The sequence below is a fragment of the Streptomyces sp. NPDC051041 genome (assembly GCF_044456065.1).
In the GTDB taxonomy this organism is placed as follows: domain Bacteria; phylum Actinomycetota; class Actinomycetes; order Streptomycetales; family Streptomycetaceae; genus Streptomyces; species Streptomyces glaucus.
The window spans coordinates 1-55,512 of the sequence record NZ_JBITFM010000021.1; the positions used below are offsets into that span (position 1 = coordinate 1).

53 protein-coding genes, 6 tRNA genes and 1 pseudogene (1 of these 60 only partly in view) are annotated in these 55,512 nt (G+C 73.9%); 42 read left to right on the top strand and 18 right to left on the bottom strand.

Annotated elements, in window-relative coordinates:
• Positions 1-255: 255 nt before the first annotated feature.
• Positions 256-507: pseudogene (locus ACIBAI_RS25370) on the bottom strand (hypothetical protein); the annotation flags it as partial.
• Between the two features lie 385 nt (positions 508-892).
• Here ACIBAI_RS25370 and ACIBAI_RS25375 point away from each other — a divergent pair.
• The 6 genes from ACIBAI_RS25375 (at position 893) to ACIBAI_RS25400 (ending at position 6,144) form a co-directional block, all read left to right on the top strand.
• Complete coding sequence (locus ACIBAI_RS25375) at positions 893-1,267, top strand: nuclear transport factor 2 family protein (RefSeq protein WP_399037686.1); 375 nt, start codon at positions 893-895, stop codon at positions 1,265-1,267.
• Between the two features lie 537 nt (positions 1,268-1,804).
• Entirely contained in the window at positions 1,805-2,182 is a 378-nt protein-coding gene (locus ACIBAI_RS25380) for a DUF4406 domain-containing protein (RefSeq protein WP_399037687.1), read from the top strand.
• The gene (locus ACIBAI_RS25385; RefSeq protein ID WP_399037689.1) at positions 2,179-2,874 is read left to right on the top strand and encodes an NUDIX domain-containing protein; all 696 of its coding nucleotides are present in this window, start codon (positions 2,179-2,181) and stop codon (positions 2,872-2,874) included. The genes ACIBAI_RS25380 and ACIBAI_RS25385 overlap by 4 nt, the downstream gene beginning before the upstream one ends.
• A 134-nt stretch (positions 2,875-3,008) precedes the next feature.
• Complete coding sequence (locus ACIBAI_RS25390; protein ID WP_399037691.1) at positions 3,009-3,572, top strand: hypothetical protein; 564 nt, start codon at positions 3,009-3,011, stop codon at positions 3,570-3,572.
• 423 nt (positions 3,573-3,995) lie between these two features.
• Entirely contained in the window at positions 3,996-5,192 is a 1,197-nt protein-coding gene (locus tag ACIBAI_RS25395) for a cytochrome P450 (RefSeq protein ID WP_399037693.1), read from the top strand.
• A gap of 190 nt (positions 5,193-5,382) precedes the next feature.
• A complete protein-coding gene (locus ACIBAI_RS25400) occupies positions 5,383-6,144 on the top strand; it encodes a GNAT family N-acetyltransferase (protein ID WP_399037879.1) in 762 nt (253 codons plus the stop codon).
• A gap of 84 nt (positions 6,145-6,228) precedes the next feature.
• Here the strand turns inward: ACIBAI_RS25400 and ACIBAI_RS25405 are convergent, their stop codons facing one another.
• Positions 6,229-7,104: a 3-hydroxybutyryl-CoA dehydrogenase gene (locus ACIBAI_RS25405; RefSeq protein ID WP_399037694.1), complete on the bottom strand. Its 876-nt coding sequence runs from the start codon at positions 7,102-7,104 to the stop codon at positions 6,229-6,231.
• A gap of 193 nt (positions 7,105-7,297) precedes the next feature.
• Between ACIBAI_RS25405 and ACIBAI_RS25410 the strand changes: the two genes are divergently transcribed.
• The gene (locus tag ACIBAI_RS25410; RefSeq protein WP_399037695.1) at positions 7,298-8,521 is read left to right on the top strand and encodes a glycoside hydrolase family 10 protein; all 1,224 of its coding nucleotides are present in this window, start codon (positions 7,298-7,300) and stop codon (positions 8,519-8,521) included.
• A gap of 1 nt (position 8,522) precedes the next feature.
• Here ACIBAI_RS25410 and ACIBAI_RS25415 read toward each other — a convergent pair whose 3' ends face one another.
• On the bottom strand, positions 8,523-8,717 hold the full coding sequence (locus ACIBAI_RS25415; protein ID WP_344607147.1) for a DUF1918 domain-containing protein: 195 nt from the start codon (positions 8,715-8,717) through the stop codon (positions 8,523-8,525).
• 94 nt (positions 8,718-8,811) lie between these two features.
• Positions 8,812-9,729, bottom strand: coding sequence for a DMT family transporter (locus tag ACIBAI_RS25420; protein ID WP_399037697.1), 918 nt, complete (start codon positions 9,727-9,729; stop codon positions 8,812-8,814).
• Here ACIBAI_RS25420 and ACIBAI_RS25425 point away from each other — a divergent pair.
• The gene (locus ACIBAI_RS25425; RefSeq protein WP_399037699.1) at positions 9,728-11,164 is read left to right on the top strand and encodes a PLP-dependent aminotransferase family protein; all 1,437 of its coding nucleotides are present in this window, start codon (positions 9,728-9,730) and stop codon (positions 11,162-11,164) included. The two genes, ACIBAI_RS25420 and ACIBAI_RS25425, sit on opposite strands and share 2 nt — an antisense overlap.
• A 90-nt stretch (positions 11,165-11,254) precedes the next feature.
• On the opposite strand, the gene ACIBAI_RS25430 is transcribed toward ACIBAI_RS25425, so the two are convergent.
• A complete protein-coding gene (locus tag ACIBAI_RS25430; protein ID WP_399037880.1) occupies positions 11,255-11,698 on the bottom strand; it encodes a DUF6314 family protein in 444 nt (147 codons plus the stop codon).
• Positions 11,699-11,879: 181 nt separating this feature from the next.
• On the opposite strand from ACIBAI_RS25430, the gene ACIBAI_RS25435 reads away from it, so the two are divergent.
• The 6 genes from ACIBAI_RS25435 (at position 11,880) to ACIBAI_RS25460 (ending at position 19,429) form a co-directional block, all read left to right on the top strand.
• On the top strand, positions 11,880-14,363 hold the full coding sequence (locus ACIBAI_RS25435) for an alpha-L-arabinofuranosidase C-terminal domain-containing protein (protein ID WP_399037701.1): 2,484 nt from the start codon (positions 11,880-11,882) through the stop codon (positions 14,361-14,363).
• 205 nt (positions 14,364-14,568) lie between these two features.
• A complete protein-coding gene (argC, locus tag ACIBAI_RS25440) occupies positions 14,569-15,597 on the top strand; it encodes an N-acetyl-gamma-glutamyl-phosphate reductase (RefSeq protein WP_399037703.1) in 1,029 nt (342 codons plus the stop codon).
• Positions 15,594-16,745: a bifunctional glutamate N-acetyltransferase/amino-acid acetyltransferase ArgJ gene (gene argJ, locus ACIBAI_RS25445; protein ID WP_399037704.1), complete on the top strand. Its 1,152-nt coding sequence runs from the start codon at positions 15,594-15,596 to the stop codon at positions 16,743-16,745. Before argC ends, argJ begins: the two co-directional genes overlap by 4 nt.
• Positions 16,742-17,644 (top strand): acetylglutamate kinase, encoded by a 903-nt coding sequence (gene argB, locus ACIBAI_RS25450; protein ID WP_399037706.1) that lies wholly within the window; start codon positions 16,742-16,744, stop codon positions 17,642-17,644. The genes argJ and argB overlap by 4 nt, the downstream gene beginning before the upstream one ends.
• Positions 17,641-18,882: an acetylornithine transaminase gene (locus tag ACIBAI_RS25455; protein ID WP_399037708.1), complete on the top strand. Its 1,242-nt coding sequence runs from the start codon at positions 17,641-17,643 to the stop codon at positions 18,880-18,882. Before argB ends, ACIBAI_RS25455 begins: the two co-directional genes overlap by 4 nt.
• Positions 18,883-18,889: 7 nt before the next feature.
• Positions 18,890-19,429: an arginine repressor gene (locus ACIBAI_RS25460; protein ID WP_344607129.1), complete on the top strand. Its 540-nt coding sequence runs from the start codon at positions 18,890-18,892 to the stop codon at positions 19,427-19,429.
• Positions 19,430-19,700: 271 nt separating this feature from the next.
• Here ACIBAI_RS25460 and ACIBAI_RS25465 read toward each other — a convergent pair whose 3' ends face one another.
• Complete coding sequence (locus ACIBAI_RS25465; protein WP_399037710.1) at positions 19,701-20,288, bottom strand: pyridoxamine 5'-phosphate oxidase family protein; 588 nt, start codon at positions 20,286-20,288, stop codon at positions 19,701-19,703.
• 413 nt (positions 20,289-20,701) lie between these two features.
• On the opposite strand from ACIBAI_RS25465, the gene ACIBAI_RS25470 reads away from it, so the two are divergent.
• The 5 genes from ACIBAI_RS25470 to ACIBAI_RS25490 all read left to right on the top strand — a co-directional run bounded on the left by ACIBAI_RS25470 (position 20,702) and on the right by ACIBAI_RS25490 (position 26,690).
• Positions 20,702-21,895: an argininosuccinate synthase gene (locus ACIBAI_RS25470; RefSeq protein ID WP_399037713.1), complete on the top strand. Its 1,194-nt coding sequence runs from the start codon at positions 20,702-20,704 to the stop codon at positions 21,893-21,895.
• 102 nt (positions 21,896-21,997) lie between these two features.
• Positions 21,998-23,425 carry an argininosuccinate lyase gene (gene argH, locus ACIBAI_RS25475; protein ID WP_399037715.1) on the top strand — a complete coding sequence of 476 codons (1,428 nt, stop codon included), beginning with the start codon at positions 21,998-22,000 and terminating at the stop codon, positions 23,423-23,425.
• 126 nt (positions 23,426-23,551) lie between these two features.
• Positions 23,552-24,508 carry an aldo/keto reductase gene (locus tag ACIBAI_RS25480; protein ID WP_399037717.1) on the top strand — a complete coding sequence of 319 codons (957 nt, stop codon included), beginning with the start codon at positions 23,552-23,554 and terminating at the stop codon, positions 24,506-24,508.
• Positions 24,509-24,591: 83 nt separating this feature from the next.
• Entirely contained in the window at positions 24,592-25,143 is a 552-nt protein-coding gene (locus ACIBAI_RS25485) for a TetR/AcrR family transcriptional regulator (protein WP_399037718.1), read from the top strand.
• Positions 25,140-26,690, top strand: a complete 1,551-nt coding sequence (locus ACIBAI_RS25490; protein ID WP_399037720.1) for an MFS transporter — start codon at positions 25,140-25,142, stop codon at positions 26,688-26,690. Before ACIBAI_RS25485 ends, ACIBAI_RS25490 begins: the two co-directional genes overlap by 4 nt.
• Before the next feature lie 147 nt (positions 26,691-26,837).
• Here ACIBAI_RS25490 and ACIBAI_RS25495 read toward each other — a convergent pair whose 3' ends face one another.
• A complete protein-coding gene (locus ACIBAI_RS25495) occupies positions 26,838-27,512 on the bottom strand; it encodes a lysophospholipid acyltransferase family protein (protein WP_399037722.1) in 675 nt (224 codons plus the stop codon).
• 405 nt (positions 27,513-27,917) lie between these two features.
• Between ACIBAI_RS25495 and ACIBAI_RS25500 the strand changes: the two genes are divergently transcribed.
• The 3 genes from ACIBAI_RS25500 (at position 27,918) to ACIBAI_RS25510 (ending at position 30,221) form a co-directional block, all read left to right on the top strand.
• Positions 27,918-29,093, top strand: a complete 1,176-nt coding sequence (locus tag ACIBAI_RS25500) for a glycerophosphodiester phosphodiesterase (protein WP_399037724.1) — start codon at positions 27,918-27,920, stop codon at positions 29,091-29,093.
• Positions 29,094-29,168: 75 nt separating this feature from the next.
• The gene (locus ACIBAI_RS25505; protein ID WP_399037725.1) at positions 29,169-29,666 is read left to right on the top strand and encodes a sigma-70 family RNA polymerase sigma factor; all 498 of its coding nucleotides are present in this window, start codon (positions 29,169-29,171) and stop codon (positions 29,664-29,666) included.
• Positions 29,667-29,723: 57 nt separating this feature from the next.
• Complete coding sequence (locus ACIBAI_RS25510; protein WP_344607109.1) at positions 29,724-30,221, top strand: GNAT family N-acetyltransferase; 498 nt, start codon at positions 29,724-29,726, stop codon at positions 30,219-30,221.
• 7 nt (positions 30,222-30,228) lie between these two features.
• On the opposite strand, the gene ACIBAI_RS25515 is transcribed toward ACIBAI_RS25510, so the two are convergent.
• Both ACIBAI_RS25515 and ACIBAI_RS25520 read right to left on the bottom strand, forming a co-directional pair.
• Positions 30,229-30,660: a hypothetical protein gene (locus ACIBAI_RS25515; protein ID WP_399037726.1), complete on the bottom strand. Its 432-nt coding sequence runs from the start codon at positions 30,658-30,660 to the stop codon at positions 30,229-30,231.
• Between the two features lies 1 nt (position 30,661).
• Positions 30,662-31,021 carry a hypothetical protein gene (locus tag ACIBAI_RS25520; RefSeq protein ID WP_399037728.1) on the bottom strand — a complete coding sequence of 120 codons (360 nt, stop codon included), beginning with the start codon at positions 31,019-31,021 and terminating at the stop codon, positions 30,662-30,664.
• 712 nt (positions 31,022-31,733) lie between these two features.
• On the opposite strand from ACIBAI_RS25520, the gene ACIBAI_RS25525 reads away from it, so the two are divergent.
• The 8 genes from ACIBAI_RS25525 (at position 31,734) to ACIBAI_RS25560 (ending at position 42,945) form a co-directional block, all read left to right on the top strand.
• A complete protein-coding gene (locus ACIBAI_RS25525) occupies positions 31,734-32,771 on the top strand; it encodes a methionine ABC transporter ATP-binding protein (protein WP_399037730.1) in 1,038 nt (345 codons plus the stop codon).
• Positions 32,768-33,505: a methionine ABC transporter permease gene (locus ACIBAI_RS25530; protein ID WP_399037731.1), complete on the top strand. Its 738-nt coding sequence runs from the start codon at positions 32,768-32,770 to the stop codon at positions 33,503-33,505. Before ACIBAI_RS25525 ends, ACIBAI_RS25530 begins: the two co-directional genes overlap by 4 nt.
• Before the next feature lie 95 nt (positions 33,506-33,600).
• Positions 33,601-34,428: a MetQ/NlpA family ABC transporter substrate-binding protein gene (locus ACIBAI_RS25535; RefSeq protein WP_399037733.1), complete on the top strand. Its 828-nt coding sequence runs from the start codon at positions 33,601-33,603 to the stop codon at positions 34,426-34,428.
• Positions 34,429-34,563: 135 nt separating this feature from the next.
• Entirely contained in the window at positions 34,564-35,202 is a 639-nt protein-coding gene (locus ACIBAI_RS25540) for a GNAT family N-acetyltransferase (RefSeq protein WP_399037735.1), read from the top strand.
• A 116-nt stretch (positions 35,203-35,318) separates the two neighbouring features.
• Entirely contained in the window at positions 35,319-36,539 is a 1,221-nt protein-coding gene (cbiE, locus tag ACIBAI_RS25545; protein WP_399037737.1) for a precorrin-6y C5,15-methyltransferase (decarboxylating) subunit CbiE, read from the top strand.
• Between the two features lie 365 nt (positions 36,540-36,904).
• Positions 36,905-40,681: a nicotinate-nucleotide--dimethylbenzimidazole phosphoribosyltransferase gene (gene cobT / locus ACIBAI_RS25550; RefSeq protein ID WP_399037739.1), complete on the top strand. Its 3,777-nt coding sequence runs from the start codon at positions 36,905-36,907 to the stop codon at positions 40,679-40,681.
• A 146-nt stretch (positions 40,682-40,827) separates the two neighbouring features.
• Positions 40,828-42,060 carry a uroporphyrinogen-III C-methyltransferase gene (gene cobA, locus ACIBAI_RS25555; protein ID WP_399037740.1) on the top strand — a complete coding sequence of 411 codons (1,233 nt, stop codon included), beginning with the start codon at positions 40,828-40,830 and terminating at the stop codon, positions 42,058-42,060.
• 66 nt (positions 42,061-42,126) lie between these two features.
• A complete protein-coding gene (locus ACIBAI_RS25560; protein ID WP_399037742.1) occupies positions 42,127-42,945 on the top strand; it encodes a TrmH family RNA methyltransferase in 819 nt (272 codons plus the stop codon).
• 116 nt (positions 42,946-43,061) lie between these two features.
• On the opposite strand, the gene ACIBAI_RS25565 is transcribed toward ACIBAI_RS25560, so the two are convergent.
• Complete coding sequence (locus ACIBAI_RS25565) at positions 43,062-44,540, bottom strand: protein kinase (RefSeq protein WP_399037744.1); 1,479 nt, start codon at positions 44,538-44,540, stop codon at positions 43,062-43,064.
• A 195-nt stretch (positions 44,541-44,735) separates the two neighbouring features.
• Between ACIBAI_RS25565 and ACIBAI_RS25570 the strand changes: the two genes are divergently transcribed.
• The 4 genes from ACIBAI_RS25570 to ACIBAI_RS25585 all read left to right on the top strand — a co-directional run bounded on the left by ACIBAI_RS25570 (position 44,736) and on the right by ACIBAI_RS25585 (position 47,036).
• A complete protein-coding gene (locus tag ACIBAI_RS25570; RefSeq protein WP_399037747.1) occupies positions 44,736-45,011 on the top strand; it encodes a hypothetical protein in 276 nt (91 codons plus the stop codon).
• A gap of 195 nt (positions 45,012-45,206) precedes the next feature.
• Positions 45,207-45,416 carry a hypothetical protein gene (locus ACIBAI_RS25575; RefSeq protein WP_399037749.1) on the top strand — a complete coding sequence of 70 codons (210 nt, stop codon included), beginning with the start codon at positions 45,207-45,209 and terminating at the stop codon, positions 45,414-45,416.
• A gap of 307 nt (positions 45,417-45,723) precedes the next feature.
• Positions 45,724-46,662, top strand: a complete 939-nt coding sequence (locus ACIBAI_RS25580) for a phosphotransferase (RefSeq protein ID WP_399037751.1) — start codon at positions 45,724-45,726, stop codon at positions 46,660-46,662.
• A gap of 80 nt (positions 46,663-46,742) precedes the next feature.
• Positions 46,743-47,036: a zf-TFIIB domain-containing protein gene (locus ACIBAI_RS25585; RefSeq protein ID WP_399037754.1), complete on the top strand. Its 294-nt coding sequence runs from the start codon at positions 46,743-46,745 to the stop codon at positions 47,034-47,036.
• A gap of 67 nt (positions 47,037-47,103) precedes the next feature.
• Here ACIBAI_RS25585 and ACIBAI_RS25590 read toward each other — a convergent pair.
• From ACIBAI_RS25590 to ACIBAI_RS25610, 5 genes are all read right to left on the bottom strand, one after another.
• A tRNA-Val gene (locus ACIBAI_RS25590) sits at positions 47,104-47,175 on the bottom strand.
• A gap of 33 nt (positions 47,176-47,208) precedes the next feature.
• Positions 47,209-47,280, bottom strand: a tRNA-Val gene (locus ACIBAI_RS25595).
• A 24-nt stretch (positions 47,281-47,304) separates the two neighbouring features.
• Positions 47,305-47,376, bottom strand: a tRNA-Val gene (locus ACIBAI_RS25600).
• 1 nt (position 47,377) lies between these two features.
• Positions 47,378-47,451 (bottom strand) — tRNA-Cys (locus ACIBAI_RS25605).
• Positions 47,452-47,488: 37 nt separating this feature from the next.
• Positions 47,489-47,561, bottom strand: a tRNA-Gly gene (locus ACIBAI_RS25610).
• 180 nt (positions 47,562-47,741) lie between these two features.
• On the opposite strand from ACIBAI_RS25610, the gene ACIBAI_RS25615 reads away from it, so the two are divergent.
• From ACIBAI_RS25615 to ACIBAI_RS25625, 3 genes are all read left to right on the top strand, one after another.
• Complete coding sequence (locus tag ACIBAI_RS25615) at positions 47,742-48,782, top strand: chorismate-binding protein (protein ID WP_399037756.1); 1,041 nt, start codon at positions 47,742-47,744, stop codon at positions 48,780-48,782.
• 125 nt (positions 48,783-48,907) lie between these two features.
• Positions 48,908-49,729, top strand: a complete 822-nt coding sequence (locus ACIBAI_RS25620; protein ID WP_399037759.1) for an aminotransferase class IV — start codon at positions 48,908-48,910, stop codon at positions 49,727-49,729.
• A 69-nt stretch (positions 49,730-49,798) separates the two neighbouring features.
• Positions 49,799-50,623 (top strand): GNAT family N-acetyltransferase, encoded by an 825-nt coding sequence (locus tag ACIBAI_RS25625; protein ID WP_399037761.1) that lies wholly within the window; start codon positions 49,799-49,801, stop codon positions 50,621-50,623.
• Between the two features lie 10 nt (positions 50,624-50,633).
• Here the strand turns inward: ACIBAI_RS25625 and ACIBAI_RS25630 are convergent, their stop codons facing one another.
• A complete protein-coding gene (locus tag ACIBAI_RS25630; protein ID WP_399037763.1) occupies positions 50,634-51,158 on the bottom strand; it encodes a DsbA family protein in 525 nt (174 codons plus the stop codon).
• Positions 51,159-51,365: 207 nt separating this feature from the next.
• Here ACIBAI_RS25630 and ACIBAI_RS25635 point away from each other — a divergent pair, with 207 nt between their 5' ends.
• Positions 51,366-51,797: a hypothetical protein gene (locus tag ACIBAI_RS25635; protein ID WP_399037765.1), complete on the top strand. Its 432-nt coding sequence runs from the start codon at positions 51,366-51,368 to the stop codon at positions 51,795-51,797.
• Positions 51,798-51,980: 183 nt separating this feature from the next.
• On the top strand, positions 51,981-52,154 hold the full coding sequence (locus ACIBAI_RS25640) for a hypothetical protein (protein WP_399037767.1): 174 nt from the start codon (positions 51,981-51,983) through the stop codon (positions 52,152-52,154).
• A gap of 111 nt (positions 52,155-52,265) precedes the next feature.
• Here the strand turns inward: ACIBAI_RS25640 and ACIBAI_RS25645 are convergent, their stop codons facing one another.
• Together ACIBAI_RS25645 and ACIBAI_RS25650 are read right to left on the bottom strand one after the other, a co-directional pair.
• Positions 52,266-52,826 (bottom strand): CGNR zinc finger domain-containing protein, encoded by a 561-nt coding sequence (locus ACIBAI_RS25645; RefSeq protein WP_399037769.1) that lies wholly within the window; start codon positions 52,824-52,826, stop codon positions 52,266-52,268.
• A 267-nt stretch (positions 52,827-53,093) separates the two neighbouring features.
• Positions 53,094-53,507 carry an SsgA family sporulation/cell division regulator gene (locus ACIBAI_RS25650; RefSeq protein ID WP_004002642.1) on the bottom strand — a complete coding sequence of 138 codons (414 nt, stop codon included), beginning with the start codon at positions 53,505-53,507 and terminating at the stop codon, positions 53,094-53,096.
• A gap of 191 nt (positions 53,508-53,698) precedes the next feature.
• Here ACIBAI_RS25650 and ACIBAI_RS25655 point away from each other — a divergent pair, with 191 nt between their 5' ends.
• The 3 genes from ACIBAI_RS25655 to ACIBAI_RS25665 form a co-directional block, all read left to right on the top strand.
• Complete coding sequence (locus tag ACIBAI_RS25655) at positions 53,699-54,151, top strand: TIGR02611 family protein (protein WP_399037772.1); 453 nt, start codon at positions 53,699-53,701, stop codon at positions 54,149-54,151.
• A 76-nt stretch (positions 54,152-54,227) separates the two neighbouring features.
• Positions 54,228-54,299 (top strand) — tRNA-Val (locus tag ACIBAI_RS25660).
• 438 nt (positions 54,300-54,737) lie between these two features.
• Positions 54,738-55,512: the 5' portion of an ABC transporter substrate-binding protein gene (locus ACIBAI_RS25665; RefSeq protein ID WP_399037773.1), read on the top strand. 515 nt of this gene lie beyond the right edge of the window; 775 of the gene's 1,290 nt are visible here — the first part of the coding sequence; it begins with the start codon at positions 54,738-54,740; the stop codon falls past the right edge of the window.

Genomic DNA, 55,512 nt, shown 5'->3' on the forward strand with positions numbered 1-55,512 from the left:
CCCGCCCAGGGCCCCCAGTCGGTGCCGGACCCCGCCGCGGCGCCCTTCCCGGCGGACCCCCTTCCCCCCCCCCCCCCCCCCCCCCCCCCCCCCCCCCCCCCCGGCCCCCCCCCCCCCCCCCCCCCCGCCCCCCCCCCCCCCCCCCCCCCCGCGCCCCCCCCCCCCGGGGGGGGGGGGGCGCGCGCCGCCCCCCCCCGCGGGGGGGGGCGCGCCCCCCCCCCCCCGCCCGCGGGGGGGGGGGCGCCCCCCCCCCCCCCCCCACGCCTGCCAGACCGCCACGACGAGAGCGCCCACGGCCGTGAGGGCCGCGATCGACGGCAGCGGCCAGCGGGCGTGTTCCAGGGTGACGAGCCGGGAGTGCAACTCGTCCAGTTCCTTGGCGGTCTCCTCGGTGCGGTGGCTGAGCAGGGCCAGCCCGCCCTCGACGCGGGCGTGCGCCACGTCGAGGCGGCGCCGTAACTCTGCGAGTTCTCCATGGACGACGGGATGCTCGGGATCGGCGGTCACGAGTCCGCTCCTTTCCGTAGTCGAAACACATCCCTTGCATGCGCATACCGAGTCAACTCGCCTGGTGGGCGCGCGGGGAGCGTGTGCGCAGGGCATATGCGGGCTCGGCGCGCACACGGTGTGTGAATGGCGCGGGCCCGGCGCCCTCGGCGGTGCCGGGCCCACGGACTGGCTGGAAATTTACCCTCCGTAACCAGCCGGGGAGGGAGAGGGGGGCGTTCTGCGGCGGATACCGCAGGGCGCCGGAACCCCGGCGGCGGATCCGCGGGCGGGCCGCCGGCCGGAAATCCCGCTCCGGCCGGCGGCCCGGTCGTCAACCGGAGTGCCCGGCGCGGCAGTTGCCGGACGCGACGCCATCGGTGCGGGGGCTGGTATGACTTGGTGCATGCAGGAAGAAACCGCCCAGTCGGCGATCGACACGTTCGTCTCCGCGTTCAACGCGTCGGACGACAGCTATGTGACCGCTCTGCTGTCCCAGGCCCTGACCTCGGACGTCATTCTCTGGGGCCCCCTCGGGCGCAGTGAGGGGATCGAGGCGGTGGAGCGCTTCGTGCTGGACATCCGACGGCATCCGGCCGGCGCCGGCCGGATGGTGCGGACCTCGGGGGTGGACATGCCGGGGGAGTGGGCCCGGTACTCCTGGGTCTTCACGACGCCGGAAGGGGGGCCGCGGCTGGCGGGGACGGATGTCGTCCACCTGCGGCGCGATCGCATCGACCAAGTGATCGTCTTCGCCGGGGACATCAAGCCGCTGCCCTGACCGCCGCCCGGCCCCGAAGCGGGCCGGGCGCCCGGTTCCTGCCGGGCCGCGGGCGGGAAGGGCCCGGGGAGCAGGGGCGCGCATGTGGCTCGCGCCACTCGCTGCGAGTTCTCGCCCTCACACATCGACGTTCGTTCGAACACGCAGCTGTCGCCATCGGTCAGGCGCCATGCGTCAGGCGGTGCGCCTCGGGGGCTTCGGCTGCTCCGCCTCTGTCGCTCACGGTCGCCTCGCCTTGTCCCGGCCGTCCGTAGGCGCCGGGCGGGGGCCGGGGAAGCGACCGGTTCTCCGGGGTGCGTCGACGAAAGCGGATGCGGCCGCGAAGACTTCACAACTCGATGTTCAAATAAACATGAGTATGTTAGAAATGACTCATGGGTGCCGCCGATCGTCCGGACCCGACCCCGCGGTCGGTGCAGGGCTCCGGCACGGCCTCCGTGCCGGAGCCCTGCCGGTGTGAGTCCCGGGGGGCGACCGCGCGCCGGGACCTGGACGCGCCGGCGCCCCGCCGCCCACTCCACACCGAGGAGCAGTTCTGTGCACACCACCGCCCGCTCGCTGATGATCCTGGTCGCCGGACCCTACCGGTCGGGCACCGGCGACGACCCGCGCAAGCTGGAGGCGAATGTCCGGGCCATGAACGAGGTCGCCCTGCAGCTCTTCCGCGCCGGTCACCTCGGTGTCACCGGTGAGGCCCTGGCCCTGCCGCTGCTGGAGACCGCCGGCAGCACCGGTCCCGGTGACGCGGCGTACGAGGAGATCTTCCACCCCGTCGCCGAGCAGCTGCTGGCCCGCTGCGACGGGGTGCTGCGGATCGGCGGCCCGTCCGAGGGCGCCGACCGGATGGCCGCCCAGGCACGCGCCCTGGGCAAGGCCGTGTACACCAGCCTCGACGACGTCCCGGCCGCGCGGTGACCGCGGGCATCGACACACCGGACCGGCGCGGCCGCACGGGCCTCGACCGGCACGGCCGCGATCTGACCGGCAACCCGCGGGTGCGGATCGTCGACGTGGAGGTCCTCTCCTGCGACTGGTACGTCCTGCGCAGGACCACCTTCGACTACCAGCACCGCGACGGCCACTGGAGCCGTGAGCAGCGCGAGACCTACGACCGCGGCGACGGCGCCACGATCCTGCTCTACGACACCGACCGGCGGACCGTGCTGCTGACCCGTCAGTTCCGGCTCCCCGCCTACGTCAACGGGCATCCCGACGGGATGCTGCTCGAGACGGCGGCGGGCCTGCTGGACGGCGACACCCCCGAGGAGGCCGTCCGCAGGGAGGCGGCCGAGGAGACGGGATGCGTCGTCGACGCGGCCGAACACGTCTTCGCCGTCTACATGAGTCCCGGCTCGGTCACCGAGCGCCTGCACTTCTTCGCCGCCCGATACCGTCCCGCCTCCGTCGCGGCGACCCACGGGGGCGTCACCGGCGAAGGGGAGGACATCGCCGTCGTGGAACTGCCCTTCCACAAGGCGCTCGACATGATTAACAGTGGCGAGATCGTCGACGCCAAGGCCATCATGCTGCTGCAGTGGGCAGCCCTCGACGGCCCGTTCACGCGCGGCCACCCGGCCGGACGCCGCTTTGGAACCGTCACCCGCTGACGGCCCCGGAGGGGCCGGACGCGGCGCGGACGTCCCTCGCCGGCCGTCCCGCCGTCCACCACCGCCGACCGGGCCCGCGCCCGGCCGGCGGGAAAGCGCGCACCTGACACGACCCGACATCCCAGGGGGGAACCATGACCTGCCGCACCCGGACGACCGTGGGCGGTGTACTGGCCGCGGTGCTGCTGTCGGCGCTGCCGACGGCGGCAGCCGCGTCCGCACCCGACTCCCGGAGACCCTTCACCCTCACCGAGGAGAAGGGACACGTGCTCGACTGCGCGGGGGAGCGGAACGGGGTGAGCGTGGCCGCACAGCTCTACGAGAACTCCGCGTTCGGCACCTACGCGTACGTGAACGTGCGGACGGCGGACACCGAGTACCTGCGGGACGGGGAGACGGACGCCGGTCTGTTCGACCACGGCACGATCTCCCGCGAGTTGACCGTCCACGAGGGAGGGGAGACGACCGGCCCCTCGCGGACGGTCGTCGTCGACGGCTCCTACACGCCCGCCGGACCGCGGCGACGCGTCCACGAGGTGCACGACGAACCGTGGGGCCAGGTGGTGGTGAAGGGCTGGAAGACACCGCTGTCGGCCGCCGTCACCGTGCGGGTGTCGGGACAACGGATCGACCTGACCTGCGGCGACGCCTTCGCCTTCGACCACAGGGTCCGGCGGCCCGTGATCAGCGGGAACTGAGCCCGGACAGGGGCCCCACGGAGCGGCGCCCCGTGGGACGGCGCGCGGGCAGGCCTGCCGCTCCGCCCGTCGTCCGCGTCCTTGTCACCGCTTCGTCACAACCGGGCGGCGGAGCACAACTCCCGCACGGCACCGCGCGTCCAACCCACGGCCGGACCGGCCACCACCACATCCGACGGGGGAACACACCATGACCCATGGGGACTTCGCGGCTGCCGCCGCGTCCTTACCGCCGCCGGCCGGTGCCGGCACCGCCGCCGGCCCACCCTGCAACGGGAGCCGGGCGGTGCGGCGCCGCGGCGGCCGCCCGTACGACGAGAACCCGACGACCGGGGCCGCCGAACGGTCCCGGTCCGCCGCACCGGCCGGCACGGCGGCGTCCGCCGGCCGGACATCCGTCCCTACCCGTGAGGTGGTAGCCCCATGAGCATCGTCGACCTCGCCGCGCTCGGTGAGTCCTTCACCCGCGACCCCTACCCCGTGTACGCCCGGCTGCGGGCACAGGGACCGGTGCACCGCATCCGGATGCCGGAAGGGGGCGCGGAGGCGTGGCTCGTCCTCGGGTACGAGGCCGGGCGTGCCGCACTCGCGGACCCCCGGCTCTCCAAGGACTGGAGCAAGGCCTCCCCCTCCCTGCCGCTGGGCGCCGTCTCCTCCGGCCCGCACATGCTCAGGGCCGACCCGCCGGACCACACCCGGCTGCGCAAGCTGGTCGCCCGCGAGTTCACCACCCGCCGGGTGCAGGAACTCGCCCCGCGCATCCAGCGGACCACCGACGCGCTGCTGGACCGGATGCTCGCCGAGCCCGAGGGACGCGCCGACCTGGTCGAGGCGCTGTCCTTCCCGCTGCCGATCTCCGTCATCTGCGAACTCCTCGGCGTCCCCGACCTGGACCGCGAGTCCTTCAGGACGTGGTCGAACGACGCGCTGGGCGCCGCCGATCCCGAAGTCCGCAAGGCCGCCGCGGCCGCGATGGCGCAGTACATGGTGGAACTGGTGGACCGCAAACGGCAGCAGCCCGGTGACGACCTCATGAGCGCGCTGATCCACGGCTCGGACGAGGACGGCGACCAGCTGTCCCACGAGGAACTCCTCGGCATGGCCTGGCTGCTGCTCGTGGCCGGCCACGAGACCACCGTGAACCTCATCTCCAACGGCGTGCTCGCCCTGCTCACCCATCCGGACCAGCTGGCCGCCCTGCGCGCGGACCTCTCCCTGATCGACGACGCGGTGGAGGAGATGCTGCGCTACGAGGGCCCGCTGGAGACCCCCACGTTCCGCTTCACCACCGAGCCGGTGACGATCGGCGACACCACCGTCCCCGGTGGCGGCGAACTCGTCATCGTCGCCATGGCCGACGCCAACCGCGACCCGGAGCGCTTCCCCGCGCCCGACCGGTTCGACATCTCCCGGGACGCCCGCGGCCATGTGGCGTTCGGCCACGGCATCCACCACTGCCTGGGGGCGCCCCTGGCCCGTCTGGAGGCGCGCATCGCCATCAGGACGCTGCTGGAACGCTGTCCCGACCTCGCCCTGGACATCCACCCGGCGGCGCTCACCTGGCGCCCGGGAATGATGATCCGCGGCCCGCGCAGCCTGCCGGTGCGGTTCACCGCGTAGGCCGGCGGCAGACGCGGGACGCGCCACCGGTACCGACCCGGTACCGGTGGCGCGCCGCGACGGCCCGGACCCGGCCCGGTCCCGTCACCCGGCGCCTTCCCCCGCCCACAGACCCGCCCCGACCCGGATGCGAACGACTGTCACCATGACGAACCCCCTCGCCGCCGCCGACGGCACCCTCCTGGCCAGAATGGAAGCCAACCTCGCGGAGCACGCGAGCCACCTGCACCGGCACATGGACGGCGCGACGGTCACGGAGACGGACGATCTGCTGATCGCCGACAGCGGCCTCGACGACGACACCTTCAACATCGTCGCCGCCGCCCGCTTCGCACCGCACCACGCCGACGCCCGCATCGGCCGGACCCTCCGGGACCTCACCGCCACGGGCCGGCGCTTCTCCTGGTGGGTGGGCCCCGCCTCGGAGCCTTCGGACCTCTCCGCCCGGCTGCGGTCCGCCGGCCTGGCACCCCACGAGAACGAGACGGCCATGTGGGCCGCGCTCGACACCCTGCCGCCCCGGCCGCACCTGCCCGAACTGGACATCCGGCAGGTCGTCGCCCCGGAACAGCTCGCCGACTACTCCGCCGTCCTCGCGGCGAACTGGGACCCGCCGGCCGCCACCGTCCGCCGCTTCTTCCGCCTGGCCGCCCCCCGGGCGCTCGCCGCCGACTGCCCGGCCCACTACCTGATCGGCTACCACCGCGGCCACCCGGTCTGCTCGGCCGAGGTCTTCCACCACGCGGGAGTCGCCGGGATCTACAACATCAGCACCCTGGCCACCCACCGCAGGCGCGGCTACGGGGGCGCCGTCACCCTCGCCGCGCTGCACGCGGCGCGCGACCGGGGACAGCGGATCGCCGTCCTGCAGGCGTCGCCGGAGGGCGAACCGGTCTACCGGCGCCTGGGCTTCGTGCCCTGCGGGCACTTCACCGAGCACGCCGTCGGCTGAGCGGCCGCCGCGCCCGGGAGGCCGTTCCCGCGGTCGCCGCCCCGGCGCCGCCCCGCGGCGGGCGCGGGACGGCCGCCCGCGCGGTCAGCCGTAGGTGTAGAACCCCGACCCCGTCTTCCGGCCCAGCCGGCCCGCGTCGACCATCCGCTGCAGCAGCGGCGGCGCGGCGTACAGCGGCTCCTTGTACTCCTCGTACATCGACCGGGCCACCGAGGCGACCGTGTCCAGGCCGATCAGGTCGGACAGCTTCAGCGGGCCCATCGGGTGGGCGCAGCCGAGCTCCATGCCGTTGTCGATGTCCTCGCGGCTGGCGATGCCCGTCTCGAACATCCGGATCGCGGAGAGCAGGTACGGGATCAGCAGCGCGTTGACCACGAAGCCGGAGCGGTCCTGGGCGCGGATGGCGTGCTTGCCGAGCACCTTCTCGGCGAACAGCTGGGCCCGGCCGAGGGTGCCCTCGGAGGTGGTGAGCGCCGGGATCAGCTCGACGAGCTTCTGCACCGGGGCCGGGTTGAAGAAGTGGATGCCGACGACCTGGTCGGGCCGCGAGGTGGCGACCGCCAGCTTCACCAGCGGGATCGAGGAGGTGTTGGAGGCCAGGATCGCGTCGGGCCGGGTCACGACCTGGTCGAGCACCTGGAAGATCTCGGTCTTGACCTGCTCGTTCTCCACGACGGCCTCGATCACCAGATCGCGGTCGGCGAACTCGCCGAGGTCGGTGGTGAAGCTCAGCCGCGCCTGTGTCGACGCCCGCTCCTCCTCGGTGATCTTGCCGCGTTCGGCGGCCTTGGCCAGGGAGTTGAACAGCCGGGTCCGGCCGATCTCCAGGGCCTCGCCGGTGGTCTCGGCGACCCTGACGTCCAGACCGGCCCGGGCGCACACCTCGGCGATGCCCGCGCCCATCTGGCCGCAGCCCACCACTCCGACGCGCTCGACATCTCCCGATGGGATGGCTGTCACATCGTCCCCTTCGCTGATCCGCTGGTTCACGGCCGGCGGCGGGTCCCGCCGGTCCGGCGCCTGCTCCGTTCGTGCACGTTACTCCCAAGTATCGATGATCGATCGCGGGGGGCGGGCATCCGCCGGGGCATGCTGGGCGCGCCACAGGGTCCGCGACGGCGCGGATCCGCGTCTTCGCCAGGGGAGCGCACCCATGGGACGAGTGTCACGCCGGGCGTTCGCCGCCGCCACGTTCGCGGCGCTCACACCGACGCCCCGGGCGGCCGCGGCGCCGCGCCGCCGGGCCGCGGCCGCCGAGATGCGGGGGGTGTGGGTGGCGACCGTCGCCAACCGCGACTGGCCGTCCCGGCCGGGGCTGACCGCCGCCGCGCAGCGCGCCGAGCTGACCGCCCACCTGGACCGGGCGGTGCGAAGCCGGCTGAACACGGTGATCCTCCAGGTGCGGCCCACCGCCGACGCGCTGTGGCCCTCGCCGTACGAGCCGTGGTCGCACTGCCTCACCGGCACCCAGGGCAGGTCCCCCGGCTGGGACCCGCTCGGCACGGCCGTCGAGGAGGCGCACGCCCGCGGCCTGGAGCTGCACGCCTGGTTCAACCCGTACCGGATCGCGGGCCACGCGGACCCGGCCAGGCTGGTCGCCTCCCACCCGGCCCGGCGGCGCCCGGACTGGGTGGTGGAGTACGGCGGGAAGCTGTACTACAACCCGGGGCTGCCCGAGGTCCGGGCCTTCGTGCGGGACGCGATGCTGGACGCGGTGGAGCGCTACCCCGTGGACGCCGTCCACTTCGACGACTACTTCTACCCGTACCCGGTGGCCGGCCGGACCTTCGACGACGACGCGGCGTACGCCCGGTACGGCGGCGGCTTCGCGAGCCGGGCCGACTGGCGGCGGGACAACATCGACCGGCTGGTGCGCGAGACGGCGGCCCGCGTCGGGGAGATCCGGCCCGGCACCCGGTTCGGGATCAGCCCCTTCGGGGTGTGGCGCAACGCCGCCACCGACCCGCGCGGCTCCGCCACCCGGGCGGGCGTGCAGACGTACGACGACCTGTACGCGGACACCCGCAAGTGGGTCCGCGAGGGCCTGCTCGACTACATCGTGCCGCAGCTGTACTGGCACATCGGCCTGCCCGTCGCCGACTACGCCGAACTGCTGCGCTGGTGGGCGGAGGTCGCCCGGGGCAGCCGGACGAAGCTGTACGCGGGCGAGGCGCTGTACAAGGCGGGCGACCCGGCCCAGCCCGCCGCCTGGCAGGACCCCGCCGAACTGTCCCGGCACCTGGCCCTGGCCAAGGGCCACGCGCAGGTGCGCGGGCACGTGTTCTTCGCCGCGAAGGACCTGGCGGCGGACCGGATCGGGGCGATGGCGCGGGTGGTCGCCGACCACTACCGGCAGCCGGCGAGGCCCCCGCGCTGATCTACTGCTGTGTCTCCCTGTGCCGGATCTCGGTGTCGGGGCCGGGGGAGCACACGCCCTCGTGCCCGTCCTCGAAGCGGACGCGGTACGGGGGGTTGCCCTTCGGGCCCAGCACCTCGACGATCTCGCCGACCTTGTCGTGTTGACCGACCACCCTGCCGTGCTGGACAAGCTGGTCGCCCACGGTTGCACGCATCTGAGGGGCCTCCTCCACCATCTGCGAAGAGCAGCGGTCCTGGCCTTGAGTCTACGGCGCGGACACCGGCTCGGAACCGGCGCGGACGCGCCGCTCAGCCGCGCGCCCGCTGGGTGACGGCGATGCACACGAGCACCGCCGCGGCCGTCAGCGGGGCGGCCGGCGTCAGGTGCTCGCCCAGCAGCAGCACCGACCACACCAGTGTGAGCAGGGGCTGGGCCAGCTGCAACTGACTGGCCTTGGGGATGCCGACGGCCGCCATGCCCCGGTACCAGACGACCAGGCCGAGGAACTGCGAGCCCGCCGCCACCCACAGCAGCCCGGTCACGGCGTGCGCGGTCAGCCGTACGGGCTCGTGCGCCAGCGCGAGCGCGGCGGCGGGCGCGGTGAGCGGCAGGCACAGCACCAGCGCCCAGCCGATCACCTGCCAGCCCGGCATCACCCGGGCCAGCCGCCCGCCCTCGGTGTAGCCGGCCGCGCACACCAGCAGCGCCCCGAACAGGTACAGGTCGGCGGAGGTCAGCGCGCCGCCGCTCTGCTGCACGGTGAAGACGCCCACCGCCGCGGCGCCCGCCAGCGCCGCCGCCCAGAAGGTGCGCGAGGGGCGGACGCCGACCCGCAGGGCGGAGCACAGGGCCGTCGTCAGCGGGAGCAGGCCGACCACGACGGCGGCGTGCGCGGTGGTCGAGGTCCGCAGCGCCAGCGTGGTCAGCAGGGGGAAGCCGAGGACCACGCCGCCGGCGACCACCGCGAGGCCCGGCCAGTGGCGGCGGGCGGGCAGCGGTACGCGCAGGGCCAGCAGGCAGCCGCCCGCGATCAGGGCGGCGAGCACGCTGCGCACGGCGACCAGGGACCAGGGGCCGAAGCCCTCCAGGCCCCAGGCGGTGGCGGGGAAGGTGAGGGAGAAGGCGGCGACGCCGAGGGCGGCCTGCCCGGTGCCGAGGGCGACGCGCTTCCGGTCGGCGGTGACCGCTATCGGGACGGTGGCAGTAGCGCTACTCTGTGCTCTCATGCATGAGCGTAGCAGTGTGGCCGACCTGGCAGAACGGCTGCGGCGCGAGCTGGACCGCTATCCGCAGGGTGGAAAGCTCCCGTCGAGCCGGGCCCTGGTCGAGCGGTTCCGGGTGAGTCCCGTGACCGTGTCGCGGGCCCTGGCGCAGCTGGCCGCCGAGGGACTGGTGGTCACCCGGCCCGGCGCCGGCGCGTTCCGGGCCCGGCCCCGGGCCGCGGCCCCCGCCGCCGGGGACACCTCCTGGCAGGAGGTCGCCCTCAGCGCCGACGGCGCCGCCGACCTCGTGCCGCGCTCGGTGGACGCCTCGGGCGTGCTGGTCTCGCTCGCCGCCCCGCCGCCCGGGGTGATCGAGTTCAACGGCGGCTACCTGCACCCGTCGCTGCAGCCGGAGCGGGCGCTGGCCGCCGCCCTGTCCCGCGCGGGCCGCCGCCCCGGCGCCTGGGGCCGGCCGCCCGTGGAGGGGCTGGCGGAGCTGCGGGAGTGGTTCGCGCGCAGCATCGGCGGTGCCGTCACGGCCGCCGAGGTGCTGATCACCGCGGGCGGCCAGGCCGGGCTGACCACCGCGCTGCGCGCCCTCGCCCCGCCCGGCGCGCCCGTCCTCGTCGAGTCGCCGACCTACCCCGGCATGCTGGCCATCGCCCGCGCCGCCGGACTGCGCCCGGTGCCCGTCCCCGTGGACGCGGACGGGGTGCGGCCCGCCCTGCTCGCCGACGCGTTCCGGGCCACCGGCGCCCGCGTCCTGGTCTGCCAGCCCCTGTTCCAGAACCCGACCGGCGCCGTCCTGGCCGCCGGACGCCGGGGCGAGGTGCTGCGCATCGCGCGGGAGGCCGGCGCGTTCGTCGTCGAGGACGACTTCGTGCGGCGGCTGGTGCACGAGGACGCGGGGCCGCTGCCGCGCCCGCTCGCCGCCGACGACCCCGACGGCGTCGTCGTCCACGTCTGCTCCCTGACCAAGGCGACCTCGCCCAGCTTCCGGGTGAGCGCGCTGGCCGCCCGCGGGCCGGTGCTGGAGCGGCTGCGGGCGATCCAGGTCGTCGACACCTTCTTCGTGCCCCGGCCGCTGCAGGAGGCCGCGCTCGAACTCGTCGGCTCGCCCGCCTGGCCGCGGCACCTGCGGGCGATCGCGGCGGAGCTGAGGACGCGCCGCGACACCATGACGGCCGCGCTCCGCCGCGAGCTGCCGGGCCTCGCCCTGCCGCACGTCCCGGCGGGCGGCTACCACCTGTGGCTGCGGCTGCCCGACGGCTGCGACGAGGCCGCGCTGACGGCGGCCGCCCTGCGCGCGGGCGTCGCGGTCACCCCGGGCCGCCCGTACTTCAGCGCCGAGCCGCCGGCCGCGCACCTGCGGCTCAGCTTCGCGGCGGTCGCGGGCGGCGGGGAGATCACCGAGGGGGTGCGGCGGCTGCGCGCGGCCTGCGAGGAGGTGCTGGGATGACCGGCCGACGCGGTCCGGCCGGGCCTGCGAGCATCCCGCCATGACGGACATGCCGCCCCTTCGGCCCGCGTGTTCCGGCGGGGCGTCCGCTCAGTCCCCGCGGGTGTAGTCGGTGGTGAGCACCAGGTCCTTGGCCGGGCCGCGCACCCGCCACACGGTCCGCCAGCGGTCCGCGTCCCGGACGGTGAACTCGCCCCGGTAGAGGTCGGCGGCGCACGGGTGGTCGGCGACGTACCGCCCGGACGTCAGGTCCAGGTCGTGGAACGGCCGCCCGTCCGTGAACCGCACGTCCGCCGTGCCCGGCGCCGCCCCCGGCAGGAAGCGGAGCGTCCGCTCGGCGGGGCGGGCGACGCCCCGCCAGACGAAGGTACCGGACTCCCGGTACAGCAGACCGCCCTGCTCCAGCGGGTCGAACACGGTGGTGCCGGAGAACTCGCCGGTCCCGCCGCTCGCGAGGTCGCGCACCGACCGCGCCACCCGCCAGCTCCCCTCCAGATACGTCAGCACCTCCGGTACCGGCCAGAACTCACCCATCGCGTACCGCTCTTCCCGCTCGGCCGTTGCTGCGCGACCCATTGACGCGCACCTGCCCCCTCCCTATCTTGCCGTTCGAAGTGCTGACCATCGGTCGATATACCGAACAACTCCGGCAAGGACGTAACGCAGACGCACCAGCGCACCGCTCCATCCCCTCCCAGAGAGCCGCGGAGTATCCATGTCACGCACCACCCGCACGCGCCTCAGACTCGGTGTCACCGCCACCGCGCTCCTGACGGCCACCGCCCTCGTCCCGGCCCCCGCGCACGCCGAGGCGGTCACCGACTACGCGATCACCCTGGACCCGTCCGCCCGGGGCGCGACCATCGACGACACGATGTACGGCGTGTTCTTCGAGGACATCAACCGGGCCGCCGACGGCGGCCTGTACGCCGAACTCGTGCAGAACCGGTCCTTCGAGTACTCCACCGCCGACAACGGCTCCTACACCCCGCTGACCTCCTGGACGGCCGAGGGCGCGGCCGAGGTCGTGAACGACGCGGGGCGGCTGAACGAGCGCAACCGCCACTACCTGTCCCTGGGCGCCGGCTCGTCCGTGACGAACGCCGGCTACAACACCGGCATCCGCGTCGAGCAGGGCAAGAGGTACGACTTCTCGGTGTGGGCCCGCGCCGAGGCCGGCACCACCCTCACCGTCACGCTGAAGGACGCCGCGGGCCCCCTGGCGACCGCCCGCCAGGTCGCCGCGAAGGGCGGCTGGCGCAAGTACACCGCCGCCTTCACCGCGACCCGCACCAGCAGCCGCGGCCGCCTCGCCGTCGCCTCGACGAACGCGGCGGCCCTCGACATGGTGTCGCTGTTCCCGCGCGACACGTACAGGAACCAGCCCAACGGCCTGCGCAAGGACCTCGCCGAGAAGATCGCCGCCCTGCGCCCGGCCTTCGTGCGCTTCCCCGGCGGCTGCCTGGTCAACACCGGCTCCATGGAGGACTACAGCGAGGCCTCCGGCTGGCAGCGCCAACGCGCCTACCAGTGGAAGGACACCGTCGGCCCGGTCGAGGAGCGCGCCACCAACGCCAACTTCTGGGGCTACAACCAGAGCTACGGCCTCGGCTACTACGAGTACTTCCGCTTCGCCGAGGACATCGGCGCCATGCCGCTGCCCGTCGTCCCGGCCCTGGTGACCGGCTGCGGCCAGAACAGGGCCACCGACGACGAGGCGCTGCTGGAGCGGCACATCCAGGACACCCTGGACCTCATCGAGTTCGCCAACGGCCCGGCGACCTCCACCTGGGGCAAGGTGCGCGCCCGGATGGGCCACCCCCGGCCCTTCGGGCTCACCCACATCGCGGTCGGCAACGAGGAGAACCTCCCGGAGGAGTTCTTCGCCCGCTTCCAGCGGTTCCGGGCGGCGATCGAGGCGAAGCACCCGCAGATCACCGTCGTCTCCAACTCCGGCCCGGACGACTCGGGCACGACCTTCGACACGGCCTGGCGGCTCAACCGCGAGGGCGGGGTCGACATGGTCGACGAGCACTACTACAACAGCCCCCAGTGGTTCCTGCAGAACAACGACCGCTACGACTCCTACGACCGGCAGGGTCCCAAGGTTTTCCTCGGCGAGTACGCCTCCCAGGGCAACGCCTGGAAGAACGCCCTCGCCGAGGCCGCGTACATGACCGGCCTGGAGCGCAACGCGGACGTCGTCAAGCTCGCCTCCTACGCGCCGCTGCTCGCCAACGAGGACTACGTGCAGTGGAGCCCGGACATGATCTGGTTCAACAACCACGCCTCCTGGGGCTCGGCCAACTACGAGGTCCAGAAGCTGTTCATGAACAACACCGGCGACCGCGTGATCCCCTCCACCGCGACCGGCACCCCGGACGTCAGCGGCCCGATCACCGGCGCCGTCGGCCTGTCGACCTGGGCGACCAGCGCGGCCTACGACGACGTGCGGGTCACCGCGGCGGACGGTTCGACGCTGCTGGGCGACGACTTCTCCGGTGACGCCTCGCAGTGGACCCACCGGGGCGCCGGCGCCTGGAGCGTCCAGGACGGCGCCTACGTCCAGAGCGACGCCGCCGCCGAGAACACCCTGGTCACGGCCGGCGACCCGGCCTGGCACGACTACGACCTGCGGGTGAGGGCCACCAAGCGGTCCGGCAAGGAGGGCTTCCTCGTCGCCTTCGGCGTCAAGGACACCGGCAACTACTACTGGTGGAACCTGGGCGGCTGGAACAACACCCGGTCCGCCGTCGAGCAGGCCGTGGACGGCGGCAAGTCGACGCTGGTCTCCAAGGCCGGGTCGATCGAGACGGGCCGCGCCTACGACATCCACGTCAAGGTGCGGGGCCGCCAGGTCACCCTCTACCTCGACGGCCAGGAGTGGGGCAGCTTCACCGACGACAAGCCGGCCGAGCCCTTCCGCCAGGTCGTCACCGAGGACGCGCGGACCGGTGACCTGATCGTCAAGGTCGTCAACGCCCAGGACGCGGCGGCCCGCACGGCGATCGACCTCGGCGGCGCGAAGGTCGCGTCCAGGGCCCGCGTGACCACGCTGGCCGCCGACGCGGACGCGGTGAACACCGAGACCGACACCCCGGTCACGCCGGTGACGTCGACCTTCTCCGGGGTCGCCGAGAGGTTCACGTACACCTTCCCGGCGAACTCCGTCACCTTCCTGCGGATCAGGCAGAGGTAGCCGCCGGATCCGTCGGCGGGCCGCCGTCCCGGGACGGCGGCCCGCACGGCGTTCCACGGCCGTCCGGCCGCGTCCCCGGACCGCCCGCCCGGCGCGGCGCGGCCGGGGACGGCCGGCGCCCCCGCGCCGGCACCGGGCCCCTCCCGCACGGCGTTGCATAAACGTGCAATCAAACGTATAGTCATGCCGTCTAGGAGGAGGTTCCATGACGGTACGTGCGGCAGTGGCCGGAGCGAGCGGATACGCGGGCGGAGAACTGCTGCGTCTGCTCCTGGCCCATCCCGAGGTCGAGATCGGCGCCCTGACCGGCAACTCCAACGCCGGCCAGCGGCTCGGCGCGCTGCAGCCGCACCTGCTGCCGCTGGCCGACCGCGTGCTCGGCCCGACCACCCCCGAGGCCCTCGCCGGGCACGACGTCGTCTTCCTGGCGCTGCCGCACGGCCGGTCCGCCGCCGTCGCCGAGCAGCTCGGCCCGGACGTGCTCGTGATCGACATGGGCGCCGACTTCCGGCTGCGGGACGCCGCCGACTGGGAGCGGTTCTACGGCTCCCCGCACGCCGGCACCTGGCCCTACGGCCTCCCCGAACTGCCGGGCGGCCGCGCCGCGCTGGAGGGGTCCAAGCGCGTCGCGGTGCCCGGTTGCTACCCGACCGCCGTCTCGCTGGCGCTCTTCCCGGCGTACGCGGCGGGGCTCGCCGAGCCCGAGGCCGTGATCGTCGCCGCCTCCGGCACGTCCGGCGCGGGCAGGACGCCCAAGCCGCACCTGCTGGGCAGCGAGGTCATGGGCTCCATGTCGCCGTACGGCGTCGGCGGCGGCCACCGGCACACGCCCGAGATGATCCAGAACCTCAGCGCGGCGGCGGGGGAGCGCGTCTCGGTCTCCTTCACCCCCACCCTCGCGCCCATGTCCCGGGGGATCCTCGCCACGTGCAGCGCGAAGGCGCGCGGCGGGGTCACCGCGTCCTCGCTCCGCGAGACGTACGAGAAGGCGTTCGCCGACGAGCCGTTCGTCCACCTCCTGCCCGAGGGACAGTGGCCCGCCACCGCCTCCGTCCACGGTTCCAACGCCGTTCAGGTGCAGGTCGCCCACGACGAGGCGGCGGGCCGCATCATCGCGATCAGCGCCATCGACAACCTGGCCAAGGGCACCGCGGGCGGTGCCGTCCAGAGCATGAACATCGCCCTCGGACTTCCCGAGGAGCTCGGTCTTCCCACGATCGGAGTCGCACCGTGAGCGTCACGGCAGCAAAGGGGTTCACGGCGGCGGGCATCGCCGCCGGGATCAAGGAGAACGGCAGCCCGGACCTGGCCCTGGTGGTCAACAACGGGCCCCGCCGCGCCGCCGCCGGCGTCTTCACCGCCAACCGCGTCAAGGCCGCGCCGGTGCTCTGGTCCGAGCAGGTGATCAAGAGCGGGCAGGTCTCCGCCGTGGTCCTCAACTCCGGCGGCGCCAACGCCTGCACCGGACCCAAGGGCTTCCAGGACGCCCACGCCACCGCCGAGAAGGTCGCCGAGGTCCTCGGGCGGGGCGCCATCGAGGTCGCCGTCTGCTCCACCGGCCTCATCGGCGTCCCGCTGCCGATGGACAAGCTGCTCCCCGGCGTCGAGACGGCCGCCGCCCAGCTGTCCGAGCACGGCGGCGAGAAGGCCGCCATCGCCATCAAGACCACCGACACCGTGCACAAGACGTCCGTCGTGACGCGGGACGGCTGGACGGTGGGCGGCATGGCCAAGGGCGCGGGCATGCTCGCCCCCGGCCTCGCCACCATGCTGGTCGTCCTCACCACCGACGCCGACCTCGACGGCGCGACCCTCGACCGGGCCCTGCGCGCCGCCACCCGGGTCACCTTCGACCGCGTCGACTCCGACGGCTGCATGTCCACCAACGACACCGTCCTGCTGCTCGCCTCCGGGGCGTCCGGGACCACGCCCGGCTACGAGGAGTTCGCCGAGGCCGTCCGGGCCGTCTGCGACGACCTGGGCCGGCAGCTCATCCGGGACGCCGAGGGCGCCAGCAAGGACATCAGGGTCGAGGTGGTGGGCGCCGCGACCGAGGACGACGCCGTCGAGGTGGGCCGCTCCATCGCCCGCAACAACCTCCTCAAGTGCGCCATCCACGGCGAGGACCCCAACTGGGGCCGGGTGCTCTCCGCGATCGGCACCACGTCCGCCGCCTTCGAGCCCGACCGGCTGAACGTCGCCATCAACGGCGTCTGGGTGTGCAAGAACGGCTCCGTCGGCGAGGACCGCGAGAAGGTCGACATGCGCTACCGCGAGGTGCACATCGTCGCCGACCTCGCCGCCGGTTCCGAGACCGCCACCATCTGGACCAACGACCTCACCGCCGACTACGTCCACGAGAACAGCGCCTACAGCTCATGAGCACGACCAGGAAGCACACCGCGCTGCCCAAGGCCCAGATCCTCATCGAGGCGCTGCCCTGGCTGACCCGCCACCACGGCAAGACCGTCGTCATCAAGTTCGGCGGCAACGCCATGGTGAACGAGGAGCTGAAGGCCGCCTTCGCCCAGGACGTCGTCTTCCTGCGGCACGCCGGCCTCAGGCCCGTGGTCGTGCACGGCGGCGGCCCGCAGATCAGCGCCGCCCTCGACCGGCACGGCATCGTCAGCGAGTTCAGGGCCGGCCTGCGCGTCACCACCGAGGACGCCATGGACGTCGTACGGATGGTGCTGGCCGGGCAGGTGCAGCGGGAGCTGGTCGGGCTGCTCAACCAGCACGGTCCGCTCGCCGTCGGCCTCACCGGCGAGGACGCGCACACCATCACCGCCACCAGGCACCGGCCCGAGATCGACGGCGAACTCGTCGACATCGGGCGGGTGGGCGAGATCACCGAGATCGACACGGGCGCCATCGAGGCCCTGCTCGCCGACGGCCGGATCCCGGTCGTCTCGTCGATCGCCCGTTCCCAGGACGACGGACATGTCTACAACGTCAATGCTGATACGGCGGCTGCGGCACTCGCTGCGGCACTGGGCGCCGAAACCCTCATGGTCCTCACGGACGTCGAGGGACTCTACGAGGACTGGCCCCACTCCGACGAGGTGATCAGCCGCCTCACCGCATCCCAGCTGGAGAAACTGCTGCCGGAGCTGTCCTCGGGCATGGTGCCCAAGATGGAGGGCTGCCTGCACGCCGTGCGCAACGGCGTGCGCACCGCGCGCGTCATCGACGGCCGGGTCCAGCACTCGATCCTGCTGGAGATCTTCACCGACGAGGGCATCGGCACGATGGTCGTGCCGGACGAACAGGGGGAGCCGTGAGCAACGCCGCCAGCGACACCGTCGCCGACGCCGCCGGCAACGAGGAACTGACCGCCCGGTGGCAGGGCGCGCTCATGAACAACTACGGCACCCCGCGGCTGCCCCTGGTCCGCGGCGAGGGCGCCCGGCTCTGGGACGCCGACGGCAGGGAGTACCTGGACTTCGTCGGCGGCATCGCGGTCAACGCCCTCGGCCACGCCCACCCGGCGGTCGTGGCCGCCGTGAGCAACCAGATCGCCTCCCTCGGCCACGTCTCCAACCTGTTCGTCGCCGAGCCGCCCGTCGCGCTCGCCGAGCGGCTGCTGCAGCTCTTCGGGCGGGACGGCAGGGTCTACTTCTGCAACTCCGGCGCCGAGGCGAACGAGGGCGCGTTCAAGATCGGCCGGCTGACCGGGCGGACGCACATGGTCGCCACCGAGGGCGGCTTCCACGGCCGCACCATGGGCGCCCTGGCGCTGACCGGGCAGCCCGGCAAGCGGGAGCCCTTCCTGCCGCTGCCCGGCGACGTCACGCACGTGCCGTACGGGGACGCGCAGGCGCTGGCCGCCGCGGTCACCGAGGAGACGGCCCTGGTCGTCATCGAGCCGATCCAGGGCGAGAACGGCGTCGTGGTGCCCCCGGCCGGTTATCTGAAGGCGGCCCGCGCGATCACCGCCGCGACCGGGGCGCTGCTGGTCCTCGACGAGGTGCAGACCGGGATCGGCCGCACCGGGCACTGGTTCGCGTACCAGGCCCACGAGGGCGTCCTGCCGGACGTCGTCACCCTCGCCAAGGGGCTCGGCGGCGGGCTCCCGCTGGGCGCGACGGTGGCGTTCGGACGGGCGGCCGACCTGTTCCGGCCGGGCCAGCACGGCACCACCTTCGGCGGCAACCCCGTCGCCTGCGCCGCCGGACTCGCCGTCCTCGACACCGTCGCGAGCGAGGGGCTGCTGGACAACGTCAAGCGGCAGGGCGAGAAGCTGCGCGGGGGGATCGAGTCCCTGGGCCACGGACTGGTCGACCACGTCCGGGGCGCGGGCCTGCTGCTGGGTATCGTGCTCACCGAGCCGCTCGCGCCCGAGGTGCAGCAGGCGGCCCAGGACGCCGGCTTCCTCGTGAACGCGCCCGCCCCTGACGTCGTACGGCTGATGCCGCCGCTGATCCTCGGCGACGACGCGGTGGACGCCTTCCTCGGGGCCCTGCCCGGCATCCTTGACAAGGCCACCGAGGCCGACGGGGACGGACGATCCGGAGAATGAGACGACGATGAGCCAGGCGCAGGACCAGGAACAGCCCGCCGGGCCTGCCGTGCCGCAGACCCGCACCGCACGCCACCGCCGGATCGTGGACATCCTCAACCGGCAGCCGGTGCGCTCGCAGAGCCAGCTGGCGAAGCTGCTCGCCGACGACGGGCTGAGCGTCACGCAGGCGACGCTCTCCCGGGACCTGGACGAGCTGAACGCGGTGAAGATCCGCAACACCGACGGCGACCTGATCTACGCGGTGCCGAGCGAGGGGGGCTTCCGCACCCCCCGCGCGCCGCTGGGGGAGTCGGCGAAGGAGGAGCGGATGCGGCGGCTGTCGCAGGAGCTGCTGATCTCGGCGGAGGCCTCCGCCAACCTGGTCGTGCTGCGGACGCCGCCCGGAGCCGCGCAGTTCCTCGCCTCGGCCATCGACCAGGCGGAGCTGCACGACATCCTGGGGACCATCGCCGGTGACGACACGCTGCTGCTGATCAGCCGGAACCCCGACGGCGGGCAGGCGCTCGCCGATCACCTGCTGCGGCTGGCCCAGAACGGGCACTGAGGCGCGCCGGGCGCCGGGCCGCCGCGGGCACCCGGCAGGGCCGCTCGTCCCGGCCGGGCGGCCGGGCCCCGCGTGCCGAAGCGGCCCGGCGCCGGACCGGCCCCGGCCCGCCTGCCGCCCCTGCGGTCCCAGCGGGTCACCGCCCCCGGGGCGGAGCCGGTCCGCGGGGCGAGCGCGGTGATCGGCCGGCCGCCGGCGTCGGCCGGCCGGGCCGGCAGCGGCGGCGGGCACCGGCAGGGGGCAGGGCGGCGACGGCACGGGGGGGCATGGCTCAGACCGGAGCCGGGGGCAGCGGCAGCGGCAGCCCGGGCAGTCCGTCCAGGCTGGTCGCGATGTGCTCCTTCTTGGTGAAGTAGGCGCTCAGCGAGGCGTCGTCCTCACGCGCGAAGCGCTTGCCGTGCAGCTCGCGGTCGGCCTCGTGGGCCATCAGGGGCACGGCGTAGCCGCAGGTGTCGCGGACGAGCTCGGCCGTCACGACGATGACGGCGCGCAGGCCGTGGGCCGTCGGGTCGATGTCCGGGAAGCGGGCGAGGAGTTCCCTGAAGCGGGGGTCGTCGCGGAAGACCGGTTCGCCGCGCCCGTGCACGCGGACGATGTTCGGCGGCCCCTGGAAGGCGCACCACATCAGGGTGATCCGGCCGTTCTCCCGCAGGTGGGCGATGGTCTCGGCGTTGGAGCCGGCGAAGTCGAGGTAGGCCACGGTGCGCTCGTCGAGCACCGCGAAGGATCCCTTGAGCCCTTTGGGGGAGAGGTTGACCGTGCCGTCGGCGGAGAGGGGGGCGGTGGCGGTGAAGAAGAGCGGCTGGGACTCGATGAAGGTGCGGAGCCTGCCGTCGATGCGCTCGTAGGTCTTTCCCATGCGACGAGTATGGGCGCAATTATTTCGACTGTCTAAGGAATTGGCGGGTCCGATTCGGCTCCGGGCCGCCGCGCGGAACGCGCCGCCGGCCGTGGCCGCCCCGGCCGGCGCTCGTGCGGGGCGGCCACGGGTGCCTGCCACGTCAACCGGGTGAGCGCGGCAGGCGGCCGGAGGGGCGGCTCCGGAAAGGCCCTGGCCGGCCGGCGGCCGTGCGCGGGCCGGGGCGGAGCCTGTGCGGCGAAACGGCGCCCGTGTCCGCCGAGAGGCACGCGAGAGCGGTCTCGTGTGTTCAAGGGTCGTAAGGAATCGGCCGCGATCCGACCGAAACCGATCCCCTCCCGGAGCGGATTGACGAATCATGCGGACTCCTGCATACTCATGCATATCAGCGAATGCACTGTGAGGAGAAACCCGTGACCGAGCGCGTCGTACTCGCCTACTCAGGCGGTCTGGACACCTCCGTCGCCATCGGCTGGATCGCCGAGGAGACGGGCGCCGAGGTCATCGCCGTTGCGGTCGACGTCGGCCAGGGCGGCGAGGACCTGGACGTCATCCGCAAGCGCGCGCTCGCCTGCGGTGCCGTCGAGGCCGAGGTCGCGGACGCCAAGGACGAGTTCGCCCAGGAGTACTGCCTCCCGGCGATCAAGGCCAACGCCCTCTACATGGACCGCTACCCGCTGGTCTCCGCGCTGTCCCGGCCGGCGATCGTCAAGCACCTCGTCGCCGCCGCCGAGAAGCACGGCGCCACCACCGTCGCCCACGGCTGCACCGGCAAGGGCAACGACCAGGTCCGCTTCGAGGCCGGCATCGCCGCCCTCGCCCCCGACCTCAAGTGCATCGCCCCGGTCCGCGACTACGCCATGACCCGCGACAAGGCCATCGCCTTCTGCGAGGAGAAGGGCCTGCCGATCGCGACCACCAAGAAGTCGCCCTACTCGATCGACCAGAACGTCTTCGGCCGCGCCATCGAGACCGGCTTCCTGGAGGACATCTGGAACGCCCCGATCGAGGACATCTACGAGTACACCCAGAACCCGGCCGTCGCCCGCGAGGCCGACGAGGTGGTCATCTCCTTCGAGCAGGGCGTCCCGGTCGCGATCGACGGCAAGCCGGTCACCGTCCTGCAGGCCGTTCAGCAGCTCAACGAGCGCGCGGGCGCCCAGGGCGTGGGCCGGATCGACATGGTCGAGGACCGCCTCGTCGGCATCAAGTCCCGCGAGGTGTACGAGGCGCCGGGCGCCATCGCCCTGATCACCGCCCACCAGGAACTGGAGAACGTCACCGTCGAGCGCGAACTCGCCCGCTACAAGCGGCAGGTCGAGCAGCGCTGGAGCGAACTCGTCTACGACGGCCTGTGGTTCTCCCCGCTCAAGCGCGCCCTGGACGGCTTCGTCGAGGAGGCCAACCGGCACGTCACCGGCGACATCCGGATGACCCTGCACGGCGGCCGCGCGGTCGTCACCGGCCGCCGCTCCGGGCAGTCGCTGTACGACTTCAACCTCGCCACCTACGACACCGGCGACACCTTCGACCAGTCCGCCGCCAAGGGCTTCATCGACATCTACAGCCTGTCGGCGAAGATCGCGGCCAAGCGCGACCTCGCGTAGGACGCCGCGGACACCTCGCCCGCAGCAGACCGACAGCCGCCTCCTCACCCGCCGAACGTGAGGAGGCGGTCGCACATCGCCATCTTCCGAGGAGCAACCCGAGTGAGCAGCAACAGCGGTGACGTCCGGCTCTGGGGCGGCCGGTTCGCCGACGGTCCCGCCGAGGCCCTGGCGAAGCTGTCCGCGTCCGTCCACTTCGACTGGCGGCTCGCGCCCTACGACATCGCCGGCTCCCGCGCCCACGCGCGCGTGCTGCACCGGGCCGGGCTGCTCACCGACGACGAGCTGCAGCGCATGCTCGCCGGGCTCGACCGGCTGGAGGCCGACGTGGCGTCGGGCGACTTCACCGGCACCGTCGCCGACGAGGACGTGCACACCGCCCTGGAGCGGGGTCTGCTGGAGCGCCTCGGACCCGACCTCGGCGGCAAGCTGCGCGCCGGCCGCTCCCGCAACGACCAGGTGGCGACGCTCTTCCGGATGTACCTGCGGGACCACGCCCGGATCATCGGCGGTCTGATCGCCGACCTCCAGGACGCGCTGATCGGCCTCGCCGAGGCCCACCCGGACGTGGCCATGCCCGGCCGCACCCACCTCCAGCACGCCCAGCCGGTGCTCTTCGCCCACCATGTCCTCGCGCACGTCCAGGCGCTGTCCCGGGACGCCGAGCGGCTGCGCCAGTGGGACGAGCGCACGGCCGTCTCGCCCTACGGCTCCGGCGCGCTGGCCGGCTCCTCGCTCGGCCTGGACCCGGAGGCGGTCGCCCGTGACCTCGGCTTCGAACGCGGCAGCTCCGGCAACTCCATCGACGGCACGGCCTCCCGCGACTTCGCCGCCGAGTTCGCCTTCATCACCGCGATGATCGGCGTCGACGTCTCCCGGATCGCCGAGGAGATCATCATCTGGAACACGAAGGAGTTCTCCTTCGTGACCCTGCACGACGCCTTCTCCACCGGCTCGTCGATCATGCCGCAGAAGAAGAACCCGGACATCGCCGAGCTGGCACGCGGCAAGTCGGGCCGCCTGATCGGCAACCTCACCGGCCTGATGGCCACCCTCAAGGCCCTCCCGCTCGCGTACAACCGCGACCTGCAGGAGGACAAGGAGCCGGTCTTCGACTCCATCGACCAGCTGGAGGTCCTGCTCCCGGCCTTCACCGGCATGATGGCCACGCTCACCGTGCACCGGGAGCGCATGGAGGAGCTGGCCCCGGCCGGGTTCTCCCTCGCCACCGACATCGCCGAGTGGCTGGTCAGGCAGGGCGTGCCGTTCCGCGTCGCGCACGAGGTGGCCGGCGAGTGCGTCAAGGTCGCCGAGGCCGAGGGCAAGGAGCTGGACGAGCTCACCGACGAGCAGTTCGCGAAGATCTCCGCCCACCTCACCCCCGAGGTCCGCACGGTCCTCGACGTCCCCGGCGCGCTCGCCTCCCGCAACGGCCGCGGCGGCACGGCGCCCGACGCCGTCGCCGTCCAGCTCGCCGAGGTCAAGGCGGACGTGGCGGCCCAGCACGCGTGGGCGAACGCCAGGAGGTGACACCCCCGCGGGGGCGAGGGGCCGCGCGGTCTACGGTGGTCGCACACACGGAGCCGGCCGGACGGAGCCCGCGACGCCCTTCGCCCGTCCCGCGCTCCCGGCTCCACCCGAGCAGGAGGGACCCCCATGGCCCCAGCAACGACCCCGACGTTCCGCATCGGCCTGGGCCTCGCCGCCGTCGGCCGCCCCGGCTACATCAACCTCGGCCGCGAGCGGGACCTCCCGGCCGAGCGCACCGTCGACGCGATGCGCGCCCGCACCCACGAACTCCTCGACGCCGCCTACGCCCGGGGCGTCCGCTACGTCGACGCGGCCCGCTCCTACGGGCGCTCGGAGGAGTTCCTCGCCGACTGGCTGAAGGCCCGGCCCGACGCCGACGACGTGGTCGTCGGCAGCAAGTGGGGCTACACCTACACCGCGGACTGGTCCACCGAGGCCGAACACCACGAGGTCAAGGACCACGGCCTCGCCACGTACGAGCGGCAGCGCGCCGAGACCGACGCCCTGCTCGGCGACCGGCTCGACCTCTACCAGATCCACTCGGTGACCCCGGACAGCCCGGCCCTCACCGACGAGCGCCTCCACGAACGGCTGGCCGAGGCGGCGGCGGCCGGAGTGACCATCGGCTTCTCCACCAGCGGCCCCGCCCAGGCCGACGCCGTCCGCGCCGCCCTCGCCGTGACCGTCGACGGCGAGCCCCTCTTCCGCGCGGTCCAGTCCACCTTCAACCTGCTGGAGACCTCCGCCGCCCCCGCCCTCGCCGAGGCGCACGACGCCGGGCTCACGGTGATCGTCAAGGAGGGCATGGCCAACGGGCGCCTGGCCGGCCCCCACGCGCCGGACGCCCTCCGGGCGGTGGCCGCGCAGACCTCCCTCGGCTGCGACGCGGTCGCCCTCGCCTTCGTGCTGCGCCGGCCGTGGGCCGGAGTGGTCCTCTCCGGGGCGGCGACCACCGGGCAGCTCGCGTCCAACCTGCGCGCCGCCGCCGCGGACCTCGACGAGGACCAGCTGGCCCGCCTCGACGCCCTCGCGGAGGACCCGCGCGCCTACTGGGCACGGCGCGGACAGCTGCCCTGGCACTGACGGACGGCCCGTGAACCCACGGACAGTGAGTCACGCGCATTGCGGATGAGACGCGAATGTCTCAGATGGTCTATGGTCGTCTCATGGCTGTCGATCGTGACCACGTGCTGCGCACCGCGGCGTCCCTGCTGACCCGCAAGTCCACCGCGACCATGGACGAGGTCGCCAAGGCCGCCGGGATCAGCCGGGCCACGCTGCACCGGCACTTCGCCGGGCGCGACGCGCTCGTACGGGCCCTGGAGGCCCTCGGCATCGCCGAGTGCGAGGCGGCCCTCGACGCGGCCCGCCCGGAGGAGGGGGACGCCACCGGCGCCGTACGGCGCCTGGTGCGGGCCGTCGAACCGGTCGCCGGACTGCTCGCCTTCCTCTACACCGAGAACCAGCTGTTCGAGGGCGAGGACCGCAACGCGGGCTGGACCCGCATCGACGACCGCGTCGAGGCGCTGTTCCGGCGCGGTCAGCAGGCCGGCGAGTTCCGCATCGACCTGTCCCCGGCCTGGCTCACCGAGGCCCTGTACGGGCTGCTGGCCTCCGCGGCCTGGGCCGTGTCGGAGGGCCGCGTCGCGCCCAGGGACTTCACCCACATGATCGTCGAGCTGCTGCTCGGCGGCGCGCTGCGGCGAGCGGAATCATGACCGCCACCCTGCGGCCGGCGTGTCCGGCGGCGGAGACGAAGCGGCCGGGCCGGTGGCTCGCGCTGGCCGTCCTCGTGCTCGCCGTGCTGCTGGTCGCCGTCGACGCGACCGTCCTCGGCCTCGCGACCCCGTACATCAGCGAGGACCTGGCGCCGACCGGCACGCAGCTGCTGTGGATCGGCGACGTCTACTCGTTCGTGATCGCGGGCCTGCTCATCTCGATGGGCAGCCTCGGCGACCGCGTCGGCCGCAAGCGGATCCTGCTTGCCGGCGCCACCGCCTTCGGCGCGGTGTCCGTCCTCAACGCCTACGCCGCGACACCCGAGCTGATGATCGCGGCGCGGGCGCTGCTCGGCGTCGCGGGCGCCACGCTGATGCCGGCCACGCTCGCGCTGATCCGCAACCTCTTCCACGATCCGCGCGAGCGCAGTCTCGCCGTCGGCGTCTGGGGCGCCGCCGCCTCCGCCGGCGCGGCCGTCGGCCCGGTCACCGGCGGTCTGCTGCTGGAGCACTTCTGGTGGGGTTCGGTCTTCCTGATCAACCTGCCCGTGATGGCCCTCCTGGTCCTCGTCGGCAGCAGGCTGCTGCCCGAGTCGCGCAACCCGGACCCCGGCCCGTGGGACTTGCTCAGCGTGGTGCTGTCCCTGGCCGGCACGGTCGGCGTCGTGTACGCGGTGAAGGAGACGGCCGCCCACGGGTTCGCCCGGGAGGCGCTCGGGGCGGGCCTGCTGGGCGCCGCCGCCCTCCTCGGCTTCGTCCGGCGCCAGCTCGCCCTGCCCGTCCCGCTGCTGGACCTGCGGCTGTTCGCGCGCCGCGGCTTCAGCGGAGCCGTACTGGCCGACCTGCTGACCGTCCTCGGCCTGTCCGGGCTGGTGTTCTTCCTCTCCCAGTACCTGCAACTCGTGCAGGGCAGGCGGCCGTTCGAGGCGGGGCTGGCCGAACTGCCCGCCGCCGTCGGCGCGGTGGCGGCCGGACTGGTCGCCGGACGCGCGGCGCGCCGCTTCTCGGTGCGGGCCGTGGTCTGCGGCGGGCTCGCGGCCGTCGGCCTCGCGCTCGCCGCGCTCACCGTCGTCGACCGCTCCACCGGATATCCGCTGCTGGGCGCGGTCCTGCTGGTGGTCGGCGCCGGCGCCGGGTTCTCGTTCACCGTGACCGCCGACGTGATCCTCACCAGCGTGCCCGGGGAGCGGGCGGGCGCCGCCTCAGCGGTGTCCGAGACGGCGTACGAACTCGGCGCGGCCCTCGGCATCGCGCTGCTCGGCTCCCTCGTCACCGGCGTCTACCGGGACTTCACCGGACCGGCGGGCACCCCCGCCGAGGCGCGCGAGTCGCTGGGCGGCGCCGTCGAGGCGGCCGCGGACCTGCCCGCGCACACCTCCGCCGCACTGCTGGACGCGGCCCGGCAGTCCTTCGTCGACGGGCTGGCGCTCGCGGCGGGCGTCGGCGCTGCGGTCCTGCTGGCCGCGGCCGTGGCGGCCTGGTTCCTGCTGCGCGGGCAGCGCCTGGAGGACGGGGCCGAACGCCCCCGGGACGTGGTGGGGGAGTGACGCCGTCCGCCCGGGGAGCGGGTCCCGCTGCGCCCGGCGCGCGGCCCGGCACGGCGGCCCCGCGGGCGTACGGGGGCGGCCCCGGCGCCGGACACGCGAACGGCGGGCCGCCCGAGAAGCGGCCCGCCGTGGGGGGGAAACCGGGACTTACGCGGCCTTCTTCGCCTTCGTGGCGTACATGTCCACGTACTCCTGTCCGGACAGCCGCATGACCTCCGTCATCACGGAGTCGGTCACCGCCCGCAGCACGTAGCGGTCGCGGTCCATGCCCTCGTAGCGCGAGAACTCCATCGCCTCGCCGAAGCGGACCGTGACCCGGCCGGGCCGCGGGACGCCCCGCCCGCCCGGCTGGAGCTTGTCGGTGCCGATCATCGCGAACGGCACCACGGGCGCGCCGGTCATCAGCGTGAGCCGGGCGATGCCGGTGCGGCCCCGGTAGAGGCGGCCGTCGGGGGAGCGGGTGCCCTCCGGGTAGATGCCGAACACCTTCCCCTCCTCCAGCACCCGGCGCCCGGTCATCAGCGCCGCCACCCCGCCGCTCGCGCCGTCCCGGTCCACGGGGATCATGCCGACGCCGGTGAAGAACCAGGCCATCAGCCGGCCCTTGAGGCCCGTGCCGGTGACGTACTCGTCCTTGCCGATGAAGAACACCTGCCGCTTGGTGACCAGCGGAAGCACGATCGAGTCGATGAACGTCAGATGGTTGCCGGCCAGGATCACCGGGCCGTCGCCCGGGATGTGCTCCGCGCCCTCCACCCGTGGGCGGAACATCAGGCGCATGATCGGACCGAGCACTGCCTTGATGAGCGCGAAGCGGGACAACGTGCCCTCCGTGTCAGAGAGTGCCGAGGAATTCGGTACGAGCGGTGCGGGACGGACCCGTGGAGGATCGGTCTGCGCAGGTGAGGACATTACTCGTGGCCACGGGGCCGGCGCACGTCGGACGCGAGGGGTTCACCGAGGTCTTACGCGCCGTTGACCCGCGTTCACCTGCGGTGACACACTGTTGACGGTCCGTGATGCGGCCGCCCCGATGTGACGGACGTCGCCCGGGAGCCATACCGGACGACTGCCCCGTCCGGCCCGCTGGATGCCCGCGGGCCGGCGGCGCGCGGTCCTCCGCGCGCCATCCGGCGTCATCCGCGCGTTCCGCGGAAGGTCTCCCGCAGGTCATGAACACGCCCCTACGATCGGCGCGCACGTGACGAGCGACGGCGGGAGACACCCATGGGAACCCAGCACACACACGAGCCGAACGAGCAGCCGGACGCGACCGGGCGACGGGCGCTGCTCGGCGCCGCGGTGCTCGGCGCGGGCGGCGCCGTCCTCGGCCTGTCCGGCACGGCCCAGGCGGCCGGCGCCCGGCAGGCCGGCCGCGGGGTGAAGGGCCTGCCGGTGCCGACGATCATCGGTCACCGCGGTGCCAGCGGCTACCGGCCGGAGCACACCCTCGGCGCCTACCAGCTCGCCCTCGACATGGGCGCCGACATCGTCGAGGCCGGCGACCTGGTGCCCACCCGGGACGGCCACCTCGTCTGCCGCCACGAGCCCGAGATCGGCGGCACCACGGACGTCGCCGACCACCCCGAGTTCGCCGACCGCAGGACCACCAAGGTCCTCGACGGGGTCCCCACCACCGGCTGGTTCACCGAGGACTTCACGCTCGCCGAGCTCAAGACGCTCCGCGCGACCGAGCGCATCCCCGCCAACCGCCCGCACAACACCCTCTACGACGGCCGCTGGGAGATCCCCACCTTCGAGGAGGTGCTGCGCTGGCAGGACGAGCAGACCCGCAAGCGCGGCAAGCAGGTCTGGATCTATCCCGAGCTCAAGCACCCCACCTACTTCCGCAAGCTCGGCCTCGGCCTGGAGGAGCGGGTCGCCAAGCTGCTGCGCGCCCACCGCCGGGACAGGTGGAACTCGCCGGTCATCCTGCAGTCCTTCGAGCCGACCAGCATCCAGCGCCTGAACAAGCTGGTCGACAACCCGCTCGTGGTGCTGCTGTCCGGCGCCGGCACCCGCCCCTGGGACTTCGTCGAGAACGGTGACCCGCGCACGGTCGCCGACCTGGTCAAGCCGGCCGGTCTCAGGGAGATCGCCTCCTACGCGCAGGGCATCGGCCCGACCCTCGACCTGATCATCCCGCGGGACGGCGCCGGCAACCTCACCGAGCCGACCGGCCTCGTCGCCGACGCGCACAAGGTGGGCCTGATCCTGCACCCCTACACCCTGCGCAACGAGAACCCGTTCCTGCCGGCGAACTTCCGCCGGGGCACCGGCGCCGACGCCTACGGCGACGTGTTCGGCGCCTACCGGGCGTACTTCGCGACCGGCATCGACGGCATCTTCACCGACCATCCCGACACCGGCCTGCTGGCCCGGGCCGACTTCGTCAACGGCTGAGCCGTCCCGCCCCCGTCGAGGTGACCTCCGGCCGCCCGGGCAACCCGCCGCCCGGGCGGCCGCGTCGCTTCGCACATGACGCCGCACGACCTGGTCACCTCCCTGCGCCCGCTGCTCAGGGCCGAGGCCTCGGCCGAGGCGTACGCCTCGGGGGCCGAGCCCGGCGATCTGGAACAGGCGGTCTGGCTCCGCCTCCTGGAGCGCCTCGGCACCCACGGCCCGCCCGCCGACCCCCACCGCTGGCTGCGCGGCGCCGTGCGCACCGAGGCCCGCCGCGCCCGCCGTACGACCCGGCGCGAACTGCCGTACGGCGCCGAGCCCGTCGACGAGGCCGGGCGCGATCCCGAGCAGCTCGCCCTCGCCGCCGCCCGCCGCCGGGCCCTGCGGGAGGCCGTGCGCCGGCTGCCCGGCCGCTGCCCGCGCCTGATGGAGGCCCTGCTGTCCCCGAGGGACCCGACCTACCGGGAGATCGCGGGGGAGTTGGGTATCTCACAGGGCAGTCTCGGGCCGGAACGTTCCAGATGTCTGGGATGTCTGCGGCGATTGCTCACATCGGAGGTTGCGGCCCGCTGAGGGCGGGGATAGGAGTGGGGGACGACAGGCGATCAGGTGAGCGGGAGGCATGCGCACATGGGCATGAGCGTGACCATCTCGGCGGCGACCGAGCAGGACGCGGAACAGATCTTCCGGCTGCAGTACCTCTGCTTCCAGAGCGAGGCGGCGCTGTACGGCAACTACCGCATCGACCCGCTCGTCCAGACCCTCGACTCGGTCCGCCGGGAGGTCGCCGAGGACTGCGTCTTCGTGGCGCGGCTCGGCGACGAGGTGGTCGGATCGGTGCGCGGCCGGGTGACCGAGGACGGCGCCGCCTCCATCGGCAAGCTCTGCGTCCACCCCCGCCTCCAGGGCCACGGCATCGGCGCCCGGCTCCTCCGGGCGGCCGAGTCGGCCCTCGCCCAGGAGCGCGGCGCCACCCGCTTCCGCCTGCACACGGGCCACCGCGGCGAGGGCGGCCTGCGCCTGTACCGCCGGGTCGGCTACCAGGCGGTGGGCACCTCCGAGGGACCCGACGGCGTACCGGTGATCGTCCTGGAGAAGGCGGCGGGCGACTACGCGGCCACCGCCTGATCCCCCCTCAGGAGGCTTCCGGCTGCTGCCCGCGGGACCTGCGCAGCCAGTAGACGGCCGACAGCGGCAGCAGCACCGGAATGAAGAGGTAGCCCATCCCGTAGTCCGACCACACGGTCGCGTCCGGGAAGGCGGACGGCTCGACCAGGGTCCACGTGCCGACGGTGAGCACCCCGGCCAGCTCGGCGGCGCAGCACACCAGCGCCGCCCTGCGGGCCGTCTCGCCGCCCCGGACCAGCGTGTACGTGATGAAGCCGTACACCACGCCCGCGACCGCGGACAGCGCGTACGCCAGCGGCGCCCGGTCGAACTCGGTCGCGATCTGGTACACCGACCGCGACACGGCGCCGACGACCATCACGCCGTACAGCCACACCAGCAGCAGGCCGGGTCCGCCGATGAGCCGCGTCCGTGCGGGCTTTCGCTGTGCCGTCGCCACCTCAGCCTCCCCAGATGTCGTACAGCCGCACTTCGAGCACGGCCAGCACCACGCCGCCGGCCGCGACCGTCACCGAACCCCACCGGGTCCGCTCCGCCAGCGACATGAACCCCGCCGCCGGGACGCACGCGAAGGCCCCCAGCAGATACGCCACGAAGATCGTCGTGCCCTGCTCCGGCCGCTCGCCCCGCGCCAGCTGCACGATCCCGACCGCCAGCTGGGCCAGGGCCAGCAGCGTCACCACGGCCATGCCGATGAAGTGCCAGTCCTTCGTGGGCTGGTCACGGTAGGCGGCCCAGCCGCACCAGGCGGCGAGCAGCAGCGCGGCGACGCCGGTCGCCAGCGTCAGGGCATCATGCATGGCAGCGACCCTATTACGGCCCGGAATTACGGCCCAAAAGACCCCACGCCCACCCCGGCCGCCGGTCCCCGCCCCCTCACCCCCGGTCCCCGAGCCCTCACTCCCGGTCGCCGCCCGCCGCCCCGACCCTGTCCGCCAGCGCACCGGGCGCCGCCCCGGCCCGCCGCGTCGTCTTCGAGGACGCCCCGCCGGAAATCCGCTCCGGCCGCGCCGCCGGAGCGGCCACCGTGGCGTTGGCCACAACGCGCGCCGCCCGCGCCGGCGGCGCCGGTCTGGCGGCGCGGGACCTGTCCGCCTTGTCCGTCCTGGTCACCGACGGGGGCGTGGAGATCTCCGCGCGCGTCCGGGACCCTCCACGGCTGTCCAGTATGCGGACAGCGAGACGTGGTCAGGAGCATATGTCTGCTTTACTGATGCGCATGACCACGACGAGCTGCCGCACCCCTGCGACCGAGGCGACCCCGACGCCCGGTGCTCGTTGTACGTGTCGAATGTGCGCCTTCTAGAGGGCCCCTGCACCATCCCCGAGCTCGCGCCCCGAAGCGAGCCGCCGTGGCCCCGTGCGCCACCGCCGTACGGGACACCAGCCGCCCCGCGCACATGTTCTCCCCCGGTTCCACCGCCACCGCGAGAACCGTGCCGCGTCCCTGACCGAATGCAGCCGTGCCCGGGCCCATCCGCGCCCGCGCACTCGACAGTGACGGAAACCCCAGTGATCACCACCACGGGCCTGACCAAGGTCTACCGCTCACGCGGCCGTGAGGTCACCGCCCTCGACGGCGTCGACCTGCACGTGCGCGAAGGCGAGGTGTACGGCGTCATCGGCCAGTCCGGCGCCGGCAAGTCCTCGCTCATCCGCTGCGTCAACCTCCTGGAGCGTCCCACCGCCGGCACGGTCACCGTCGCCGGCCAGGACCTCACGGCGCTCGCCGGCCGCGGCCCCCGCGCCGGCCGGGAGCTGCGGCGGGCGCGCAGTCGTATCGGCATGGTCTTCCAGCACTTCAACCTGCTCTCCTCGCGGACCGTGCAGGACAACGTCGAGCTGCCGCTGGAGATCCTCGGAAAGTCGGGGAGGGAACGTTCCCGCAAGGCCCTGGAGCTGCTCGACCTGGTGGGCCTGGCCGACAAGGCCAAGGCCTACCCCGCCCAGCTCTCCGGTGGCCAGAAGCAGCGCGTCGGCATCGCCCGCGCCCTGGCCGGCGACCCCCAGGTGCTGCTGTCCGACGAGGCCACCAGCGCCCTCGACCCCGAGACCACCCGCTCCATCCTGACGCTGCTGCGCGACCTGAACCGGCAGCTGGGCCTCACCGTCCTGCTCATCACGCACGAGATGGACGTCGTGAAGTCGGTCTGCGACTCGGCCGCCCTGATGGAGAAGGGCCGCATCGTCGAGTCCGGCACCGTCGGCGAGCTGCTCGCCACCCCCGGCTCCCAGCTCGCCGCCGCGCTGTTCCCGGTGGGCGGCGACGCCTCCGGCGACGACCGCACCGTCCTCGACGTCACCTTCCACGGAGAGGCCGCGACCCGGCCGGTCATCTCCCAGCTGGCCCGCACCTACAACATCGACATATCGATCCTCGGCGCCGCCATCGACACCGTCGGCGGCCTCCAGGTCGGCCGGATGCGCATCGAACTGCCCGGCCGCTACGAGGACAACGTCGTGCCGGTCGGCTTCCTGCGCGAACAGGGCCTGCAGATCGACGTGGTGGGCCGGGACGAGTCCCCGCTGGTGAAGGAAGGTGCCAAGTGACCTGGTCCGAGATGCAGCCGCTGCTGGAACAGGCGTGTCGCGAGACGCTGGTGATGGTCGGCTGGTCGACCCTGATCGCCGTCGTCGGCGGCCTGCCCCTCGGCATCCTGCTCGTCCTCACCGACAAGGGCGGCCTGCTGCAGAACACCGTGGTGAACAAGGTCATCGGACAGGTCGTGAACGTCGGCCGCTCGATGCCGTTCATCATCCTCATGGTCGCGCTGATGAGCTTCACCCGCTGGGTCACCGGCACCACCATCGGCAGCGAGGCCGCGATCGTGCCGCTCGCCATCGGCGGCATCCCCTTCTTCGCCCGCCTCGTCGAGACGGCCGTCCGCGAGGTGGACCACGGCCTGGTCGAGGCCGTACAGGCCATGGGCGGCAGCACCTGGACCATCGTCCGCAAGGTCCTGGTCCCCGAGGCGCTGCCGTCGCTCATCGCCTCCACCACGACCACGGTCATCGCCCTCATCGGCTACTCGGCCATGGCCGGCACCGTCGGCGGCGGCGGCCTCGGCGACCTCGCCGTCCGCTACGGCTACCAGCGCTTCGAGACCGGCCTGATGTGGGTCACCGTCGCGGTCCTCGCCGTCGTGATCTCCCTCATCCAGTTCGCCGGCGACTACGCGGCCCGCTCCCTGCACCGCCGCGGCGGCCGCTCCGGTCCCGCGCCCAGGCTGCGGCTGCCGAAGGCCGAGGAGCCGGCCGCGGGCGACGTCGGCAAGGCCGCCTGAGCGGGTCCGCGAAGGACCTCCCGGACTCCCGCGCACCCCGGACTCCCCGTACACCCGCGACGGGGTCGCACCACCCACAAGGAAAGGCACTTTTCGTGCGTAACACCGCCAAGATCACCACTGCCGTCCTCGCCGCCGGGGCCCTCGCCTTCGGGCTCACCGCCTGCGGCTCGGGCGACGACGCCGCCTCCGACGCCTCCGGCCCGCTGATCGTCGCCGCGAGCCCCGTCCCGCACGCCGAGATCCTGACCTACGTCAAGGACAACCTGGCCGAGAAGGCGGGCCTCGACCTCGAGGTCAAGGAGTTCACGGACTACGTCACGCCGAACACGGCGACCGAGGACGGCTCCGTGGGCGCCAACTACTTCCAGAACCAGCCGTACCTCGACGACTTCAACAAGAAGAACGGCACCCACATCGTGCCCGTCGTCACGGTGCACCTGGAGCCGCTCGGCCTGTACTCCCGCAAGGCCGAGAAGGCCGACGACCTCAAGAGCGGTGCGACCGTCGCCGTCCCGAACGACACCGTCAACGAGGCGCGGGCGCTGAAGCTGCTCGACGCCAACGGGATCATCACGCTCAAGGACGGCGTGGGCAACGAGGCGACCCCCTCCGACATCGTCAAGAACCCCAAGAACCTCAAGTTCAAGGAGCTGGAGGCGGCCCAGACCCCGCGCTCCCTCGACGACGTCGACGCCGCCGTCATCAACGGCAACTACGCCATCGAGTCCGACCTCAAGCCGGCGGAGGACGCCCTCGTCCTGGAGTCCGCGAAGGACAACCCCTACGGCAACTTCCTCGCGGTCAAGGAGGGCAACGAGGACGACCCGCGCGTGAAGAAGCTCGCCGAGCTGCTCACCTCCGCCGAGGTGAAGAAGTTCATCGAGGACAAGTACGCCGGCTCGGTCGTCGCCTCCTTCTGACCCGCACGGCACCCACGGGGTCCGCTCCCGGTGCGGGAGCGGACCCCGTGGTGCGGCAGCCCGCCGTCATGCTGCATGCTGGGCAGCTCAGCAGGTTCTGACGGTTCAGAAGGTCCGAAGGTTACGGAGCGGCGCATGACGAGCACCTTCCCCACCATCTCCATCAGCACGGAGCGGTTGGTGCTGCGTCCCCTCGACGAGGACGACGTGCCCGCCCTGGCCGAGATGATGAACGACGAGCAGGTCGCGGCCTGGACCGACGTCCCCCAGCCCTTCACCGAGGACGCCGCCCGCACCTGGATCACCGAGTACGCCCCCGCCGAACGCGCCGCCGGACGCGGCCTGGACCTCGCCGTCGCCGAGTTCCTCACCCAGCGCCTGGTCGGCGTCGTCCAGCTCACCAAGGCGAACTGGCACGTACGGTCCGCCGAACTGTCGTACATCATCGCCCCCTGGGCCCGCGGCGAGGGCTACGCCGCCGAGGCGGCCCTCGCCACCGCCCGGTGGCTCTTCCACGACCAGAAGTTCGAACGCGTCGAGCTGCGCACCGCCGCCGACAACACCGCCTCCCAGCAGGTCGCCCAGAAGATCGGCTGCATCAGCGAGGGCGTCCTGCGCAACGCCTGCATAGCGCACGTCCGCGCCGCGGACGGCACCTGGACCGACGTACGCACCGACTACATCGTGTGGAGCCTGCTGCCCGAAGACCTCGAGGGCGCCGGGGAGCGACCGGCCGGCACCGGCGGTTTCACCTCCTTCACCGACTGGAACTGATCCCGCGGAGGCGGCACCGCCGCCCCGCCCCGGGACCGCACCGGGTACCCTCACGGAGCCCGCCCACAGGCGGTGTTCCTCGGACGACCTGCGAAAACCCCTGGAGACTGACGACGATGGCCGACCGGGTCACGGTGATCGGCTGGGACGGTTCGCCGCTGACCGCCGCGGCACGCGCCGCCCTGGGCGCCGCCACACTGGTGGCCGGCGCCGCCCACCACCTGGCGCTGCCCGAGGTGCCGCCCGCCGCCGAGCGCGTCCGCCTCGGCAGCCTCGCCCTCGCCGCCCGCCGCATCGCCGCCCACCGCGGCACGGCGGTCGTGCTCGCCGACGGCGACCCCGGCTTCTTCGGCGTCGTACGCACCCTGCGCGCCCCCGAGTTCGGCCTGGAGGTCGAGGTCGTCCCGGCCGTCTCCTCCGTCGCCGCCGCCTTCGCCCGGGCCGGCATGCCGTGGGACGACGCCCAGGTGGTCGTCGCCCACCCCCGCACCCTGCGCCGCGCGGTGAACGTGTGCCGCGCCCACACCAAGGTCGCCGTCCTCACCTCACCCGGCGCCGGGCCCGCCGAACTCGGCCTGCTCCTGGAGGGGGTGCACCGCACCTTCGTCATCTGCGAGGAACTCGGCACCGAACGCGAGCAGGTCACCGTCGTCACCTCCGACAAGGCCGCCGACCACACCTGGCGCGACCCGAACGTCGTCATCGTCATCGGCGGCCCCGCCCGGACCGGCGGCCCGGACGAGCGCGGCGGCTGGATCGCCGGCCGCGACCCGGCCGCAGGGCCCCGCGGCTGGTCCCTGCCCGCCGAGGCGTACGGCGGCGGCCTCGGCGAGGGCGAGGCCGGTCTGCTGCGCGCCGCCCAGCTCGCCCGGCTCGGGCCGCGGCCCGGGGACCTGGTGTGGGACATCGGCTGCGGCAGCGGCGCGTTCGCCACCGAGGCCGGCCGCGGCGGCGCCGCCGTCATCGCCGTCGACCGCGACCCGGACGCCTGCGCCCGCACCGAGGCCACCGCCCGGCGCTTCGGCGTGCAGCTCCAGGTCGTGCACGGCACCGCCCCGCACGTCCTGGAGGACCTGCCCGAACCGGACGTCGTCCGCGTCGGCGGCGGGGGAGCGGCGGTGGTCTCCGCGGTCGCCGACCGCCGCCCGCAGCGCATCGTCACGCACGCGGCGACCCGGGATGCGGCCGAACTGGTCGGCCGCGACCTCACGGAGCACGGCTACGTCGTCGAGTGCGCCCTGCTGCAGTCCGTCGGACTCGACACGCGCACCTGGGCGGAGACGGAGCGGAGCGTCGCCTTCCTGCTCAGCGGTGTGCTGCCCGACCGCACGCCCTGACCCGGGACCGTCCCCGCGATCCGGTTGTCGTACCGCGCGCGGTAGGCTGGCCGATCGTCGTACCGCACTCGGACGCCCGGCGCCTCGCCGGCCGATGCCCGGAAGGCACGCCCGCTCCGGGGCGGGTGTGGTACGGCAGAACCGGAGGACGCGCAACGTGGCGCAGTCCACAGCGGAACCGCCGCGGATCAGGCTGTCGTGACGGGGGAACGGCCGCGACAATGCCACTCAATGGCTTTGTCGTCTTTTCCGGCGGGTCGTTCGTGCCGCTGGGCACGCACGCTCGTTGTTCACCGCGGGGCGGTCGGTGCGCCGTTCCGGGTGAGCTGGTCGTAGAAGCACTAACCGATGGGCGAGGGGTACGCATGACCGACACCGGCCAGGTCCCGGGCGAGGGGCTGCCGGAGAACGCAGGCACGGTGGAGCAGCCGGGCGTCCCCGCGCCCGGCGCGTACACCTACCTCTCCGAGACCACCGCCGAGGACGAGGACCTGTTGCTGCTGCCGGGCGCCCAGGGAGCCTGGGGCAACGAGGTCCCGCCGCCCGCGCCGGAACCGGTCGTCGAGGCCGTGCACGAGCCGGGCCCGCACGAGCTGTCCGGCCGCGACAGCGGCTCGGTCGACCTCGGCGGCGTCCGCCTGCCCGACCCCGCGCCGCCGGCCGCGCCGCGCCGGCCCCTGCACCTCGGTCCGCCGATCCCGGACACCTCCGCGAGCCCGGTCCGCTCCCTCGCCGACCGCGGTCCCGCGCACGCGCCGGTACGCCAGCCCGGGCCGCCGGCGACCGGCCCCGAGTACCTCGACGTCCCGCCGGAGGCGGCCCCGCAGGGGGGCGCGCCCTGGGGCGCTCCGACCGCTCCGACCGAGCCGCAGGCCCACGTCCGGCAGAGTGCCGGGACGGTGCCTGCCGAAACGGTTGTCCCGGCGCCGGAGCACACCGCCGGGACCCCGGACCCGGCCGTCGAGCCGGTGGGCGCGGCGCAGGCCGTGGTGGCGCGGGTGGCCGGTGAAGCCGCTGCCGACGCCGACGTCCAGCCCGTGGAGGCCGCGGGCGCGCCGCCGGAGGAGGCAGCGCAGGACGGTGCGTACGACGTAGGGGTCCCGCAGGGCGATGCGCACGACGCGCAGGCCCCGCAGGGCGGGACGGGCACGCCGGACGGCGACGCGGCGTACGGGGCGGAGACCGGGCCGGACACCGCCGGGACCGGGGCCGCCCCCGCGGGCACGCCGGGCGCCGGGGCGGACGGCGTGCAGACGGCCGTGCAGCCGGAGGCCGGCCGGACCCCGCAGGCCGCCCCGGTCGCCGCCGCGCCCGTCCCGGAAGCCCCGCAGGGACCCGCCCCCGACGCCGACGAGGCCGTACCCGCCCCGGACGCCGCGCAGGCCGTCGAGCCCGCCCCCGCTCCGGACGCCGTACTCGCGGAACCCGGCCCCGAGGCCGCCTCCGGCGGGGACGGGCAGCTCCCGGAGCCCGCCCCTGCCCCGGAGGCCGCACCCGCGGAAGCGGACGCCCAGGCCCTCCAGGCGGCGCCGTCGGAGGACGCGCAGGCCGCCGGTACGCCCGAGCCCCCGGCCGACGGGCCCGCCGAGGCGCCCGCTCCCGAGTCCGCCCAGCCCGCCGAGGCGCCCGTCGCCCAGGTCCCCGAGGCGCCCGTCGCCCAGGTCCCCGGGGCGGAGCCGTTCCCGGCGGCCCCCGCCGAACCGTGGGCGCCGCACCCCGAGGACGGTTCCGGCGCCGTCGTGTCCGGGGCCCCCGCCGATCCGGCGGCCCCGCAGGCGACCCCGGACGCCCAGCCGGCCCAGGACCCGGGGCAGGCCCAGCTCCCCGCCGTCACTCCGGCCGCGCACCCCTCCGAGACCCCCGAGGACGCCCGGCCGGCCCAGGAGCCGCAGCCCGCCCCGGACGCCCAGCCCGCCCAGGGCCCCCAGTCGGTGCCGGACCCCGCCGCGGCGCCCTTCCCGGCGGACCCCCTCCCTCCCGCCGCCCCCGCCGAGCCGCAGCCCCACGCCGCGGAACCCGGCACCTCCGCGCCCGCGGACCCGGCCGTCCCCGCGCCCGCGGAGCACACCGCCCCCGGCGCCACCACCCCCCTGCCCGGCGGCCCGACTCCCCCGGAGCAGCCTCCGGGCCCGTTCGCGCCGGCCGAGGGCCCGGTGCCGGCCACCCCGCACCTCGCGCCGGCCCCGGCGCAGGTCCCCTCCCCGTCGGCGGAGGGGCAGCAGGCGCCCGACGGCGCCGTCCCGGTCCCCGCGCCCCGCGAGGCCGACCCGGACGTCGCGCAGAGCGCCGACGACCTGGAGACCCGGGCCGCCGGACAGGAGGACCGGCGCGGCCCGCAGGACCAGCAGAACCCGCAGGACCCGGAAGAAGAGAGCACGGCCCCCGTGGCAGAAGCACGACAGTCCACCGGTCCGGCCGCGCCCCCCTACGCCGAGGCCGAACGCGAGGCCGTCCTGAAGGTCATGCGCGAGCGCCGTGACATCCGCAACGGCTTCCGCAGCGACCCCATCCCGCACGAGGTGCTGCTGCGCGTCCTGGAGGCCGCGCACACCGCGCCCTCCGTCGGCCACTCGCAGCCCTGGGACTTCGTCGTCATCCGCTCCGCCGAGACCCGGCGCACGATGCACGAACTGGCCATGCGCCAGCGCGAGGCCTACGCGCGGTCCCTGCCCAAGGGCCGCGCCAAGCAGTTCAAGGAACTGAAGATCGAGGCCATCCTCGACACCCCGGTCAACATCGTCGTCACCGCCGACCCGACCCGCGGCGGCCGGCACACCCTGGGCCGCCACACCCAGCCCCAGATGGCGCCGTACTCCGCCGCGCTCGCCGTGGAGAACCTCTGGCTCGCCGCCCGGGCCGAGGGCCTGGGCGTCGGCTGGGTCAGCTTCTTCGACGAGCGCGAGATGGTCCGCGCGCTGGGCCTGCCCGAGCACCTGGAGGTCATCGCCTACCTGTGCGTCGGGTACGTCGACGAGTTCCCGGACGAGCCCGAGCTGATGCAGGCCGGCTGGTCCAAGCGCCGCCCGCTGTCCTGGGTGGTGCACGAGGAGACGTACGGCCGCCGCGCCCTGCCCGGCGAGGAGCCGCACGACCTGCTCGCCGAGACCGTCGCGCAGATCCGTCCGCTGGACGCCAAGGCGCTCGGCGAGGCGTGGGAGCGGCAGAAGCGGATGACGAAACCGGCCGGCGCGCTCGGCATGCTGGAGATCATCTCCGCCCAGCTCTGCGGCCTGTCCCGCCAGTGCCCGCCGCCCGTCCCCGAGCCCGCGGCCGTGGCGATCTTCGCCGGCGACCACGGGGTGCACGCCCAGGGCGTGACCCCCTGGCCGCAGGAGGTCACCGGCCAGATGGTCGCCAACTTCCTGGGCGGGGGAGCGGTCTGCAACGCCTTCGCCAACCAGGTCGGCGCGGAGGTCTGCGTGGTGGACGTCGGCGTGGCCGCCGATCTCCCCGCCACGCCCGGTCTGCTGCCCCGCAAGATCCGCGCCGGTACGTCCGACATGACCGCCGGCCCCGCGATGACCCGCGAGGAGGCCAAGAAGGCCGTCGAGGTCGGCATCGAGACGGCCCGCGATCTGGTGGCGGCCGGCAACAAGGCGCTGCTGACGGGGGAGATGGGCATCGCCAACACGACGGCCTCCGCCGCGCTCATCTCCGTCTTCACGGGCGCGGACCCGGCCGAGGTGACCGGCCGGGGCACCGGCATCAACGACGAGACCCTCGCCCGCAAGACGGACGTCGTCCGCCGCGCGCTCGAACTGCACCGGCCCGACCCGGCCGACCCCCTCGGCGTCCTCGCCGCGGTCGGCGGCTTCGAGCACGCCGCCATGGTCGGCCTGCTCCTCGGCGGCGCCTCCCTGCGCACGCCGGTGATCCTGGACGGCGTCAGCGCCGGCGCCGCCGCCCTGGTCGCCCGCGCGATCGCCCCCGAGGTCCTCGCGGCCTGCATCGCCGGCCACCGCAGCGCCGAGCCCGGCCACGTGGCGGCGCTGAACAAGCTGGGCCTGCGCCCGCTCGTCGACCTCGACCTGCGCCTGGGCGAGGGCACGGGCGCGCTGCTCGCCCTGCCGCTGGTGCAGAGCACGGCACGCGCGATGCACGAGGTGGCGACGTTCGACTCGGCGGGCGTCACCGAGAAGTAGCGGGCACCCAGGAGCGGGGGCGGGGCGGCGCACCGCCCCACCCCGCCCCCGCCGTACGCTGAACCCACCCTTAAAATCCGCACGTCAGGGCCGCTCCAGAGCCGTAGCGCCCACCGCACGCCGCCCGTACGAGGAGCCACACCCTCATGGCCGAACACCCCGCCTACCCCGTAGGCCTCCGCCTCACCGGCCGCCGCGTGGTCGTCCTCGGCGGCGGCCAGGTGGCCCAGCGCCGCCTCCCGGCCCTGATAGCGGCGGGCGCGGACGTCCTCCTCGTCTCCCCCGAGGCGACCCCCTCCGTGGAGGCCATGGCGGACGCGGGCGAGATCACCTGGGCCAGGCGCCGGTACGCCGACGGCGACCTCGCCGACGCCTGGTACGCCCTGATCGCCACCAGCGACCCGGAGGCCAACGCCGCCGCCTCCGCCGAGGCCGAGCGCCACCGCGTCTGGTGCGTCCGCTCCGACGACGCCGACGCCGCCACCGCCTGGACCCCGGCCACCGGCCACAGCGAGGGCGTCACGGTCGCCGTCCTCACCACCCACGCCAAGGGCCGCGACCCCCGCCACACCGCGGCCGTCCGGGACGCGGTCGTCGAGGGACTGCGCGACGGCACCCTGGTGGCGCCCCACCACCGCACCCGCACCCCGGGCGTCGCCCTGGTCGGCGGCGGCCCCGGCGACCCGGACCTGATCACCGTCCGCGGCCGCCGTCTCCTCGCCGAGGCCGACGTCGTCATCGCGGACCGCCTCGGCCCCCGCGACCTGCTCGCCGAACTCCCGCCGCACGTCGAGGTGATCGACGCGGCGAAGATCCCCTACGGCCGCTACATGGCCCAGGAGGCCATCAACAACGCGCTGATCGAGCACGCCAAGCAGGGCAAGTCGGTGGTACGGCTCAAGGGCGGCGACCCGTACGTCTTCGGCCGCGGCATGGAGGAGCTGCAGGCGCTCGCCGAGGCGGGCATCCCCTGCACGGTCGTGCCCGGCATCTCCAGCTCCATATCGGTCCCGGGCGCCGCCGGCATCCCGGTCACCCACCGGGGCGTCGCCCATGAGTTCACCGTGGTCAGCGGCCATGTCGCCCCCGACGACGAGCGTTCCCTGGTCGACTGGCCCGCCCTCGCCAGGCTGACCGGGACGCTGGTGATCCTCATGGGCGTCGACAAGATCGGCAAGATCGCCGAGACCCTCGTCGCCCACGGCAAGTCCCCCGACACCCCGGTCGCCCTCGTCCAGGAGGGCACCACGGCCGCCCAGCGCCGCGTCGACGCCACCCTCGCCACCGTCGCCGAGGCGGTCCGTACGCACGAGGTCAGGCCCCCGGCGGTCATCGTCGTCGGCGAGGTCGTCACCGTGGGCCCGCGCGAGCCGGAGTGACCCGGAGCGACCCCCCCCACCGCTCCGAGCCGTTGGCACCCCACCCAGGACGAGGCAGTATCACCCGTGGCCGATCTCATCACCGTCGACGACCCCGACGACCCGCGCCTGCACGACTACACGGGCCTGACCGACGTCGAACTGCGCCGCAGGCGCGAGCCGGCCGAGGGCCTGTTCGTCGCCGAGGGCGAGAAGGTCATCCGCCGGGCCGGGCAAGCCGGCTACGAGATGCGGTCCATGCTGCTGTCGGCCAAGTGGATCGACGCCCTGCGGGACGTCATCGACGAGCTGTCGGCCCCGGTGTACGTGGTCAGCCCGGAACTCGCCGAGCAGGTCACCGGCTACCACGTGCACCGCGGCGCGCTCGCCTCCATGCGGCGCAAGCCGCTGCCCACGGCGGCCGGCCTGCTGCGGACCGCCCGCCGGGTCGTGATCATGGAGTCGGTCAACGACCACACCAACATCGGCGCGATCTTCCGCTCCGCCGCCGCGCTCGGCATGGACGCGGTCCTGCTCTCCCCGGACTGCGCCGACCCCCTCTACCGCCGCAGCGTCAAGGTCTCCATGGGCGCGGTCTTCTCGGTCCCGTACGCGCGTCTGGACGCCTGGCCCCAGGACCTGGAGCCGGTCCGCGAGGCGGGCTTCACGCTGCTCGCGCTCACTCCGGACGGAACGGCCCGGACCCTCGACGAGGCCGCCCCGCACCGGATGGAACGCGTGGCCCTGATGCTCGGCGCCGAGGGCTCCGGCCTGTCCCGGCGGGCCCTGGCCGCCGCCGACGCGTGGGTCCGCATCCCCATGTCCCACGGAGTGGACTCCCTCAACGTGGGCGCCGCCGCAGCGGTCGCCTTCTACGCGGTGACGGCAGGCCGCCCCCGCACCTAGCGCCCCGGCGGACGGCGTCCGCCCCGCCGCGGGACCCGGCACGCACCCTCGCCACCGCCGGAGCGGGGGAGGCGTCCCCGTCCGCCGCCCCTGTACGGAGGTCCGCCGGAAGGGCCCTAGCCGGCCCGGCCGGACGCCGACGCGCGCCGCTCGGCCGTGGACTCCCCGGCCAGCGGCCCGGAGTCCTCCCGCACGGGCTCGTACTCCTGCTCCTGCCGCACGCCGTTCCCGCCGTCCAGTCCGCGCGCGGGTCCCTGACAGCCCTGTGCCGCCGCGATGCCCAGCGCCACCAGCAGCGTCACCACGACGAACACGAACAGCCGCTGCCGCAGCAGCCGCGGGTTGGCGGGCCGCAGGCCCGTCCCCGTCGTCCGGGGCACCGGACGCCCGGCGCCGCTGCGTGGCGCGGGGCGGCTGCCGCTGCCGGACCGCGCCGTGTTCCGTCCGGTGCTGCGGGACGCCGGCGTGGGCCGCGCCCCGGACCGCGCCGGCCTGCCGGCGCCGCGTGCGGAGCCGCCCCGCGACGGGACCCCGCCGCGCGCGGGAGTGGTGCCCCGCGCGGGAGTGGTGCCCCGCGCGGGAGTGCTGCCGCGCGCCGGAGTGGTGCCCCGCGCCGGAGTGCTGCCGCGTCCCGGGCCGCCGCCCCGCGGCGCGGGAGTCCCCGGCGCGCCCTGCTGCGGACGCCGCCGGCCGCGGTCCGGGTAGGTGTCGGCGAGCCGGTCCGCCTCCCCGGCCCGCGGCGCGGGCGGCCGCGCGTCGGTCGGCCCCTGGGCCTCCCGGGCCGCGATCTCCTTGAGCCGCAGCGACAGCTGGAGCGTGCTGGGCCGCTCGTCGGGGTCCTTCGCCAGGCACGCCCGGATCAGCGGGGCCAGCGCGTCCGGGACGCCGTGCAGCTGGGGCTCCTCGTGCACCACGCGGTACAGCATCACCTCGGAGCTGCCGTGCCCGAAGGGCGAGTCCCCCATGGACGCGTACGCCAGGGTGGCGCCGAGCGAGAACACGTCCGTGGCCGGCGTGACCGCCGCACCGCGCACCTGCTCCGGCGCGAGGAAGCCCGGTGAGCCGACCGCCGTACCCACGTGGGTGAGCGTCGAGGCGCCGGTCGCCCAGGCGATGCCGAAGTCGATGATCCGCGGCCCCTTCGGGGACAGCAGGATGTTGGACGGCTTCAGGTCCCGGTGCACGACCCCGGCCTCGTGCACGGCGACCAGCCCCTCGGACAGGGCGGCCCCGATGGCGGCGACCTCCGCCGCGCTCAGCGGCCCCTCGTCGACGACCTTGTCGTGCAGGGAGGGGCCGGGTACGTACTGCGTCGCGAACCACGGCCGGTCCGCCTCCAGGTCGGCCGCCACCAGCCGCGCGGTGCACCCGCCCCTGATCCGCCGTGCCGCCGAGACCTCACGGGCGAACCGCGAGCGGAACTCCTGGTCCTCCGCCAGATCCGGCCGGATGACCTTCAGCGCGACCCGCTGCCCCTTCTTGTCGGAGCCCAGGTAGACCACGCCCATTCCGCCCGCGCCGAGCCGCCTGTGAAGCCTGAACGAGCCGACGACGCGCGGGTCCTCGCGCCTCAGGCGCATCATCGCCATGTTCATCCCCGCTGCCCGGTCCTGTGACGAGCCACAGCTTACGTTTCCACGGCCGCCCACGCGCAGAGGCCGCGCCCTCTCGCCCCGATCGATTGTCAGTGCCGGGTGGGAGACTTGGAAGGTGGTCGAGGAACGCGCGAGCAGGCCGGCGGCACGCCGCCTGTGATCCCAAACAGCGGTCACAGAAGGGGGATTGGACCCGTGAAGGGTGATCGTGTGGAGATAGTCGTGGACGCCGGCGACACGACGCGCACCTACGAGGTCGTGGCGAGCAGGGCGGGCCGACGGGTGGAGACGGCGGTGCGCCGGGGCGTGGTGGAAGTGAGCGAAGTCACCCGCTCCGGGACAGTTGTACGAACGGCCCGCTTCATGGCGACCCGGGTCCTCGCCCTGGTCGAGCAGCCGGTTCCGCGCGAGGACAGCTCGGAGAAAGCAGGGCACAGCGGTCGTCCCCTCCGGGAAGACCCCGAGACGTGAGCCGCCTTCTCCACCCAGGGGAGTAGACGGCAGGCCATGGCTCATCCTCCGGGAGGCCCGGCAATCGGTACGCGGGCATGACGCCCGGGCGACCGCCGGACGCCTAGATTCGAGGTCGAGCGGCGGGTGCGGCACTCGTCCCCCGGGGCCGGGCACCCGCCGCCGACGACAACACCGAACGGTCAGGAGAGGGCCATGGCCCGCACGGCACTGCGGACACCGGTCCGCGCGCGGGAGCGCAGGGCGTACACCGCCTCGTTCCGCTCCCGCCGCCAGGGCCGCCGCCACCCCGCGGTGGCGACGCTGATGGCCCTTCCCCTGGCGGCCCTGCTCCTCCTCGTCTTCGACGGGTGGGAGACAGTGGCCACACAGGCGTCGTCCGTGGGTGTGATGCTGGGGCGCTGAGCGGCGACCCCAGGCCCGGAAGAGCGGTCCGGGCGGGGACATCCATCCATGAAACCCCGTGGGGACGGGGGTGCGGCGGACGGCACGGATGCCGGCGCGGCTGGGGAGCCGCGCCGGCATCGCCGTGCCGTGCGCCCGAGCCGTCCGCCGCGCCCGCGGCGAGGGCGCTCCGTCGCGGGGAGGGGAGCCGGCGGCGGATCGCGGCACGTGGGGACGGACCGGGGCCGGCCTCGTCCCGGTCCCGCTCCGGCCGGCCCCGGCCCCCTCGCGTACGCTCGCCGCACCGACCCGCACGACCGGGAGACCCGTGACCACGAACCCCCTCCTGTCCGGGCTGACCGCCCACGCGACGGCCGCGGCCCACTCCCGTACGGCGGCCTGCGTCTGCGGAGCGGCCGTCGTCCTCGCCGACCGGCCCGACGCCGCCGTCGCCCGGCACGCGGACACCGTCGCCAAGGCGCACTCCGCCGGCACCGACCCCGGCGAACTCGGCGTCCGCCTCGCCGTCGCCGCCCGCCTCCCCGGCATCCTCCTGCCCCCGCTCGACCCGACGCCGGCCGACCTGCACGGCAGGCTCGTGACGTGCTGGCCCTACGGCAGCCCGGTCGACCCGGACGATCCCGGCGCCGCCCCCTGGGAGGCCGCCGCCACCCTCCTCGCCCGCCTGCACCGGAGCCCCGCCCCGCCGGGCCTGCCCCCGATGCGCGGGCCCGCCAAGGCGGCCCGGGCCGTCGCCCGCCTCCGGGCCGCCGGTCCGCACCCCGGCACCGCCTCCGTCCTGCGGGCCTGGGCGGCCCTGCCCGCCTGGGCCCGCGCCGAGGCGCCCCTGCCGGACACCGCCACCCTGTGCCACGGCGATTTCCACCTCGGTCAGCTCGTGCGCCATCCGGCTCCCGACGGGCCCTGGCTGCTGATCGACGTCGACGACCTCGGCACCGGCGTCCCCGCCTGGGACCTCGCGCGTCCCGCGGCCTGGTACGCCTGCGGCCTGCTCCCGCCCAACGCGTGGCACCGCTTCCTGGCGGCCTACCGCGCGGCGGCCGGCCCGGCCGTTCCCGCGGACGGCGACCCGTGGCCCGCCCTCGACGTCCCCGCCCGCGCCCTGACCGTGCAGACCGCCGCCCGGGCGATCACCAAGGCGGTCGCCGCCGGCCGCGCGCTGGACGGGGCCGAGCAGGCCGTCGTCGACGCCTGCCACCGAATGGGTACCGTCCCCCCGCAGTTCACCCCGGGCTTCGCGACGTAGGGTGCAACCGACCGCAGCCGGACAGAGTCTGTCCCGGCGGTACGCGAAGCAGGACCGACCGGCGAGGAGTTGAACCGACCATGCAGTGTCCGAAGTGTCATGCCCCGATGCACACGTACAACCGCAACGGTGTCCAGATCGAGCAGTGCAGCGGCTGCCGGGGGATCTTCCTCGACTACGGCGAACTGGAGGCGCTGACCCGTCTGGAGGCCCAGTGGTCCCAGGCCGCCCCGCCGCCCCCGCAGTCCTACCCGGCACCGCCGACCCCGCAGTCCTACCCGGCGCCGCCGGCCCCTGCCTGGGGGGCCCCGCACGGCGGCCACCACGGCCACCACCACCGCAAGAGCTTCGGGCGCATGCTGTTCTCCAGCTGAGCCGGCCGCGCGGCACGGACGACGAAGCCCCCGGCCGTTTCGCACGGCCGGGGGCTCCGGTGTGATGTGGACGATACTGGGATTGAACCAGTGACCTCTTCCGTGTCAGGGAAGCGCTCTCCCGCTGAGCTAATCGTCCTCAGGACCATGATCAGAGATCATGGGTACTGCGTGCGCGATACTGGGATTGAACCAGTGACCTCTTCCGTGTCAGGGAAGCGCTCTCCCGCTGAGCTAATCGCGCGAGTCGGATCTTCCGAAGATCCAGTGGACGATACTGGGATTGAACCAGTGACCTCTTCCGTGTCAGGGAAGCGCTCTCCCGCTGAGCTAATCGTCCTTGGAGGTGGAGACGGGATTTGAACCCGTGTAGACGGCTTTGCAGGCCGTTGCCTCGCCTCTCGGCCACTCCACCAGGAGTACAGGGGACCGGGAGGACCCCTCTTCCTTCGAGCGGACGACGAGGCTCGAACTCGCGACCTCAACCTTGGCAAGGTTGCGCTCTACCAACTGAGCTACGTCCGCTTGTCGTTTCCGGTCCGCTCCCGCGTCCCGGCGACGTGTTGAACTCTAGCGGATTCCGGGGCCAGTACAAAAACGCGTTTGCGCAGCGTGCCGCCCTGCGCCTGGTCACGGAGGCGGCCGGGGTCCCCGGAGGGGACGTGCGCGGGTCGTCCCGCAGGCGCCGGTCCTAGACTCGACCGCGTGCCCGACCTGCCTCCTCTCGCTCGCTTCGGCGACCGCGTCGCCACCGGTCTCCTCGACGTCACGAGCGATCCCGAGGCCCTGGACTCCAGTGGTTTCTGGGCCGTGTGCGCGGACTTCGAGGGCGGCCTGACCTGCGCGCGCTTCCGGGACGTGCGCCGAGAGCCGGTGCCCGCGCCCGTGCCGGGCCGGTGGCGGGGGCCGGGCGTCGGCGACTGGACGTCCTCGCTCGACCGCGCCGCGTACACGGCGGCCGTGCGTCGCGTCCGCGAGCACATCGCGGCCGGCGAGGTCTACCAGGCGAACCTCTGCCGGGTGCTCTCCGCGCCCCTCCCGCCCGGCGCCGACGTGGACGCCCTCACCGCCCTGCTGGCGCGCGGCAACCCCGCGCCGTATGCAGGAACGATTCGCCTGCCCCGGCACGGAGTGGAGACGGCGACCGCGTCGCCGGAGCTGTTCCTGCGGCGCGCCGGGCGGGCCGTGGAGTCGGGGCCGATCAAGGGCACCGGGCGTACCGAGGCGGACCTGCTGGAGAAGGACTACGCCGAGAACGTGATGATCGTGGACCTGGTCCGCAACGACATCGGGCGGGTCTGCGCCACCGGCAGCGTGACCGTGCCCGACCTGTGCGTCGTGGAGAAGCACCCGGGCCTCGTGCACCTGGTGTCGACGGTCCGCGGGGAGCTGCGGACCGGCGCCGGCTGGCCGGAGCTGCTCGCCGCCGCCTTCCCGCCCGGCTCGGTCACCGGTGCGCCCAAGTCGAGCGCCCTCGGGATCATCGCGGCCCTGGAGACGGCGCCCCGGGGCCCGTACTGCGGGGGCATCGGCTGGGTCGACGCCGACCGGCGGACCGGCGAGCTGGCCGTCGGCATCCGCACCTTCTGGATCGACCGCGCGGAGGGCGCGCTGCGCTTCGGCACCGGCGCCGGCATCACCTGGGGATCCGACCCCGAGGGGGAGTGGCGGGAGACCGAGCTGAAGGCGTCGCGGCTGCTCGCGGTAGCGTCGGGAACATACGAGGTGAGTGAGGGGACCCCCTGAGGTGCCGCCGTGCTCCTCCGCGCACCGTGCGCTTCGGAGGACGCCGCGGCGCACGGCGGCTCCGCCGCCGGCCGGACCCCCGGCCGGTGTGGCGCACCCGGCACAGAGTTGCGAGGTAGAGAGCAGTGAAGCTTTGGCTCGACGGCGGGCTGCGGGACATCGAGTCCGCCCGCGTCTCCGCCTTCGACCACGGGCTGACCGTGGGCGACGGCATCTTCGAGACGGTGAAGGCGGTGGACGGCAGGCCGTTCGCGCTCACCCGCCACCTCGACCGGCTGACCCGTTCGGCGCGCGGCCTCGGCCTGCCCGGCCCCGATCTCGACGAGATCCGCCGGGCCTGCGCCGCCGTCCTGGAGGCCAACCCGATGCCGCTCGGCCGGCTGCGCATCACCTACACCGGCGGCCAGGGCCCGCTCGGCTCCGACCGCGGCGACCACGGCCCGACCCTCCTGGTCGCCCTCGGCGAGACCACCCGCCGTCCCGACACCACGGCCGTCGTCACGGTCCCCTGGACCCGCAACGAACGCGGCGCGCTCACCGGCCTGAAGACCACCTCCTACGCGGAGAACGTCGTCGCGCTCGCCCGGGCCCACCGGCAGGGCGCCTCCGAGGCGCTGTTCGGCAACACGGTGGGGCAGCTGTGCGAGGGCACCGGGTCGAACGTCTTCGTCGTCCTCGACGGCGAGATCCACACCCCGCCCCTGGCCTCCGGCTGTCTCGCGGGCGTCACCCGGGCCCTGACCCTCGAGTGGACCGGCGCCAGGGAGACGGACCTCCCGCTGGACGTCCTGCGGCGGGCCGACGAGATCTTCCTGACGTCCACGCTGCGGGACGTCCAGGCCGTGCACCGGGTCGACGACCGCGAACTGCCGGACGCACCCGGCCCGGTGACCGCCAAGGCGATGCGGATCTTCGAGGAGCGGGCGGCGGACGACCTCGATCCGTGAGCGGCCCGATCCGCGGAAGGCGGGGACACCCGGCTGACCCGGGGCGCGGCAGCGGGTAGAACACTCCTGATGACCACGACCCTGCGGCCGACCGAGCCGCTCCAGCAGCACGCCGACGGGACGCGCTCACGCCGTTACCAGGTGTGCGTGAACAGCCGTCCCGTCGGCGCCGTGCACCTCGGCACGCATCCCGTCTTCGGCGACGCCGTGGCCCGGATCCTGCACCTGCGGATCGAGGAGCCGGACCGGCGGCGCGGCCGGGGCACGGTGGCCGCGCTGGCCGCGGAGGAGGTTGCGCGCGGCTGGGGCTGCCGGCGCATCGAGGCGGCGGTCCCCGCCGACGCCGGGCCGGCCCTGCGCCTCGCCACGGCACTCGGCTACGTCGTGCGCAACCGCGGCATGGAGAAGCCGCTCGGCGACGCCCCGCCCGGCCTGCCCGAGGGCAGCCGGGCGCGGCCCATGACGGACGCGGAGTTCGGTCCCTGGCTGGCGCGCGGCAAGGAGGACTACGCCCGCGACTGGAGCGACCGCGGCGTGCCCGAGGCCGAGGCCCGCGCCAAGGCGGAGCGGGACCACGCCACCCTGCTGCCCGGCGGCCGGGCCACACCGGGCATGCTCTTCAGCGTCCTGGAGCACGCGGGCACACCGGTGGGCACGCTGTGGCTGGCGGTGCGCGAGGAGAACGCCTTCGTCTTCGACGTCGAGACCGGCGCCGCCCACCGCGGCCAGGGGCACGGGCGCTCGCTCATGCTGCTGGCCGAGGCCCAGGCGATCACCGCGGGCAGGCGGACCATCGGCCTCAACGTCTTCGCGGGAAACACCCCCGCCGAGCGGCTCTACGAGTCGCTCGGCTACGAAACGACGCAGTACGGCCTGTACAAGCCGCTGCTGTAGCGGCCCCGGGTCAGCCGGTCGGCCCGGCCAGCAGCCGGTCCGCGATCTCCTCGACGCGCTCGCGCAGGCCCTCCTGGCTCCTGCCGCCGTCGAGGCGCTCGCCGCCGATGACGTACGTCGGGGTGCCGGTCACCCCGATCGCCCTGCCCTCGGCCTGGTCGGCGTCGACGATCAGGATGTGCCGGCCGTCGATCAGCGCGGTGTCGACCTCCTCGGCGTCCAGGCCGAGTTCCCGGGCCACCTCGACCAGGAAGGGCTCTCCCTTGCGGTCCAGCTCCTCGACCCGGCCCAGTACGGCCTCGACGTACTCCCAGCCCCGGCCCTGTTCCAGGGCCTCCTCGGCGGCCTGCGCGGCGGCGAAGGCGTGCTTGTGCTTCTCCAGCGGGAAGTGCCGCAGCCGCAGCTCCAGCCGGTCGCCGTAGCGGGCCCGCAGGGCACGGAGGTCGTCCAGGGCGGTGCGGCAGTCCGGGCACTGCAGTTCGCACCACACGTCGAGAACGGGGACGGCGGGACGGGCGGGGGAGGAGTCGCTCATGGGCCCAGTCTCCCAGTCCCGGCGCCGGCGGCCCAAACGGGACCTCGCCCGGCGCGGTCGCGCGGCCGGCACCGGTACCTGCGGAGGAGCCGGCCCGGAGATGTCCCTGATGTCCGGCCGGGGCATGGCCGGGTGGACCCGGGGCGGTGCAGGATGGAGGGGGGACGAAGCGTCCCCTGCCCGAGCGCGCCCCGCCTGGAGGACCGGATGATTGCCGAGACCGTCTGCTCCGCCGTGTCCGCGGCCGGCCTGGGCATCGCGGCGGTCACCGCGTACCGCCGGCGCTTCCTGACCGCGGCCCGCATCGCCGCCTACGCGCTGGTCCCGCTCGGCCTGGTGCTGGCCGGCGTCGTCGACTGGCTGGCCGGCACCGCCTTCAGCCCGACCGCCTGGGCGGGCTTCGGGCTGCTCGGCGCCTCCTGGCTGCTGTTCGCCACGACCCGCGCCGTGGAGCGCCGCCGCGGCGGCACCCGCGGGGAGCGCAGGGCGGCCCGGGCGGCCGCCCGGGGCGACGCGGCGGCCTCGGCGCCCTCCCTGGGATCCGGCTCCCGGCCCGCGGCCGGGTCCGCGGGCGCGTCCCGCGCCGCCGAGGACGACTTCAGCGACATCGAAGCCATCCTGAAGAAGCACGGCATATGAGGAAGCGCGGCGTCCGAGGGGCCCTCGCGGTTCCGCCCCGGCGGACCGGAACGACGCAGTGATCCCTGGGCGTGCGGAAACGATCACAACCCGAAAAGGACAACACGGAAAACAGCGAAGTACCGCTCGTTAGGGGTGTATTGATCGCGTCGGGCGCACCGGCTGCGCCATCATCGCCGCGAGATGCTGGACACGACACAGAGCGACACCGCGCCGACACGGGAAGAACCGCAGGAAAAGCCGGACGAGCCGCGCGGTTGCCTCTTCGCCCTTTCCCAGCCACCGCTGATGATCTTCCTTGCGGTGATCGGGTGTCTGCTGCTCATGGCCGCGTTGCACGATCTGCTGCTGCTGTGAGCCGTACCCGCGCTCCCCGGCGCCATCCGCCGGGGACCGCGCGGACACGGGCGTCCGGTCCGCGGACCGGCGGGGGAGCGCTGCCACCGGTGTCCGCGACGCCGGGGCGGATCAGCCCGCCGCCTCCTTGCGGCGCGCCCGGTACGCGGCCACGTGCAGGCGGTTCCCGCACGTACGGCTGTCGCAGTAGCGCCGCGACCGGTTGCGGGAGAGGTCGACGAAGGCACGCCGGCAGTCGGGGGCCTCGCAGCGGCGCAGCCGTTCCCGCTCTCCGGCGACCACGAAGAACGCCAGGGCCATTCCGCAGTCGGCGGCCAGGTGATCGGCGACGGACGCGCCGGGCGCGAAGTAGTGCACGTGCCAGTCGTAGCCGTCGTGGTCCGTGAGCCGGGGCGTGGTGCCCGCGGCGGCCACCAGTTCGTTGATCAGCCCGGCGGCGGTCCGCGTGTCCGGGGCCGCGAAGACCGCGGCGAACCGCCCGCGCACCGCGCGCACCGCCGAGAGGTCGAACTCGGAGAGCACCCCGACATCGCTGACTTCGTGCGTGCGTACGAATTTCTCCAGGGCCGTCACGTCCGGCAGCCCGTCCGGCGTCGTGTCGTCCTCCGGTGCGGTGTTCACCAGATCGACCACGGTGTCGAGGGCGCACCGGGTGTCGTGGGTGATCAGCACGATTCGCTCCCTGGCCTGGGGGTCGGGCGGGCGCCCGCCGATGCTGGCCGATGGTAGTGGCTCCCGCATGCGGCGTTACCGGCTTCGGCCCGTGACTGCCGGTACAACGGCACCGGCGGAGCCGGGGTTCCCGTCCGCACGCAAGCGTCCGGCACCGCCCCGCGGAGGCCCGCGGCGACGGCGCCGGTGTGTGCCGTATGCGGTTGTCCCGGCCCGAACCGTCACCCCGAGTCGACGGCGCCGGGCGGCTTCGCGAGGAGCTGCGGCCTAACTTTCCGCCAGGATGTGCGAGAGCTCCTGATCCAGATCGAAGTGCCGGTGCTCCGTGCCGGGAGGGACGGCGGCGTCGGTCCGCTTCAGGAAGGACTCCAGGGCCCGTGCCGGGGCTTCGAGCAGGGCCTCCCCCTCCGGGGAGCTCAGGGCGATGCACACGACGCCCTGACCGTGGCTGCGCGACGGCCAGACGCGGACGTCGCCGGTGCCCGTGGGACGGTGCAGCCCCTCGGCGAGGAGGTCGCGGGCGAACACCCACTCGACGGTCTCCTCGGCTCCGGTGTGGAAGGTGGCGTGCACGGCGTAGGGGTCGGCCGTGTCGTACCGCAGGCCTGCGGGGACAGGCAGGGAGGACTCGCTCGACACAACGAGGCGCAGGTGCAGCTCGCAGCTGACCGTGGTGTTCATAAGCGCCAGGGCCTTTCGCTCAGTGTGCGCTCGGGGATTCGCACGTCGGCGAAATCGACATGCCACCTACAGTGCCGTTGTAAACCCCTCTGAGTGTTTTGGGTGCCTTTACGTAACTCTTCCGGCCGAGAGATCGTTGTCGGGGTGCGGTCATTCCGGTGGCTCGTCTGCCTCGGGTAGGGTTTGGCCGTATGAACACGGGGAGTGACGAGCCGGGCGAGGTAGCCGTGGCATCCGACGAGACCAGGACGGACGGGGCGCACAGCGAGCAGGGGCTCGGCTCCAGGGCGCCGGAATTCATCAAGACCCGCCGTGTGCTGCACCTGAGCTGGCAGGTCGGCGTATTCGTCGTCGGGCTCGCGGTCGTGGGCGCGGGCATCGTCATGCTGCCGCTGCCCGGACCGGGCTGGGTCGTGATCTTCGGCGGCATGGCGATCTGGGCGACCGAGTTCGTCTGGGCCCAGATCGTCCTGCGCTGGACCAAGCGCAAGGTCACCGAGGCGGCGCAGCGCGCCCTCGATCCCCGGGTGCGCCGCCGCAACATCATCCTGACGACGATCGGCCTGGTGATCGTCGCCGTCATCGGCGGCATCTACGTCTGGAAGTTCGGCATCGTCATGCCCTGGAAGATCGAGGACCAGTGATCCGCAGCGGGGTGCGCGCCCGGCCGGCGCCGGTCACGGGCACCCCCTGACATGGGGTAATCTTCTTTCTGTGCCCGGGCGATTAGCTCAGTGGGAGAGCGCTTCGTTCACACCGAAGAGGTCACTGGTTCGAACCCAGTATCGCCCACCCGGACCGGCGGCCCGCCTGCGACTGAGCAGGCGGGCCGCCGTCGTTCGGGGAGCGGGGCGGCGCCGCCGTCCCGGCGGGTGGCCGGACGGCGCCGCCGTGAGGGCCGGGCGCGCGCCGCGGGGCCTGTACCGTCCGGGCCGTCACGGCCGGCGAAGCCCTCCACTTCCCGCCCGTCTTCATCCAACCGTGACCTTCCCCGGCGCGTGCCCCACGGTGTCGGCCGGTGTTCGGCCGGTCGATCACGACGTTCCTACCTGCGCACTCCCGGTTGAGCGGCCGAGCTGGAGCGGACTGCCGGCCTCCGCTGCCCGGTCGCGCCGCCCATGAATTCCTGTCCGAATCATTGACGTCCCCGTAGGGCCTACGTAACTTGTGCCAGCAAGCGCTTACTTGAAACGATTCATGGGGCGAACGCAACGTCGCGGGGAGGCTCACATGCAGCAGGGCAGGAATGTTGAGAGGCGGACAGTCCTCAAAGCGGCCGGGGCCTCGCTGGCCGTCGCCGGACTGGGCGCGACGGCCACGGCCTGCGGTGGTGGCAGCGGCTCGGGAGACGGAACGGTGACGATCCGTTACGCCTGGTGGGGTGCCCAGGACCGGGCCGAACGCATCAACAGGACCATCGCGCTCTTCGAGAAGAAGTTCCCGAAGATCAAGGTGAAAACCGACTTCCAGCCGTACGCCGACTTCTGGAAGAAGTTCAACACCCAGGCCTCCGGCGGAAATCCGCCGGACGTCTTCCAGAACGCCATCGGATTCCTGCGCAAATACGACGCCAAGAACGTGCTGCTCGATCTCGGCGAGCAGGTGAAGGCGGGCAACCTCTCCATGGACGGCTTCCGGGCGGGCCTGGAGAAGTTCGGCGAGATCGACGGCAAGCTCCTCGGCGTTCCCGTCGGTTCGAATTCGATGGCCCTGGTCATCGACAAGCCCGTCTACACCAGGGCCGGCGTGAAGCCCGAGATGGGCTGGACCTGGGACGACTTCGACGCGGCGCTGAAGAAGATCCGTGACAGGACCGGGCGCGCCGGCGACAGCGGCATGTACGGCGTCATGTACCTCTACGACCTCCACCTCCGGCAGAACGGCAAGGCGTTCTTCACCGAGAAGGGTCTCGGCTTCACCGAGGCGGACCTGACGGACTGGTGGACCAAGGCCGAGAAGGGCGTGAAGGCCGGGCTGTACGCCGACGCCAGGAAGGTCGCCCAGA

Excerpts from the sequence above, each read along its gene's own strand:
- argB (WP_399037706.1), top strand. The coding sequence starts at position 16,742 with ATGAGCACGACCAGGAAGCACACCGCGCTGCCCAAGGCCCAGATCCTC.
- ACIBAI_RS25425 (WP_399037699.1), top strand. The coding sequence starts at position 9,728 with ATGCATGAGCGTAGCAGTGTGGCCGACCTGGCAGAACGGCTGCGGCGC.
- ACIBAI_RS25505 (WP_399037725.1), top strand. The coding sequence starts at position 29,169 with ATGACGCCGCACGACCTGGTCACCTCCCTGCGCCCGCTGCTCAGGGCC.
- ACIBAI_RS25585 (WP_399037754.1), top strand. The coding sequence starts at position 46,743 with ATGCAGTGTCCGAAGTGTCATGCCCCGATGCACACGTACAACCGCAAC.
- ACIBAI_RS25655 (WP_399037772.1), top strand. The coding sequence starts at position 53,699 with ATGAACACGGGGAGTGACGAGCCGGGCGAGGTAGCCGTGGCATCCGAC.
- ACIBAI_RS25430 (WP_399037880.1), bottom strand. The coding sequence starts at position 11,698 with ATGGGTGAGTTCTGGCCGGTACCGGAGGTGCTGACGTATCTGGAGGGG.
- ACIBAI_RS25395 (WP_399037693.1), top strand. The coding sequence starts at position 3,996 with ATGAGCATCGTCGACCTCGCCGCGCTCGGTGAGTCCTTCACCCGCGAC.
- ACIBAI_RS25630 (WP_399037763.1), bottom strand. The coding sequence starts at position 51,158 with ATGAGCGACTCCTCCCCCGCCCGTCCCGCCGTCCCCGTTCTCGACGTG.
- ACIBAI_RS25490 (WP_399037720.1), top strand. The coding sequence starts at position 25,140 with ATGACCGCCACCCTGCGGCCGGCGTGTCCGGCGGCGGAGACGAAGCGG.
- ACIBAI_RS25635 (WP_399037765.1), top strand. The coding sequence starts at position 51,366 with ATGATTGCCGAGACCGTCTGCTCCGCCGTGTCCGCGGCCGGCCTGGGC.
- cbiE (WP_399037737.1), top strand. The coding sequence starts at position 35,319 with ATGGCCGACCGGGTCACGGTGATCGGCTGGGACGGTTCGCCGCTGACC.
- ACIBAI_RS25540 (WP_399037735.1), top strand. The coding sequence starts at position 34,564 with ATGACGAGCACCTTCCCCACCATCTCCATCAGCACGGAGCGGTTGGTG.
- ACIBAI_RS25640 (WP_399037767.1), top strand. The coding sequence starts at position 51,981 with ATGCTGGACACGACACAGAGCGACACCGCGCCGACACGGGAAGAACCG.
- ACIBAI_RS25460 (WP_344607129.1), top strand. The coding sequence starts at position 18,890 with ATGAGCCAGGCGCAGGACCAGGAACAGCCCGCCGGGCCTGCCGTGCCG.
- ACIBAI_RS25500 (WP_399037724.1), top strand. The coding sequence starts at position 27,918 with ATGGGAACCCAGCACACACACGAGCCGAACGAGCAGCCGGACGCGACC.
- ACIBAI_RS25650 (WP_004002642.1), bottom strand. The coding sequence starts at position 53,507 with ATGAACACCACGGTCAGCTGCGAGCTGCACCTGCGCCTCGTTGTGTCG.
- ACIBAI_RS25420 (WP_399037697.1), bottom strand. The coding sequence starts at position 9,729 with ATGAGAGCACAGAGTAGCGCTACTGCCACCGTCCCGATAGCGGTCACC.
- ACIBAI_RS25390 (WP_399037691.1), top strand. The coding sequence starts at position 3,009 with ATGACCTGCCGCACCCGGACGACCGTGGGCGGTGTACTGGCCGCGGTG.
- ACIBAI_RS25565 (WP_399037744.1), bottom strand. The coding sequence starts at position 44,540 with ATGAACATGGCGATGATGCGCCTGAGGCGCGAGGACCCGCGCGTCGTC.
- ACIBAI_RS25375 (WP_399037686.1), top strand. The coding sequence starts at position 893 with ATGCAGGAAGAAACCGCCCAGTCGGCGATCGACACGTTCGTCTCCGCG.
- ACIBAI_RS25410 (WP_399037695.1), top strand. The coding sequence starts at position 7,298 with ATGGGACGAGTGTCACGCCGGGCGTTCGCCGCCGCCACGTTCGCGGCG.
- cobT (WP_399037739.1), top strand. The coding sequence starts at position 36,905 with ATGACCGACACCGGCCAGGTCCCGGGCGAGGGGCTGCCGGAGAACGCA.
- ACIBAI_RS25510 (WP_344607109.1), top strand. The coding sequence starts at position 29,724 with ATGGGCATGAGCGTGACCATCTCGGCGGCGACCGAGCAGGACGCGGAA.
- ACIBAI_RS25520 (WP_399037728.1), bottom strand. The coding sequence starts at position 31,021 with ATGCATGATGCCCTGACGCTGGCGACCGGCGTCGCCGCGCTGCTGCTC.
- argC (WP_399037703.1), top strand. The coding sequence starts at position 14,569 with ATGACGGTACGTGCGGCAGTGGCCGGAGCGAGCGGATACGCGGGCGGA.
- ACIBAI_RS25625 (WP_399037761.1), top strand. The coding sequence starts at position 49,799 with ATGACCACGACCCTGCGGCCGACCGAGCCGCTCCAGCAGCACGCCGAC.
- cobA (WP_399037740.1), top strand. The coding sequence starts at position 40,828 with ATGGCCGAACACCCCGCCTACCCCGTAGGCCTCCGCCTCACCGGCCGC.
- ACIBAI_RS25575 (WP_399037749.1), top strand. The coding sequence starts at position 45,207 with ATGGCCCGCACGGCACTGCGGACACCGGTCCGCGCGCGGGAGCGCAGG.
- ACIBAI_RS25465 (WP_399037710.1), bottom strand. The coding sequence starts at position 20,288 with ATGGGAAAGACCTACGAGCGCATCGACGGCAGGCTCCGCACCTTCATC.
- ACIBAI_RS25415 (WP_344607147.1), bottom strand. The coding sequence starts at position 8,717 with ATGCGTGCAACCGTGGGCGACCAGCTTGTCCAGCACGGCAGGGTGGTC.
- ACIBAI_RS25435 (WP_399037701.1), top strand. The coding sequence starts at position 11,880 with ATGTCACGCACCACCCGCACGCGCCTCAGACTCGGTGTCACCGCCACC.
- ACIBAI_RS25485 (WP_399037718.1), top strand. The coding sequence starts at position 24,592 with ATGGCTGTCGATCGTGACCACGTGCTGCGCACCGCGGCGTCCCTGCTG.
- ACIBAI_RS25480 (WP_399037717.1), top strand. The coding sequence starts at position 23,552 with ATGGCCCCAGCAACGACCCCGACGTTCCGCATCGGCCTGGGCCTCGCC.
- ACIBAI_RS25400 (WP_399037879.1), top strand. The coding sequence starts at position 5,383 with ATGGAAGCCAACCTCGCGGAGCACGCGAGCCACCTGCACCGGCACATG.